We start from the raw sequence: 57,671 nt of genomic DNA, 5'->3' as shown, positions 1-57,671 counted from the left end.
GACGTATGAGCAATGAATGTGGCTGTGCCTATAAAACCAATAGTGAAAAAGACAATGGCAATATCTCCAATTCTTTTACAAATTCTATCATGAAGGACGACGAACGTGCCTATTTGCGCACGCTCCCTGCCCACATCAAAGTTGAGTTTCAGTTGAATGAAGATAAACTCAATTTGCTTCTGGAGCATGGCAGCCCAAGAAAGATTAATGAATATCTTTTTGAAGACCGTGAGGAAAAGAGTATGCTCAGGATTATGGAGCAGGCTGATGCAGATATTATGTGTTTCGGCCATACGCACAAACCTTACCACCGCATTTTAAATTCTGGATCCGAAGACCAGGCTCATTATCGTCATGCGGTCAATATCGGTTCGGTTGGTAAGCCCAAGGATACTGATGTCCGCGGTGCTTATGTCATGCTGACCATCAATGAAAACAGCTCTATACTGAACAAAGAAAGTATCGGTGTCGAGTTTATATGATTTGATTATGACGTTGGAAAAGCAGCTAAGGCAGTAGAAGAAAGCCCCCTGCCCAATGAATATGCAGAAAATCTAAGAAGAGGCTATTAATCTTAAACCATAAAAATGAACCACAAAATTATAACGACCATTGAGTCTATTTTAACAAATAGTATTTCAGAAGAAAGAAAAACAGTTTTACAGCCCCTGGCAGACTACATACAGAGGAAGGTAAGAGAGAACCAGACAATCCGGTTAAATTTCATCTGTACGCATAACAGCCGCCGGAGCCATTTATCACAGATCTGGGCCCAGACAATGGCCTATCATTTTGGAATTACTAATGTGTTTTGCTATTCAGGTGGTACTGAGGCAACAGCAATGTTTCCCAAAGTGGCAGAAACATTGAGCGATCAGGGGTTTCAGATTCAGAAGCTCAGCGGAACAGAAAACCCTGTCTATGCAATTAAATATGCCGAAAATGAGGCCGCGGTTATCTGCTTTTCCAAAGAGTATAACAGCGAATTTAATCCAAAAAATGAATTCGGTGCCATTATGACCTGTAACAATGCAGATGAAGGCTGTCCTTTGGTTTTCGGAGCAGAGGCAAGATTCCCGATAAAATACGATGATCCTAAAGTCTCAGATAACACTCCACAGCAAACAGAGGTGTACGCAGAAAGAAGCTTACAGATTGCAGCAGAAATGTTTTATGTTTTTTCACTGGTAAACAAATAGCATGGAAATAACAGCAATCGGTAAGGAGCATTATTCGAATATCTCCAGAATATACAAAGAAGGCATTGAAACAGGCCATGCCACTTTTGAAACAACAGCCCCAGCGTGGGAAGATTGGGATAAAAGTAAACTAAAACACAGCAGGTTTGCAGCAGTAGTTGATGGTATCATCGTTGGCTGGGCAGCCCTTTCGGCAGTGAGCGACCGTTGCGTTTACGGAGGTGTTGCAGAAGTAAGTATTTACGTTACTAATTCTCATAAAGGAAAAGGAGTCGGAAAGACTTTGATGGCCAAGCTAATTGAAGAAAGCGAAGCTTATGGAATTTGGATGCTTCAAAGTGGAATGTTTCCTGAAAATGAAGGAACAGTAGCGCTTCATCAGCGCTATGGTTTTAGAATAGTCGGTTTCCGTGAAAAAATAGGAAAACTGGGAGACACCTGGCGCGACACGATCATTATGGAAAGAAGAAGTAAAACAATAGGAATAAATTAAAATAATATGCAGCCAAAATTAAAATTTCTCGACAGATACTTAACACTTTGGATATTTCTCGCTATGGCAGTTGGCGTAGGCCTGGGCTTTTTATTTCCCGGCACTTCAAAAGTAATGGATTCACTATCTATAGGTACAACTAACATTCCATTAGCCATTGGACTAATCTTAATGATGTACCCGCCACTCGCTAAAGTTGATTATTCCCTTTTACCTACTGCTTTTAGGGATAAAAAGGTAATCAGTCTATCTCTATTATTGAATTGGGTCATAGGCCCTATTTTAATGTTTATCCTTGCCATTTTGTTTTTAAGAGATGAGCCGGATTATATGATCGGATTAATTCTTATTGGTTTGGCCAGATGTATTGCAATGGTGATTGTATGGAATGATCTCGCTAAAGGAAACCGTGAATACGCAGCCTTATTAGTCGCCTTAAACAGTATCTTTCAGGTATTTACTTATAGCTTCTTTGTATGGTTATTTATCAATGTACTGCCAGGTAAATTAGGACTAGCCAACTTCGATGTCAGTGTTTCAATGAAGGATGTCACAGAAAGTGTATTGATTTATTTGGGTATTCCTTTTCTTGCGGGCTTTTTGAGCCGATATATCTTAGTGAAGTCAAACGGGATAGAATGGTACAATAGAAAGTTTATTCCCACAATATCACCCATAACATTGTATGCCCTATTGTTCACGATTGTCTTAATGTTTAGCCTCAAGGGTGAAAAAATAGTGGAACTGCCGATGGATGTAGTAAAAGTAGCGATACCACTGATAATATATTTCGTACTGATGTTTTTTGTGAGTTTCTTTGTAAACAGATCAATGAAGGTTCCCTACGATAAAAATGCATCCATTGCATTTACGGCTACTGGAAACAATTTTGAGCTGGCAATTGCTGTCGCCATCGCAGTATTTGGCATCAATTCTCCTCAGGCATTTGTTGGTGTTATTGGTCCCTTAGTCGAGGTTCCTGTTTTAATACTTTTGGTTCGGGCCAGCCTTTGGTTAAAGAAAAAATACTATACCTAGAACATTCGGGGGCATAGTTTTAGTTCGATCACCTGAAATAATTTTGTGTCCCTGTTGTTCTATTACCTATGATTAAAAAAAGGCTTATTCCCCCTTATTTTTAATCAATTAATTCAACATAATTTAATAAATTTGCGCAATGAGGTATTTATCGTTCATCATGGCAATAATGGTCTTGGTCTTATCGGCCTCACCTTGCTTTATTGAGGATAAATGTCTTGAACAAACATGCATGTCAACAGAAGATCAACACCAAAATGACGATGATTGTGGAATGTCCTGTTGTTCTCCTTTTTCCAAGTGCAATACCTGTACAGGCTTTGTTGTAACTTCTTTTTGTTTTTCATTAGTTTCGCCCGGAAAATTACAGATAATAAAATTGGGTTCATTATCTGCTCCGACGATTTTAGATTTTCCCTACTCTACTTGGCATCCGCCACAGTTAGCTTAATATACCGTGCTCTGCACAAAAAGGTAGGAACAGCACTTTCCAACTATATTTCTCCTTTACAATAATATTAAGCATATTTCATGAAAAATATATTCATCGTGTCATTATTCATGACATTCAATCTTTGTGGTTACGCCCAAAGTATTTTTAAGGCCGTAGTTAAAGACGGTGAACACAAGGAAGTTTTAATTGGCGTTACTTCGGAGGTAGTAGGAACCGAAATTGCGGCAACTTCAGATCAAAGTGGGAAAATTACGTTGATCGATATTCCCGATGGATCGCAAACTATAAAGTTCAGCTATGTTGGTTTTAATGAGCGTATTGATACATTTCAATTTCCGTTAGAGGACACAAGCTTTATTGAGATCTTACTGGAGGAAGCCAGCGAAAAGTTGGAGGAAGTCGTAATTTCATCTACAAGAAGTACGAGGACCATACAAAATACGCCGACCCGTATTGAGGTTATCGGAAGTGAGGAACTGGACGAAAAGGGCAATATGAAAGCGGGGGATATCCGCATGCTTTTGAGTGAAAGCACAGGTATTCACGTACAAACAACTTCACCCATCAGTGCCAACGCAAGTATTCGTATTCAAGGGCTCGACGGACGATATACACAAATTTTAAAAGACGGCTTCCCTCTTTATTCGGGTGCTTCAAGCGGATTGGGCTTGTTGCAAATTCCACCGCTTGACTTAAAGCAGGTCGAAGTTATCAAAGGTTCAACCTCTACCTTATATGGTGGCGGCGCAATAGCAGGTTTGGTAAATCTCATATCCAAAACACCAACGGAAGAACGGGATATGCGTTTTCACTTAAACGGTACGTCGGGCAGAGGATTGGACATTAACGGTTTTTATGGACAGAAGTTTAAGAAGATTGGAACAACCATTTTCGCTTCGCATAATCGCAACGGGGCTTATGATCCCGCAAAAATAGGACTTTCGGCAATCCCTAAGTTTGAAAGGTATGTACTGAACCCTAAGTTATTTGTTTACTTCAATGATAAAACAAAAATGAACTTTGGTATTAATACCACCATTGAAAACCGCTTGGGTGGCGATATGCTTTACATCAAAGGAAACGGAGATAACATCCATCAATATTTTGAAGAAAACAAAACACAGCGTTATTCTACTCAATTTGTTTTTGACCATACTGTAAACGAAAACAGTTCTGTAAAATTAAAAAACAGCGTAAGTTATTTTAACCGGAATACGGCTATTCCGAATTACGAATTTGAGGGAACGCAAACCGCTACTTTTACGGAAGCAAGCTATAGCCACTGCAAAGAAAAATCAGAGTGGGTAACAGGCTTTAATATTTGGACGGACAATTTTAAAGAAAAACAGATTACCCCATTTCCGTTGAGGGATTATAACCAAACCACATTCGGGGCTTTCGTTCAAAATTCTTTTAAGGTCACGGATTGGCTTCAATTGGAAACGGGCTTAAGGGCAGACTATGTTATAGATTATGGCGCTGTGTTCTTACCAAGAGTATCGGCATTGTTTAAGATTGCAAACGGATTGACTTCACGTGTCGGTGGTGGATTTGGCTACAAGACGCCAACCATTTTTACAGAAGAAATTGAACGCATACAATATCGCAAAGCAATGCCAATTGACGACGAGATCAATAAATTGGAAAAAAGTTATGGAGCAAATGCAGACATCAATTACCGCACTAATATTGGCGAGGATTGGACTTTCAGCATAAATCAATTGTTTTTTTATACTTATCTGGATAATCCTCTGTTGCTTCAAAATGCATTGCCAGATCTTTATCAGTTCGTCAATTCACCGGGTTACATCCATACAAAAGGGACCGAAACAAACGTAAAGATCGGCTATGATGATTTAAAGATGTTCTTGGGCTATACTTATACCGATACACGTTTGCTTGAAAACGGAAGAAATACAGATAATCCTCTGACACCAAAACACCGAATCAACTCTGTTTTGATGTATGAAGTAGAGGATAAATGGAAGATTGGCTTGGAAGCTTATTATTTCAGTCCCCAAATACTGAACGGCGGAACAACCGGAAAGGACTATTGGACCTGTGGCTTTATGGCTGAAAAGATCTGGGAACGGTTCTCCCTGTATCTTAATTTTGAGAACTTCCTTGACACAAGGCAGACACGTTTTGATACTATTTATACTGGTACAATTACAAATCCTGTCTTTAATGACATTTACGCACCATTGGACGGATTCGTGATCAACGGCGGTATAAAAGTTAAACTTTAAACTGATGAATAAAACAATATTTAATATCACTAAAATGGACTGCCCGAGCGAGGAGCAGTTAATCCGTATGAAGTTGCAGAACTTCGACATGGTAAAATCATTGGAATTTGATATTCCAAACAGAAAATTGAGTGTTTTTCACAATGGAGGCCCGGAACCTGTTTTCTCGGCTTTGGAAACCCTAAACCTGAATACCACATTGATTTCAACCGAGGAAACTGATGTAGTTAATGGAATAGATACTGGCAATAACCAACGGAAGCTATTATTCACAGTATTGGTTATTAATTTTCTCTTCTTTGGATTAGAAATGCTGTTCGGTATTTTTTCCAACTCAATGGGATTGATAGCAGATAGTCTGGATATGCTTGCAGATAGCATAGTTTATGCATTGGCTTTGTTTGCAGTTGGTGGCACGATTGTACGAAAAAACAACATTGCTAAATTTGCTGGTTACTTTCAAATCGTTTTAGCAGTTATCGGCTTTGTAGAAGTAGTCAGGCGTTTTGTTGGTTTGGGAGAAATGCCCGATTTTAAAACCATGATTATTGTTTCTGTGTTAGCACTGATGGCTAACGTACTTTGTCTTTATTTATTACAAAAGAATAAAAGCAAAGAAGCACATATGCAAGCGTCTATGATTTTTACGTCAAATGATGTAATAATAAACTCGGGAGTTATTGTCGCGGGATTATTAGTTAATTGGCTGGATTCAGGGTATCCTGACTTGATTATTGGTGCAATTGTATTTGTTATCGTAGCCAGAGGAGCATATCGTATTTTAAATATCGCGAAATAAATTTGTAAACTTCAGACGCAAATACTGACGAAAGATCTTTAGCGATATTCTCTTCAGAACTCAAGAGTTGGTAACAATAGAATATTAAACTATCTGAAAACCGTCACAAATAAGTCACAGCGCTAAATTTTGATTACTGAAAAAAAACACATAAATTGCTCTAGCAAGCAGGAAACAAAGATTTTTAACCTTGTTGACGAATGCAGACCTATAGGCTCTTAATCTGTGGGTCCTGAGTTCGAGCCTCAGCGGGGTCACTTTCAAGCCTCAACTCCAGTTGGGGCTTTTTATTTCATAATCATCTGCTTAGTAGATAGTTTTAGATTTTCCTGTTTCTTGCATATTTGAGCCAAAAAATTGGGTTTAATTGAGATCGAACCCTTTTATTATCACACAAAACTACACACGAATACCTCTTTTACAATTTATTGCGAATTACTTCATTGTAATTTTAGGGTTTGTTCGTTTTTGTACCAGCGGGCCGACTTCTTGGAGCTCGAACCCCAATAATATGAATATCAAAGTCTATTTTATTAATGATATGTGTAGCTCTCCCTCTGACCTTATCAGCAGTATTACCTATAAATTAGATTTTACTAATACGTATTTAAAAAGAACTTCATAACAAATAGCATCAAAATATACATTTTATTAAATATTATAGTATATTTAAATACTAATTTGAATGTATGAAATACGACACTCTAAAAAATATTGTCAATCTGCTTGAAGAATTCGAAGCTGATAATTTTTCAGGAAAAACATATCCTAATGATATCGAAGGCTTTAAAAGATGGATAGTTGCCAATTATAAAGGTGATGTAATAAATAATGAACCTGATTGGGAAGGAAAAGAAAACGGACGTAGTCCTGAAAGCGTCATCAATACGTTGATTGTTCATATGAACAGATATGCCAAGAGTTATTCAAAATCAGCCCTATTCGGCTCGGATTTTTCAACACAGGAAGATTTTATCTACCTCATTAACCTAAAAGCTTTTGGAGAAATGACCAAAATGGACTTGATAAAAAAGAATGTACATGAAAAACCTGCCGGAATGCAAGTTATCAACCGGTTGATTGCACAAGGTTGGGTGGATCAAACTGATTCTGAGACCGACAAAAGAAGTAAGGTGTTAAAAATCAGCAATAAAGGAATTCAGATTTTAGAAAAGCAAATGGACAAAATCAGAAAAGCAACTGAAATCGTTACAGGAGATTTAACCCATAACGAAAAAATGGAATTGATCAGGTTGCTCAATAAACTCAATGATTTTCATCAACAGATTTACGATAAAAATATTGAACCAGAATATTTATTGAATGAAGTTTTAAAAGATAGAAGACGATGAAGAATAAAATAGCCGTTATCGGTTCCGGTTTCTCGGGTTTATCTGCAAGCGCATACCTAGCAAAAGCGGGAAATGAGGTTCACGTATTTGAAAAACACGAGCAGCCAGGTGGAAGAGCAAGGCAATTTTCTACCCAACAAGGTTACGTATTTGATATGGGACCAAGTTGGTACTGGATGCCTGATATTATTGAAAGTTTTTTTGCTGATTTCGGCTACAAAATCTCTGATTTCTTCGAGTTGATTTCATTAAACCCACAGTTTGAAATGATTTTTTCACAAGAGAAAATCAGTGTACCTGAAAGTTTAGGGGAATTAAAAATCTTGTTCGAACAAATCGAAAAGGGTGCAGGATTACAATTAGAAAAATTTATGCGATCGGCTAAATTCAAATATGAAGTCGGTATGCAGGATTTCGTGAATAAGCCTTGCCATAATTGGTCAGAATTCATTTCTCCTAAAATAACTAAAAGTGCATTGAGATTGGATTTGCTGACGAACTTCAGAACCTATGTTGCCAAATACTTTAAAAGTGAAAAGCTAAGGACATTAATGGAGTTTCCCGTAATTTTTCTCGGTGCTTCTCCAAAAAATATTCCTGCATTATACAGTTTGATGAATTACGGAGGCTATGCTTTAGGGACGCATTATCCGATGGGCGGCTTTTATCAATTGGTATTGGCGATGAAAAAAGTAGCCGAAAGGCAAGGTGCTAATTTCCATTTCGACAAAACCGTTGAATGTATAAACACGGATAGCGGCAAGGTAAGATCTTTAACTATCAATGGCAATATCTATGAATTTGATGCTGTAATTGCTTCTTCGGATTATCATCATACAGAAACGCTTTTAAATAAAGAGTACAGAAATTATTCTGAAGCATACTGGCAAAACAGAACATTTGCACCATCAAGTTTGATCTATTATTTGGGCATCGATCAAACCATTCCCAACCTGCAACATCATACACTTTTCTTTGAAAATGATCTGGACGAACATATTGATTCTATCTATGGCGAGAAAAAATGGCCCGATAAACCTCTGTTTTATACTTGTTGCCCCTCCAAAACAGATAATACCGTTGCTCCCCACGGTAAAGAAAACCTGTTTCTTCTGATGCCATTGGCGACCGGAATCAATGATGGAGAATTTACACGGGAAAAATATTTAACCGAAATGCTTTCAAGGATTGAAAGACTTACAGGCATAACCGATTTACGGTCAAAGATAGAATACAAAAGAAGTTATTGTGCCAGTGATTTTGTTTCAGATTACAATGCCTATGGTGGCAATGCTTACGGACTGGCAAATACGCTCGGTCAAACTGCGGTTTTAAAACCTAAGATAAGAAACAAGAGATTGAAAAACTTATTCTATACCGGTCAATTGACCGTTCCCGGCCCCGGAGTTCCCCCGTCCATTATATCGGGTAAAATTGCAGCGAACGAAATAATCAAGCTTCAACAAGAAAAACCATGAAACAGCTGTTTGACGAACTTTCTTACTCGGTAAGCAAGATAACGACCCGGAAATATAGTACGAGTTTTTCCCTGGGTATTTTAGCGCTGAAACCGTCTATTCGTTCTGCAATATATGCAATATATGGGTACGTGAGATTAGCAGATGAAATCGTGGACAGTTTTCACGGGTACGATAAAGAGAAGCTATTGAATCGGTTAAAAGCAGAAACCTACGACGCACTGCATGAAGGAATTTCGCTCAATCCCATCCTACAATCGTTTCAGGAAACAGTAAATCAGTATAAAGTTGACAAAAGTCTGATTGAGCAGTTTTTACATAGTATGGAAATGGATTTGCAGAAAATAGATTACAATTCAGAACTATACGAAGAATATATTTTTGGTTCAGCGGAAGTAGTTGGGCTGATGTGTCTGCAAGTTTTTACAGATGGAAATATGGAAAAATATAATGAATTGAAACCTTATGCAATGAAACTGGGATCAGCTTTTCAAAAAGTTAATTTTTTAAGGGATCTAAAAGATGATTATCAGATTTTGGGCAGAACTTATTTTCCGAATATTGATATGAGCATTTTTGATAATTATGTGAAATGTCAGATTGAAGAGGAAATAGAGGAAGAATTTAAGGAAGCGTTGATCGGCATTAAGAAATTACCCAATTCATCTATGTTCGGTGTGTATCTGGCGTACAAATACTACCTGTCTCTGTTCCGAAAGATAAAAAGAAAATCTTCCAAAGAGATATTGAACAACAGGATTCGCATCCATAATTCCGAAAAAGCTTATGTAGCTTTCAAAAGTTATGTAAGATATAAAACAGCTTTTCTGTGATGAAATTTCTTGGTTTATTAATATCGACTATATTCTTTTTGATAAATTTTAATGGAACAGGTTTGGATGTAGTAAGGGCTAATTACAACAAGCTGGTATCAGATAAAGAATTGTGCAAAAAAATGATTGCGGATTTGGATAAAGCAAAAGACAATTCGGCTACTCATCTGGCTTATTTAGGTGCTTTGCAAACCATTTGGGCAAATCACATCTTTAGCCCTATAAGTAAACTCAATACATTTAAAGAAGGGAAGAAAAACATCGAGCAGGCAATCAAAAAAGAACCTTCCAATGTGGAATTAAGGTTTATCCGGCTTTCGGTTCAAAAAAATGCTCCCTCTTTTTTGGGATATAAATCAAACATAAATGAGGATACCGAATTTATTAAGGAAAACCACCATCAAATCGGGTCGGATATTTTGCGGAAAAATATAGAAACACTTTTAAAAGACTAAGCAATGAAACATCGATTATACAGGCAGCAACAATTGTATTGCGATATCGAAACAGCTTGGGATTTTTTCTCTTCTCCCAAGAACCTTTCGAAGATCACACCCAAAGATATGCGTTTTACTGTGCTGTCTGATTATAACAGGGAACAGATTGCTGAAGGAATGGTTATCGATTATATCGTTTCGCCGTTGCTGAAAGTTCCTTTGAAGTGGAGAACGAGAATTACCCATGTGGAATCAAATAAAAGCTTTACTGATTTTCAGGAGAAAGGACCTTATAAATACTGGACCCATTTTCACGAATTTATTCCCAACAAAGGCGGAGTGCTGATGAAAGATACGGTAGATTATGAATTGCCTTTCGGCTTTTTTGGGAAGATGGCACATCTACTTTTTGTGAAAAATAAATTGGCGTACATCTTTGATTTCCGATACGACGTTTTAGAAAAAAAATTTAACACAATGAAGAACTGATATGGCTTTTTTAATCGTATTGCTCACATTTACATTAATGGAAGGGGCAACCTGGATTATCCACAAATATGTTATGCACGGTTTCCTTTGGTTCTTGCACAGAGACCATCACGACCACAGCAATGAGGGCGTTCTTGAAAAGAACGACTATTTCTTTGTCATATTTGCTATACCGACTATTGCTTTGATGTATTTTGGTTCGTTAGAAAATTTCAATTATCTGTTTTTTATCGGATTGGGCATTATGCTTTATGGAATGGCTTATTTTTTTGTTCACGATATTTTTATCCACCAACGGATTAAATTTCTGTCCCGAACCCAGAACCCTTACTTTTTGGCACTGCGCAGAGCACACAAACAACATCACAAGCATATCGGCAAAGAAGATGGCGAGTGTTTTGGTTTTCTATATGTGCCTTTCAAGTATTTTAAAATGTATTTTAACTCCGAGAAAAAATGATAGCATATACTTACTCATTAGTGTTGTTTTTTACGGTCATCATATGTTTCATCGCATCTTACGATAGGCGAATTCTCTTTAACCGTTATTTTGGAGCATTTATAAAATCTGCGATTTTCGTTGCTATACCATTTATTTCTTGGGATATATGGTTTACGGCAAAAGGTGTTTGGTGGTTCAATACAGATTATACACTTGGAATAGTGATAGCGGGATTGCCTCTTGAAGAATGGCTTTTCTTTATTTTCATTCCGTTTTCATGCGTGTTTACCTATTTCTGTTTTGATAAGTTTTTCAAGTTAGGATGGCTATCCGGCTTTAATAACCTGATCGTTTTCGTTAGTGTGATTGTCTGTTCGATTATGGCTTTGTTGCATTATGATAAAATCTATACATTGTTAACGGCTATCGCTACCATAACAACTTTAATTTACCTGCATTTCATTGCTCGGGCAGATTGGATTGGCAAGGCATCTTTCGTGTTTACGATATTGATGTTAGGTTTTTTTCCTGTAAATGGCGTGCTGACCGGAACTGGGATAGAAACGCCTATCGTAAATTACAATCCCGGAGATTTTCTAGGCATAAGAATACTAACGATACCAATTGAGGATGCTGTTTATGGATATACGCAATTTCTTTTGGTGCTTTACTTTTTTAAAATATTTAAACAAACGCATAATGAAAGCAAAAAATAAAATTTTAGTTGTAGTCTGTTCCTTGGGATTTCTTGCACTTTTGAATTCCTGTGCCTCGATTCCAAAAAAGGCAAAAGCGGTCGAAAACTTTGATGTAGATAGATATCTGGGGGCGTGGTATGAAATTGCCCGTTTTGATTTTCGTTTTGAAAAGGATTTGGACAATGTTTCCGCCCAATACAGCCTGAACGAAGATGGTAATGTCACTGTGTTGAACAGCGGTTACAACTATAAGAAAGAGAAATGGAAAAAAGCCGTCGGCTTAGCAAAATTCAGGGAAGATAAATATACCGCTAAATTAAAAGTAAGTTTCTTCGGCCCTTTTTATGCAGGATACAATGTAATTGCATTGGACGAAAATTATCAATATGCGTTGGTCGCTGGAAAAAATTTGAAATATTTATGGATTTTATCAAGAACAAAAGATATTCCGGATGAGGTTAAAACAAACTATCTGAAAATTGCGCAACGGATTGGCTACGATACTTCTAAACTGATTTGGGTAAAGCACGACAGGAACGATAATCCATTTCTGAATGAAAAGTAAAGTCTCTATTTTTTGGTTTCGCCGAGATCTGCGTTTGGAAGATAATGTAGGGTTATATCAAGCCCTTGCTTATGAATTCCCCGTGTTACCGGTTTTTATTTTTGACGAAACCATCTTAAATAAATTAGAAGATAAAAAAGACCGAAGGGTTGACTACATCCATCAGGTACTTTTGGCAATAAATAACGAATTGAATAAATTCGACGCAAGGCTGAATACATTTTATGGCAACCCGTCCGATATTTTTAAAATGCTTTCCGAAAGATATGCTATTCAGGGTGTTTTCTGCAATTGTGATTATGAGCCGCAAGCCATTAAACGAGATAAGGACATTCACCAGTTTTTCAACGAGCGGGACGTTCTTTTTAAGACATTCAAAGATCAGGTCATTTTTGACAAAAACGATGTGATGAAAAACGACGGTACACCCTATACGGTTTATACCCCATATTCAAAAAAATGGAAAGAGTTATTGACAGCAAAAGATTACAAGTTGCATAATTCTGATTACGCTAACTTTTTCAGGCAAGACTTTGCCGAAATCCATTCGTTAAGTGAGATTGGCTTTAAAAAAACAGACATCACTTTTGAAAAGCCGGAATTAGATGCGACCATCGTTGATGAATACGACAAATTCAGGGATTATCCGGCAATGCAATGGACAACCGTGCTGAGCATCGCTCTTAGATTTGGTACCATCAGTATTCGTAAATGCGTAGCTTTTGCAATGAGCCACAATCGAACATGGCTGAATGAATTGATCTGGCGGGAGTTTTTTATGCAGATTCTGTATCATTTCCCGAAAGTAGTAACTCAGTCTTTCAAAGCGAAATACGATAACATCAAATGGCGAAACGATGAGCAAGAGTTTGAAAAATGGTGCAGGGGAGAAACAGGCTACCCAATTGTAGATGCCGGAATGCGACAATTAAATGAAACAGGATATATGCACAATCGGGTCCGGATGATTGTAGCGAGTTTCCTATGCAAACATCTATTGATAGATTGGCGTTGGGGCGAGGCTTATTTTGCTCAAAAGTTGAATGACTATGATTTGTCCGCTAACAATGGAAATTGGCAGTGGACATCGGGTTCAGGTTGCGATTCTGCACCTTATTTCAGGATTTTTAATCCAACTGTTCAAACGGATAGGTTTGACAAAAAGCTGGAATATATTAGAAGGTGGGTACCCGAATTTGGAACAGATGCTTATCCCCAACCGGTAGTAGAGCACAGCTACGCAAGAGACAGAGCATTGAATGTATATGGAGAAGCTTTGCGGAAAAACAATCAATAACTTTTTAATTATAGTAAAATGGAAAGAAATAATGTAGTACTGGTCGATGAAAACGATAATGCCATTGCTGAAATGGAAAAGCTGTCTGCACACGTGCAAGGATATCTTCACAGGGCATTTTCGGTATTTATTTTCAATGGTAAAGGAGAATTGCTTTTACAGCAGCGGGCAAACCACAAGTACCACGGAGCAGGGTTATGGACAAATACCTGTTGTTCGCATCCGCAATGGGGAGAAGACGTTACTTCAAGTGCAGAGGAGCGGTTAATCTATGAAATGGGACTGAAATGTGATTTAAGATTGGTCTATTCATTTATATACAATGAGCGGGTTGAAAACAATTTGACAGAGCATGAGCTGGATTATGTTTTTGTTGGTTATTCTGACCAATGTCCTGTTTTAAACAAAGATGAAGTACAGGACTATAAGTGGATCAATGCGGATGAAATTCTATCTGATATAAAAAATAATCCATCACATTATACGGTCTGGTTCAGACAGGCCTTTCCGGAGCTGCTTTCAAAAATCAATTCATGAAAAAGATATTAATCGCCGGAGGTACAGGTTTTGTCGGAAAAGCATTGATAAAGCACCTAGTAAATTGTGGTTATATGGTCAATGTGTTAACACGGAGGAACAAAATCAGCAGCATGGAGAACATTCGGTATTTTGAATGGGATATAAAGAAAGGATTTATTGATGAAAAAGCATTTGAGGGCGTTTCGAAAATCATCAATCTAACAGGCGCAAACATTACCGAAAAGCGTTGGACGGAAAAAAGGAAAGTTGAAATAATCGAAAGTCGGACCAAGGCAATAGATTTACTTTTTACCTATGTTAAAACAAGGAATTTTAGCATAGATATCTTCATTTCATCTTCCGCCGTAGGTTATTATGGTGCGATTACTACGGATGAAATATTTACAGAGAAATCCAACAACGGCAGCGATTTTTTGGCTTCGGTTTGCCGGAAATGGGAAAAAACAGCACTGCAATTTGACAGTTTGGGTGTTGCTACCGTGATTTTAAGAAAAGGCGTTGTCATTGGGAGAGATGGTGGTATGTATCAAAAATTAGCACCTTTGGGGAAGTTGGGCATCAATACATCTTTAGGAAATGGCAGGCAATACTTACCCTGGATTGATATCCGGGATTTAGTCCGGTTGTATGAATTCATCTTGAAGACAGATGAACTCAGCGGGGTTTTTAATGCTGTTTCTTCCGAGCACATTATGATGAATGATTTTTCTAAAACACTGCTCCAATTATTTGGAAAAACGAGCTTTCTGCCCAATGTACCAGCATTTCTGGTAAGGTTATTTTTGGGGGAAATGTCCGTGATGTTGTTAAAGGGTTCTAGGGTTAGCAATTACAAAATAAAACAAACCGGCTTTAAATTTGAGTATAGCTTTCTTTATTGACATTTTTTACAATTTCCGTTTTTCCGTGTTTAAGATAATTTTCGGTTTAGCGGAGCTAACTTTATTTTTATCTAGATCATACTTATAAGAGGTGTCTTTCAATTGGTTCAATCGCCTTAAATCTTCCAATAAAGAGTTCGAGTTTTGTACCAGTGGGTTCACTGGAAACCATCTCTAGATAATAGGGGTGGTTTTTTTGGTTTATGGCACTGAAGTGTGTTTAAAGCCTGAATTTTTAAAGTTTTGTTAAAACGAGGAGTTAAAAATTTTATTAATTATTCCTTTCATAAAAATAGTGAAAAACCAGTAAAAAAGCAGAATTTCGTCTCACTTTTTTGAAGAGATTAAAATATTGGACTCCATTTTTTACATATATACCCCCATGTAAATTTTCGTGCCCTCCGAATTTGCACAATCTCAGAATTGCTCGCCGACTGCGAGTTGAACGCAGGTCGTTGAAAAAGAGTCCGCGAGGACGATTCAACGATATATACGAAGTATACGAAGACTGTTGGCGATATTTTTGAAAATGGATAGTGGGACAATTACAAAGCCAAATATTTAGGGTCCGTCCCTGTACATTCAATAATCCCTTGCAACAAACTATGCCATACCACCTTGAAAAAAGGGTGATTTGGATTTCGTTCATAATCAACCAGAGCAACATGATACTTCCCATTTGCATCGGGGTTGCTGTCATTGATAAAGAATTTGTTTGCTATAAAAGAAAGAATGCCTTTCTTGCCAGGTCCCTTTTCAGGATGCTTCAATACATCAACCTTCAGATGGTTGTAGTCAAACCTGAACTTCCCCCAATTCTTCACATCATTGCCATGCATATCAAAAGTAATCTTTTCAATATTTCCATCAGCCAATCTAATATTCAATAGCGGTTCCAAAATCCGGTTGTAAGCACCTACTTTCATAGCCGTCAAGCCCCCCTTATAAGAGTGATTGCCAGCCTTGCTGAGCATGTCAAAGGTGAAAAACGCACTCAAACGGCCTTCCCCATAAATATTGCCCACCAATTCTGCCGTCATAAATTTGTTTCTGCGCAAAACAGTTGTATCGTTGCTGACATTCTTCAATGTTCCCCAGATGTTTTTGAACTCTATTTTTCCTTCCCTAAAGTACTTATCGCTGATCTGTGCATAACTGAGGTCTATGCCGCTTACTTTTACTGCCTTTACAGAAAATGGCAAGCCTACTTTCATGAACTGTTGGGCTGGCGATTGACCTACTTTGGACACGTTCTCCAATTGATAGCGTTTGTCCTTGGAAAGATCAAAAACTCCAGCGACAACATGAGCACTATCGGCCTCAAATAATTTTTCTGCCAATAGTTTCTGCATATTTATACCTGTAATCCATGTTGAATCCAGGTCCAGTTCTATCCTTGGTTTGTTAAGTTTGTCCTGTTTTGCAAAAGCCTCCAAGCTCAATGTAGGCTGCAAGCTCAACTTGGAAATCTGTACATCCCGATTTTTTGAGCTGAACTTTAGGTCTTTGAAGCTAAAGGTATAGGGCGCCCCCTCCAAATTGGTCTTGAACCCCGGAATGTGCAATGAAATATCCTTGGAATACAGAAACCTCGTACTGTCAGTGCCCGAATGTTCATCAATCAGAAAATTGTAAACGGCTATGTCAACCCCCTTCACCTTTTTTGGTTTAGTACCTTCCATGTTTAGGTCTGCAAGTTCCAAAGCAATGCCATTCGCCCGAAACTTATCTACTCCCCAAGACTTAAAACGATCTTTGATCATAGCATAAGAGTCTTTCTCTTCCTTTTCATTATATGGCCTATCCCGGAGTAGAACCTTCGCTTTCAAGGAATCCAAAGCAATGGTTCCGATATCGATCTTCTTATTGACCAATAACCCCCATACACTGGCACCACTAATCGCCAAACGATCCGCCCTAGCTTCAAACCTAATATTGGGTGCTTTTTTTGCGCTATCCAACTTTATATATGCGGTACTGTCATTTTTGAGAAGAATGTCTTTTAGTGTAAGGTTACCACCCACGATATTTAAGTCCAGGTCACTATATTCAATGCTGTAAAGTCCTTCGGAGGATTTGGTGATTCCTTCCTTCAGCTTCTTGTCCAACATGGATCCCAATTTATAAGAAACAAAATATAGCCCCCCTAATATCAATAAAACCAAGGCGGCAAGGATGCCTACCCAGATTTTCCATCTGTGTGTTTTTTGTTTGTTATCCATTAGATAAAGAACAGATAAGGAAAGGTGATTGTTTTGTTGATAGCTCTGTTATTCAACAGTTACCAGAGCTGAGAGTTTAAATTCCTATAAGAAGAGTTAACTAGGGAAAAGATGCGAAATCTTTTCCCTAGTTATGTGACCCGTTAAAGCTTATATAGAAATGCTCTTTTAGTGAGTCAACGGTTTATTTAATGGTGATTACCGTTGATACAGCCCTTTCGCCTTCGTGGTCAAACTTTCCATTATCAGATGGGAAGTTGACAGTTCCTTTGTCTTTAGCCCAAGCGGTACTTGAACCACCGCCATCAAAATTAGCGGCTGAAATACAACCCAAGGCTTTCATTAGGGAAGATAATTGGATAATATTCAATCCCTGTGATTGAGACGAACGTCCATCCACAACTAATAAGATCATTTTTTGATCGGCAGTGATTCCGATTGCCGTTCTCGGGTGTCTGGCGGTATTGAAATCCACGTTCAGTTGTTCTTGTTCTTCTCCATTGACAATCATCAATGGACCTCCTGCTAATGCAAAAGGTTCTGCTACGGATGACCAACCTGAACTTGGCTTCTGAATGATCCTAGGTTTTCCAGTAGCATCAACTATAAGTGCCGCATTCTCTCGATGTGAATCGAAACCATTTACCGTTTGGTTTATGATGTCCCCTGCGTATTTAAAGAATACCGTTGATCCACCTTTGCTGGTATTGAAATACGAACCATTGATGGCCACCATGGCATTTGCTTGAACAGCAGCAGCACTGGTTTTTAAGAATCCAGATTTCACATGTGGAATATCAATTGAAGGTGATTTTGTTAAGTCGATCTCAAAAAAATTGATGTACTGCTTGGATTCGAAAAGCTGGGGAAAATGAAAATATTTCCACACGATTCCATCCTTTATCTGTGTTGTTTTCCATTCGGTTTTCGCTAGAAGTTCATCTAGACCGACCGCTTGTTCCTGGGAATAATCGTAAGGCAATTGCCTTCCTTCATCTTCTTTTGAGCAGGAAATGAAGAGAAATATAAAGAGGAAATAATATAATAAAGTTGACTTTTTCATTGTCTTGTTTTTAGGGTTTTATTTTACCGTTTAAGTTTTACTGGTCTTACCTCACCTACCTCGGTCAATTCTTGATTTAAGAACAGCTGCTCTTGGTTTCTGTATAAAATGATTTGCTTGCTGATAGGGTCGATAGCTGCAGCAGATACATTTCCCTTACCCCAGCTAAATGGCCAGTTCTTGAAATATTGGTTTGCCGTGGTTTCCTGGATAATGTAATACATTTTTCCTTTTTTCTTTGCAATCAACAGACCATCATCCTTAAACAGGAATAGCCTATCATCTTTGATAAATCCTGTTTTAGCATGGACTTTCCATTGCTCAGGAAGAGTAGGGATGAAATTATTAAAGTCAAGTTTCTTGCTTAATTTTTTCTTTTCCTTGTCAACCATTAACAATTGTGATCCGATTAGAAAATATCCCTGCTCACCAGCATCAATAAAGCGCAGGGCTTCCTGGTCTGCGAGTTCTGGAATTAAAGTAAAGAACTGTCCTACAGCTAAGGTATTATACGTCCTGCGGTCTTTATCGCTGATGTACAGCTTGTTATCCATGAAATAACGGATGCTATCAGGCGTAAGCCAAACAGCATTAGGGGTTAACCATTTGCCCTTGCTAATGAATTTTTCGGAATCTGTTTCTCCGTTGAAAATATTCCCATAGTCCAATTTATCGGTTGCCTTGGGTTCAACTTGACCTTCAATATGAAATTTCGCGCAGACCTGATCGTATTTTTGTAATCGGGCTGCAACCGGAATAGCATGCCAATGGTTGGAAACCACATATACTGTATCTCCGGGTTGAATGATCCTTTTTCCCAGTTCATCTTTAAGCTCTATACTGAAAACGTAATTTTGGACGGTCGTTTTTGCATTCTCTTCTTTATGGATTTTAGCCGCTGGTACACCACCTTTGTTCAAGGTTTCAAACATCAGGCTGGCTTCACAAATCACAGATCCATGGGCAGCACATCCGCCGGAAACGATGATATCATCAAATGGCTGTGAGTTATATAAGCGAAGGGCAATATTTACACGATCCAGCAAGATTTCCTTATTATCTGATCCAAGAACAAGCATGATCTTTTTTGCTTGTCCCCAAGAGGACAAGCAAAGGCATGCGAAGAATAAGATTAAGATGTGTTTTTTCATGCTTATCTAATCAATGCACCCATCGCGGGTTGCGATCTTTCATTCGCGTTTTTATCGGATCTGATTCGATCATCCAATGCTGGTTTGTAGGTCTGTCCCACATTAGACAATGAGGAGCCTGTTAATCCGTAGGTCAAAGCTGGGTTGCTGCTTCCAATTGGTATGTATTGTGCACTCAACATAGTTCCCGGATTGAAAGAAGCACCTGAAACCAATGTGCCTGATTCACCGTAAACTTGGGAGGCAATAGCGGAGCTTTTTAGAACTGCTGGAATACCTGCATTATCCGAATAAGCATCTACATCTGTTGAGGCATTGTCTTGAACATTACCTGAAATTATGGAGTTGATCACCGTTAAGTTATTGACTTTAGAACGGCGATAAACACCAGCACCAGGACCAGCCACTTTATTTCCGGTAATGGTAGAACTTATGATGTCTGCTGAACTTGCATCATAAAGCATTACTGCACCACCACCGTTCTTAGATGTGCTGGTGTTTTCCACCAATAAACAGTTGACAAGGATAGCTTTGGAGTTATCTCTTAAATATAAGCCAGCTCCATAAGAGGTATTGCTATTGTAGCTTACTTCGGAATTGTAAAGCGTGATATGGGCATTTGGGTAACCATGAACGCCACCTGCAGTACCTTTCGCATAGTTTCTGTTGAATTGAGAATTGTAGGCTGTTAAATTGGAACTATGCATCCAGACACCACCGCCATTGTTACCGGTGTTTTCGTTGTCATTGACCCTACAATTTTCCATGGTCACATTGGCCGAACCAAATCCATAAAGTCCTGCTGCAAAACCAGCTGTACCCTTATCAGCTGTGGCTTTATTGTTGATGATCCCAACATTTTTCATGTAAACTTCAGATCCACCAACAGCCACGCCGCCACCTTGACCACGGCTAAAGTTCAAGCCATTGATGCTAATGTTTGTACTTCGGTCTGTCGCATTACCCCCTGTAATCTGTAGCCCTTCCAGGTAAACTCTACTCCCTGCTTCTTTAATTGCCGTAATGGTGACTGTATGGAAAGCTTGCTTACCAGGAGCTAAGCTACCATCCAATACCGTTTTATATAAACTGGCATTTGGTTTTGCTCCAATCATGGCATCTTTAGCATATCCACCAATGATGGAGATGTTTTTGGATACTTCAAAGGTTTTATCGGATTCCACGGATGCATCACCATTACGAATGGTTTTAACGGGTTTATAGACACCTTCCATTAAATGTATGGTACTTCCGGTGGCAGCTTTTTCCATAGCGGTATGGAACGCTGTAGTAGAGGACCAAGAAGAGCCATCACCAATACCATCAGGACTTACGTAGAACACGGGCACTTTGCCCGATTCTTGGCTCACCAACACGTGGGTACTTAAGTTTTCATTGACTTTTACGGTGATTAGCCCAGATCGCTCATCCTCTTTATTATCGGCAACCTGAAAGCTCACTTGGCGTTTACCTTTCGCTAATTCGGTTGTATCTAAGGAAATCCAGTCCACATCTGTTTCTAATAGCATGTTCTGATTGGACAAGACACCAAATTGGTATGTCCCAGTTTTGCTGCCTACCTCGATTAATTCGGTAGTTGACAGGAGTTTTTCCTCAAAGGATTTATTGTCCTTCTTACAGCTACTCATACCGGATATAAGTAGGAGGATAAATATGTTTGCAAATAGGTATTTCATTCGATTAATGCTTAGATTTTTTACTAGTTTGGTAATTATTCCAGAGCGTATTATAACACTCTACGATTTCCTCCTCATCGTTAAACTTGCATTCATGCATATATACACCCTTGTACTTTATACGCTCTAGGGTTGCGAAAATAGCGTTCCAATCATTTGAACCACGTGGGTCGCAAGGAAGGAGATGGTCCTCCGCCTTTCCGTTACCATTGGAAACATGCAAGGTTTTAACTCTTGAACCAAAAGCTGCAAGCAGGTTTTCTGGACGGGCAATATGGCAGAAGTCCACTGCGATTCCTACATCTTTAGGGAATGTTTTAAAGAGCACCTGGGCTTCCTCAACGGTACGCATCAAAGGTCTTTCACGATCACCAACTGTCAGTTCTGGGCCCAGCATGTTTTCGACAACCATAGTTGCACGTAAAGCTTTTACCGATTTGTTTAATGACTCAACCGACTTCTTCAATTGCATTGCGCGTTGATCACGGACATTTTTTTCCAGGTAAAAAGAAGGGTGGAACAGAACAATATGTGGTTTGACAGGTTTTAATACCTTCAAGACATTGTTCTGTGCTTCCAAGACTCGAAGTCGACCTTCTTCATCCAATCTGGAAATATCAAGGTGCTTGCTGAATGGCATGTGTACAGACCAAACTTTGACTTTGTGACGCTTTAGAATATCCGCAATTTCTTGCATGCGGACATTCCATTTGGCATCTACCGTAGTTTCTTGTAAGTTCTTTTCCAACATAGCGCCTATCCCGGCAAGTTCGATGTAATCAATTCCCAATCCTTTGATATACTTGATTTTTTCATCGGTTATTTTCTTGATATCCAAAGCATAACCAATAGGGAACTTCTTGTCCTTCGCTTGAATCTGATTTCCCGAAAAACTTCCTAGAAGCAGGAAAAGCGTAATCAATAGGTTTTTCATCTTATTTCCATCCGGGGTTTTGTTTCAGGTTTTCATTAAGCTTCAGGTCCTCTGATGGGATAGGGAAGAAGTAATCTCTCTCTTCGTCAAATACACCACCTTGAGGGAATGGGTCGAGATTACCTGAAGTAGCTTTCTGTTGACCTGTAATAGGGTTCCATAAAGTTCGCTGATTGATATTGATCATTGAAGTAACAGTCGGAGGAGCGCCAGTTGTACTTCCGGTGTGCAAGAATACATCTGCATTTCCATCACCAGTAAAATCATGGCCACCAACGCCTGAGAAGTATACACCAACCATGGGTTTGGTTACTTTTTTGCCTTCCTTCCAACGCATTAAATCGTCCCAACGCTGACCTTCATTGAATAGCTCAATGCGACGTTCTCTACGGATTTCAAGGATAACACCTTTGTTTGCCGTATTGGACACATTTGGATACATATCTGCCAGGTATGGGTCAGGATTTGCATTCGCTTGGGCCAAGTTTAGGTTAGGCATACCCGCTCTTGCTCTCAGTTTATTGATGGACAGATCCAGGTCTGCCTGGGTAAGCGTTCCTAATTCTGCCTTTGCTTCGGCGAAAACCAATAAGGCTTCTGCATAACGGAATAGAATAAGATCAAATACGGAAGCACTGGTAGCCCATTGGGAGCGATTAGGTAATGCCTTGATTAAACGATACCCAGTGGTCGTAATGTTTAAAGTGACCGGTTCGTTTTTAGACTCACCGTTTACCCTGAAATCAGGTCCTGCAGTGGTTTGAATGAGCCTTGGGTCGCGATTTTGCATCTCCTGGAAATAAGAGGTTGTTTTATAGTTTGCCTTATCTGTAAAACGAGACCCATCATTCATCAGGTAGCTGTCAACAGCATCCTTCATTAGGCCATAAGATCCGGAAGTAGCTGAAGTGAACAAATAACCTAGGTTATGTACCTTTAAACCTAACTCATAGTCTGCTGCAAGTATGGTTTCAGTATTATCTTGTTTATCGCGTCCAAACAAGTTTCTATAAGCCGCTTGCGGTCCCCCCTCAGTATATAGGGTATAAGCATTTGCTTGCATCAGTTCTTGGGCCGCATTGGCAGCTTCGGTAAGAAACTTTTCAGAACCCTCTATTTTATGGTATTTACGGAAAGTGCCTTCAAATAAGGATATACGTGCTTTTAATAATAGTGCCGTATACTTTGTGACTAGGTTCAATTGTTTTTCTGCTGGTATATTTTTAATGGCATAATCCAAATCAGCAAGAACAGAGTCCATGACCAATTGTCTAGAATCCCTAGGCTTGTATAAGTCAGGATCTTTACCTGTTAAAACCTTACCATACCAAGGCACATCACCAAAGGTTTTCACCTTATCGAAGTAGAAATAAGCTCGGAAAAAGCGGGCTATACCGCTGTATTTATCTTTTGCAGCTTGGCTTCCAACCTTGTGGTAGTTTTCAAGGAAGTAATTGACCTTACGAAGATTCCCCCAAGACCAACCTCCGCTACCAGACGCTACAGGAACTATACGATTTCCTTTTATTTGGTTTGCCGGGTTTAAGGGCATGAGATTATCGGAGCTTGCATCATTGGTGTAAACTTCCATGGTTGCCAACATGCTGTAAAAATCATTGGTAGCTACTTCTAGGTCTTTTTCTGTGTTAAAGAAATAAGGAGCTTCCACCTGATCCTCTGCAGGCTGATTTAAAAAGTCTTTACTGCAAGAACCAAACATGAGGACTGCGGAACTGGCAATTATGATGCTGGTATATTTTAATTTTTTCATGATTCGCTGAGATTAAAGATTCAACATGACACCAAGAGAGAAGGTTTTTCCCATTGGATAGGTCCTTAGGTCACCCCTGTCATCTGCGGTTGCAGGGGCAGAGTAGTTTACGGCAGCACCGGCTTGTTCTGGGTCAAGGTATTTGGTTAATCCGCCGAAGCTCCATGTCAAGATGTTTTCTCCACTAAAGAATACACGGAATTTGTCAACTTTCACACGCTGTGTCCACTGTTGAGGAAGCGTATACCCCACACTGAAGTTTTTCACGCGTACATAACCTAGGTTTTGAAGGTAATAGTCGTTTAACTCATATAGCGATCTTCCAGATTGAAGTGAAGAGTAACCGCGATAAATCTGTGGGTACTTGTTTGCTGTTTCATCCGGTCTCCATGCATTATCAATTAAGTCTTTACGGATAAAGGATAGATAAGGTCTTTGGTATGGTCCCCAGAAAAGGTCGCCAGTAGGATACCAATCTTGACGTGCAACACCTGCTAATGCTACGGACATGTCGATGTTTTTCCAACGCATATTTAAGTTCAAGCCAAATGGGAATTGCGGCATGGAGTTACCAATACGTTGTAAGTCACCATGGTTGTCTAAAGTGTTTTCACCCTTGTCAATCCTTCCATCGCCATTCACATCAACATAGCGAATATCCCCACCACGCAAATGGTTCCATTCACTGTTCTGCGTCACATTTAAGACGTCATTGTAAACTTGTGATAGGCTATTGGCTGGATTGGTGAAAGAGTTCTGGAAAGCTAAAGCTTCTTCATCCGATTGGAATTGCCCATCGATATGATATCCCCATATCTCTCCCAATCTTTTGCCTTCATAGTAGGAGCTCAATAAACCTTTCGGGTTATTATAGCGCGTGATTGTGCCGATGAAGTTAGAAACGTTAGCTGATACACTGAAGTTTAATGGTGATCCAGCTACATCAAATTTATTTTGATAGGAAACACCTACTTCAAATCCCTTATTCATTAAAGCAGCATAGTTTTCTCTAGGCTCACTTGCGCCAAATACAGCAGGAAGGGGTTCTCCCGGAAGGTACATTCCTTCTACATCCTTACGGAACCAGTCTACATTAAATAGCAATTTATTTTCTAGGAAGCCGATGTCAGCACCAATGTTTGTGGACTTGGTCGATTCCCAAGTAACGACATTTGGAAGTGGGCCCGGCATAGTGGCAAAAACCAAACGGTTTCCACCGTCCAACCAATCCGACTTACCAACACTCATCAATTCTTTGAAGGTATTGACATCCACGGTTTGGTTTCCTAGTTTTCCGTATGAACCTCTGATTTTTAAAGAAGACACATAAGGTTTGATAGGCTCCCAGAATGCTTCGCGGTCAACCTGCCATCCCAAGGAAACAGAAGGGAACAAGCCCCAGCGGCTGTTTTCAGGGAATCTTGATGAACCATCATAACGCGCATTGATTTCCAGGAGGTACTTGTTCTCATAGTCGTAGTTTAAACGGCCAAAGAAACCTTGAATCGCCCAATTGGTCGCTGATCCAGAGATGCTGTTCATGACAGTAGCCAAGGAAAGATTGGATAGATCTTCAATCAATAGGTCGTCTGCGGTTGTAGCAATTCGATCTCTATCAAATTTCTCCTGGTTGTAACCAGCTAATAGTTTTAGATTGTGCTTATCAGCAAATCTATTCTCATAAGTAGCAAAAAGGTTGATTGCATTGTATTTATCCTTCCAACGGTATTCGGTTAGCCGGTTTAAGCCCACAATTCGGTGATCTAATTTATTTCCTGCTAGGTATTCAAATGGGTTTAAACGGAATGTACGAGCTGTGTTTTCTATACGATTGCTGTAGTCAAAGTTGATTTGTAAGCCTTTAACAGGTTTTGCCACTGCACGGAAGGTATTGGTGAATTCTTCGTTATTGAATAAGCGCCATGTCTTATTGGAATGGAGACCAGCATTACCACCCTGGCCACCAGTACCTGTACCAATGTCCGTAGGGATGCCATCAACCATAATCGGGTAGAAGGCCATCAAATTGTACCAAGTCGTCGTGCTCCAAAGACCTCCGAAACCATTGGTATAACCACCGTAGTCTTTATCTTTTTCGTTGATGAACTGCGTATTATTGGAGATTTCTAACCACGGGTATGGTGTAAATACTAAGTTTGCTTTTAAGTTTTGACGGTCCATGTCAGCATCTTCATTGATGTTGTTAATGCTCTCTCTTTTGAATACGCGTCCCGATAAATATCCTTTTAACTTATCAGTACCTCCAGAAATGGAGATGTTATGGAAGCTTGAGGCTTGTTGTTTTTTAAATAGGTGATCCCACCAATTGGACTTGTGAAAAAACTTGTAAGATCCATTGTTTTGCAGTTCATGGAAAGGTTCGATTTCTCCATTAGCAACCATTTTAATGGTTTCCCAATCCATAGCGTTGTAGTTGGTATAAGAAGTTCCATTGTAACCATATAATGCCGCATCAACTGTTCTTCCGTAGATGTAAGGGTCAGAAATATAATCGGTTCTAGCGGTAGGAGATGTCCAACCGAAGTTATTGGTATAGGCGATGGAGGTTGTTCCCGCTTTTCCTGTTTTAGTGGTGATTAAAATAACACCAAAAGCACCGCGGGCACCATAAATTGAAGCAGAGGAAGCATCTTTTAACACCGTAACACTTTCAATGTCATTCGGATTTACACGTGTGATATTGCCTTCGATACCATCGATTAAGACCAAAGGACTGCCACCATTGATGGAGTTGAACCCACGTACGTTGATGTCTGGAGTAGCCGATGGATCACCATCATTCATTTGGATGTTTAATCCAGGCATTAGTCCTTGTAAGGTAGTCGCAATGTTGGCATCTGGACGCAATGCAATATCTTCAGCATTTACTTGGGATACAGCACCCGTTAAATTGGCTTTCTTTTGTACACCATATCCAACAACAACAACTTCATCTAGATCAGATACAGCTTCTTTTAGAATGATTTGTAAAGGTGCGGATCCAGTAACCTGGATTACTTGGGTCGAGTAGCCCATCGCACTAACAGAAATAGTCGCTTGCGCTGTAGGACTCTGTAATCTGAAATATCCTTTTCCATCTGATGCGGCAGCCAGATTGCTGTTTTGAAGGGAAACAGAAACACCTGAGATAGGTTGGCCCTGTTCATCCTTTACATATCCTTCAATCACGCGTTGGACCAATTCTGGACTAGCCGCTAACTCCTTTCGCGACTTTATTAGCACCATATTGTCCTCTACAAAGAATACCAAACCTTGTGGTGTCAGCACTTTTTGAAGAACCTCCCGAAGGTCTTTGTTCTTCATAGAAACATCAATCTTATCCACATGTTTAAGCTGGGTATTGCTGTATAGAAAATCGTAGTTCGTTTGATTTTGGATATCCTGCAATATTTCTTGTAATGTTGCTCGCTTGGCATGGACAGAAACTTTCTGTCCAAGGGTAGATGCACTAACATGTAGCATGGTTCCAAGTAACAACAGCGAAACCAGTTTCATAATTAACAGTAGTTTTCTTAACCCCAACTGCTTAGGGTAGGGATTTCTAGTAAAAAAATAATACATTTGATTAGTGTTGGGTAAATAATTCAAAGTTAATAAGGACTTTATCCCATACGATTTGAGCGGAAGCGTGGCCGCGCTTCCGTTATTTTACATTAGGTTAATTTCTTACGATTACCCTCCCTTCTTTCATGTCGAATTTTAGATCGGCAATTTTTTCCATAGCTGTTAATACTTCTTCTAAACTTCTGCTCCTAACGATAGAACCTGTAAAGCGTTCATCGGTATTTAGTTCATAGCGGATATCTGTGATATTGTACCAGGTACTTATATCACTCATTATATCCTCTATACTTGCGTTATTAAATCGGAAATAACCATCTCTCCAAGCCAAGTCTTCACGGAAATTGGCTTTACCCTTGGTTAGTTGAATGCTCTTTCCAGCTCTGGCCTGTTCTCCAGGAACTAATTTCAATGCTTTGGCAGCAGTATTGACTTCCACAGAACCATTAACTAAACTTGTTTTGGTTTGCGTCAATTGTGGATAAGATTTAACGTTGAATTGGGTTCCTAATACCTGGATCTGGTAATCCTTCGTTTTTACCTTAAAAGGCTTGTTCTTATTGTGTGCTACATCGAAATACGCCTCACCGCTAAGGCTAACTTCACGGGTTTGTTTATTGAAGTCAGATTTTAGTTTTAAGCTTGATCCAGAGTTTAGTTGAACGGTGCTACCATCCGGTAATTCCAAACTGTAGCTGGTACCCTTTGGGGTGTTGAATTCATGAAATGCTATTGGATTGGCTATATTTTGTTCATCCATTTGGACACGGATTAAATCCCCATTGATTTTTGAGAGGACTACGCCATGGTAGCTTACCTCTTGCTTGTCTATGTCATTAATATCTAGTCTGGTTCCGTCCGCAAGTTGTATGGCGGTTTTGCCGTTGTTTATACCTGCTGTCCTTGTCTGTTGCTGAACCATTGGGGTTTCATGTACAAGCCCTTCTCTTGCATTGTCTTCTGGATAAAAAATAAATCCTAGCACAAGTGCTATAGAGCAAGCAACAGCAATCCACTTATAGGGTCCAAGCCTTCTGGTTTTTGCATGATCTAGAAATCCTTCATGCTGAATAATCTTCTGAAAGACTTGCTCCTTATTGAAACCAGTTCCTTGGTCAATGTCTTGGAGTTGGTCCAAAGATTCATAAAACAAGTCTTCATGTTGCTCTAACATATCGAAATACTCTGTTAATTCTGATTCCGAAATGTTATTGTTTAAGAATTTTTGGTTAAGATATTTAAAACGTTCTTTGTGCACTTTTTAGGGTTTAACTATATAGAGTACACACGAGAGTGGGGCTAGGACTATTGCAGAAAGAAAAAAAGCAATAAATACAAATAATCCGCTTGCTTGAAGGTCTGGCGTAAGGTTTTTAAGGTTTGAACCAAACAGTTTTTTACGGTATTTGGAGAGATACCAAGTTCTTCAGCTATTTCTTTATGGCTTTTTCCTTCTTCTCTACTCATTATCCATACTTGACGTTGTCTGCCTGGTAAAGCTTTTACTGATTCATCCAGTAATTGTTGTATATCCGAGAGCTGAATCTTAGAGTCTTCAACATTCTCATTCATGTTTCGAAGTAGTTCTTGTTGGGCAAGCATATCATACTTCATCGACCGAAGCTGATTGAAACATAATCTTTTTGCAATAACATAGATAAATGGCCAGATATCTTTAGCCTCATCAATTTGACTTCTGTTCAACCAAGTCTTTAAGAAAGTCTCTTGTACTATTTCTTCGGCTTGTTCTTTACTTTTAAGGATTTTGTATGCTGTGTTGAAAATAGATTGACCATAGCCATCAAATACCTGTTGAAAGGCATTCAAATCGCCATTCTTCAAATTCTTGAATATTTGGTTTTCTATCTTCATGGTAGATTTGGTAATTCTACTGTTATCAAATTGGGGCAAAAATAATAATCTAGTATTAACAATATATTAAATGATTAATCGATCAATATTTTGCTCCAACATCTAAAAATACATTATTTCTTTTCAATTCCTATAGTCCTTATGGGCGCTGTATTCAAAAAGTCCAATTGCTCAAGCGTAGGGGGGACATAGTAATTTTGGTCGAATTGAGAACCATAAGTGCCGATTTGCCAAGGCCACGCAGAAATCCTATTTCCAAATTTGACAGATTAAGGAATGAGTCATTCATCAATCTTTAAATTCTATAGATGAATTTTGATCGGATTGCCTATATTTACCTAAACCTTTACAAAATCACCTAAATAAAACTCCACCTATGTACAGGCTCAAAACAGTTTTAATTCTTGTCTATACTTTACTTTTTATTGCGAATGAATCCCAGGCGCAGAAAGGGTCAAAGGATTTGTCCTTAAAGGAGGCATTTGCTGGGAGGTTTGACATAGGGGCTGCTATAAATCTGAAACAGATTTATGGGCGGGATGAAAAGGCTACAGCATTAATAGCATCTCAATTTAATTCTATTACTGCGGAGAATTGTATGAAAGCCATGTACCTTCAACCAAATGAAGGTGAATTTAATTTTAGAGATGCAGACCGATTTGTTGAATTGGGCGAGAAATATGGTCTGCGACTTATTGGACACACTTTGATCTGGCATTCCCAAGCTCCACATTGGTTTTTTATTGGCAAGGATTTCAAAGATGTTTCTCGGGAAGTGTTGATCGAACGGATGCGAAAGCATGTCCAGACTGTTGTTTCGAGGTACAAGGGCAGGATAAAGGGTTGGGATGTAGTCAATGAGGCCATACTGGACAATGGAGATTGGAGACAGAGCAAGTTTTATAAGATCATTGGAGAAGATTTTATGGAATTGGCCTTTCAGTTTGCGCATGAGGCGGATCCGAATGCTGAATTGTATTATAATGATTTTTCCATGTTCCAAAAAGGGAAAAGGGAAGGCGTGATGAGGATGGTCCGCAACCTCCAGGAGAAGGGGATTAAAATCCACGGAATAGGGATGCAAGGTCATTTGGGTCTGGATTATCCCTCTGTTGCTACCTTTGAGGAGAGCATATTGGCCTATTCTAAGCTAGGTGTTAAAGTGATGGTAACAGAGCTTGATATCTCTGTGTTGCCGATGCCAGGACCTTCACATGGAGCGGAGATCAGTACCATTTACAAATATGATAAAACCCTAAACCCTTATGCGGAAGGATTGCCCGCCGAAGTGGAAAGCAAGTTGGCTAGTCGATATAAGGAGTTTTTTGCACTGTTTTTAAAGCATCATGATAAAATTGACCGAGTTACTTTGTGGGGAGTAAGGGATGCTGACTCTTGGAAAAATAACTGGCCCGTAAGAGGGAGGACAGATTATCCATTGCTCTTTGATCGGAACTATCAAGCTAAGCCTTTTGTCAAGGATATCGTTGAGATGGCTAAGGAATAACTAATGGTTTTAAAGCGTCATAAATTTCAACCTATACTCCATAGGTGTCATTCCAATAAAAGTCTTGAACTGTTTATTGAAATTGGATAGGGTATTAAAACCTGAATCATAGCATATCTGGGCTACGCTCTTGGATTCGGCAACGGATAGGAGCTTGCAGGCATGCTTAATGCGTAATTCTGTAATGAAATAGGAAAAGGTCTTCGAAGTTTTGGCTGTAAAATATCGGCTAAAGGATGTAGGTTTCATATTGAGTAGAGCGGCGACTTCTTCCAAGGTTATTTTATTTCTGAAATGGTTCAGGGCATAATTATAAACGATATTGATCCGGTTCGTTTCAACGTCTTTAGACTGATACTGGAATTCATCATAATGTAATAGTGTGAAATCCTTTCCCTTGGCCAGTACATTCAAGATCTTGAAGAGATGAATGATGCTTTCCATGCCATGTAGGTTGAGCAGTTCATTCATCAGTGCAATTATTTCCTTGGCTGTGGCTCCATGAATCTCCATTCCATGTCTCACTTTTTCCAACAGGACCTTTAATTGATTGAACTCTTCCTTTTCAGTGAATTTCTCTAATTCTGAACCATTGATATAAATCACCAATCCTTCGCTGCTTTTTTTGGATTGGGGGTCAAAGTAAATATCATCACTGCGCCAAAGGTGAGGAATATTGGGACCAATAAAAGACAGATCGCCCTTGACAAAGGATTTCATGGTATTGCCGATAAACCTGGTTCCGGAACCTTCCACAACAAGGAAAAGTTGGTACTCGGAATGGGCATGCCAAGTGGTGTCGAAATGTTTGTCGGAAAGCTTTCGCACAAAAAATATGCGCGATGAAGGGATCCTGGTTTTCTGGACTGCGGTCTTTTTGAAATTGATATCCATTAATGGAATATATTGGTCATCCCCAGGTTTGCAGGGGCTCATTTCAAAAATAAGTCTTTAGCAGGCAATTATCAAGATTTTAAGGAGGTAAATGTCTAATTGTTGTCCGATGTTGTGCTGATTGTTTATAAAGTGTGGTAAAATACAGTCATCATTGGGTATTTAATAGGTATGTTAAATTCATCTTGAATCTTAATTTAGGGTTCTAGGATTAACCATTTTAAACCAACCTAATGAAATGAAATAGGAATACGCTGTTTCATTTGATGGGGACAATGCTAAAGTGTATGGCCTGTAAACCTTTAAGAATCATTAATTTATTTAGAATATAATATGCAATTACCTGTGAAACTAGGCGTCAGTACCTGGCTTTGGACTTCTCCTTTCCGTACGGAGGATGCTGCCGGCTTGTTTGAGAAAATAGCAAGCCTAGGCTATGAAGTCGTGGAGATAGCCGTGGAAGACCCTTTTCTTATCGATACCCAAAAGATTTCTAAAGAACTTGAGAAGAATGGCTTGCAAGCATTGGTCTGTGGGGCTTTTGGACCAACCAGGGACTTAACGAGTGATGATGAAGCCTTGCAAAAGAATGGTCTGCAATACATTGAAGATTGCCTAAATATTTCGACAGAACTGGGAGCAAGTTTTTTCGCTGGTCCTATGTATTCAGCGGTTGGAAAAGCACGGATGGTACCGGATGCACAGCGCCAAATCGAATGGAACAGAGCGGTTGATAACTTGGGCAAGGTCTGTGAGATGGCGGCATCTAGAGGCTTGGAATTAGGCTTGGAGCCCTTGAATCGATTTGAGTCGGATCTGATCAACAATGTGGATGATGTATCGCGTTTGATCAATGACCTGAACCATCCAGCGGCAAAGATCTGTTTGGATATGTTCCATATGAACATTGAGGAGCCGGATCCTGGTTTGGCTATCCGAAAAGCTGGGGACAAGTTGATCCACGTCCAGGTTTCGGAGAATTATCGCGGAACTCCAGGCACAGGAAATGCAAGCTGGGGGGCATTTTATGAGGCACTTAAAGCGATCAATTATAAAGGAGCGGTATCCATTGAAAGTTTTACACCAGAAAATAAAGAGTTGGCAGCCGCAGTTTGTATATGGCGAAATCTAGCCGATGACCAAGATTCATTTGCGCGTGATGGGCATGCGTTTTTGAGGAAATGGGCTGCTAATAAATTATAATAACACAATCAATGAACGAAATGATGAAGAAAGAAAAAATTAATGTTGCAATTATCGGTTTAGGCTTTGGGGCAGAGTTTATCCCTATTTATCAACAGCATCCAAATGCGAACCTATATGCTATTTGTCAAAGAAATGAAGCGAGTCTGAATGAAATTGGGGATGCCTTTTCGATTGAAAAACGCTATACCGATTATGATGAGCTGCTGAAAGATGAAAACATTGATGCCGTACATATCAACACACCTATTCCAAACCATGCGGAACAATCGATCAAGGCTCTTCGGGCAGGAAAACATGTGGCCTGTACAGTACCGATGGCAACGACAGTGGAGGAATGTAAGCTGATCGTGGAAGCGGTTGAGGAAACTGGACTTACCTATATGATGATGGAAACCGTAATATATGCGCGAGAATTCCTGTTTATGAAAGAACTGTATGAGAAAGGTGAGCTTGGCAAGATCCAATTCCTAAAGGCGAGCCATCAGCAGGATATGGATGGTTGGCCGAACTATTGGCCTGGTCTTCCGCCGATGCATTATGCTACGCACTGTGTAGGGCCGGTATTGGGCTTAACACGTAATGAGGCGGAATATGTGTCCTGTTTTGGTTCTGGTACCATCCGTGAGGATTTGGTTGGTCAATATAATTCTCCATTTGCCATTGAATCTGCACATATTAAGTTCAGGAACTCTGATTTAAGTGCTCAGGTATACCGTTCTCTATTTGATACGGCTAGGCAATATCGTGAGAGTTTTGAAGTCTATGGTTCCAAGCAATCGGTGGAATGGCCGTTGATTGAAGGGGAACCGTTGGTTTTACACGTAGCCAAAAGACCTGAACCTGAAATCCCGGAAAAAGTGGACTGTCCGGATTATGCGCATTTGCTGCCGGAATCCATCCAGCATTTTACAAGGGCAGGAGTATATGATGAAGGAGAAAACCAACACCTTTCTTTTCTGCAAGGAAGTGGCCATGGGGGCTCGCATCCGCATTTAGTCCATGAATTTATCAGCGCATTGGTTGATGGCAGACAGCCATTTCCTAATGCTAGGCAATCTGCAAATATAACCTGTGTGGGTATTTTGGCACATGAATCTGCCATGAAAGGGGGAGAGATCATTCCTTTACCTGAATTTACTTGGGAAACAACCTAATTATTGTTGCCTGAGGAACCTTTATCTCAATATTATTTAAGATGAATAAGATTTTAAAATTATGCCTTCTATTATGTGTTGTTTTCTCGGTGCTGGGATGTGCCGAAGATAACAAACCTAGAAGGTTGGAGTTATTTTTTCTGGGTCATGATAGTAAACACCATGACTCGGAATTATTGGCCGACATCTTGTCAAAGGAGTATTTTGCTGATGGAATAAATATTACCTATTCCATCGATCCTGATGATTTGACCCGTCCAGACCTTAAAAAGTACGATGGTTTGATCTTGTATGCGAACCACGATACGATCAGTCCGGCGCAGGAGAAAGCACTGTTGGATTATGTAGCTTCTGGAAAGGGCTATATCAATATTCACTCGGCTTCTTACTGTTTTCGGAACTCTGATGATGTCGTAGCCTTAATTGGTGGGCAGTTCAAGAGCCATGGAGGCGGTTCGTTTGGTGCAGAAATCATCAAGCCTGATCATCCAGTGATGAAGGGGCTTTCACCATTTGTGACTGAATGGGATGAAACCTATGTACACCATCTCTTGGCAAAAGATATCGAGGTCTTGATGGAACGTTTAGACAGCACGCACAGAGAGCCTTATACCTGGGTAAAAGAGCATGGTAAGGGTCGGGTTTTCTATACGGCTTTTGGACATGATGAGCGCACATTCCGTAACCCGGGATTTCTACAGTTGGTGAAGAATGGTATCCTTTGGGCTGTGGGTGATAAGGCTGTGGAACGAATGAAGAAGTATGAAATCGCCAAACCGGAATATGAGGAAGCCCGGATGCCTAATTATGAGCGCAAAGATCCGCCACCTCGCTATCAGCATCCATTAAGTCCGGAGCAATCGCAGACCCTGATACAGGTGCCTGTGGGATTCCGTCTGGAACTATTCGCCAGTGAGCCGGACATTAAGAAGCCAATTGCGATGGATTGGGATGAACAGGGTAGGCTATGGGTCATCGAAACGGTGGACTATCCAAATACGGTGAGAAATGACAAGGGGGAAGGTGACGACCGGATTACCATCTGTGAGGATACGGACAATGATGGTAAAGCAGATAAATTCACGGTATTTGCTGAAGGGCTTAATATCCCGACTTCCTTTGTGTTTTCTGATGGCGGGATTATCGTTGCACAGGCTCCGCACTTTTTGTTCCTAAAGGATACAGATGGGGACGGAAAGGCAGATGTGCGTAAGGTATTGATCGATGGATGGGGAACTTTTGATACCCATGCTGGTCCTTCCAACCTAAAATATGGTATGGATAACAAGATTTGGGGAACCGTTGGATATTCAGGATTTGAAGGCAATATTGCTGGGAAAGCATACAAATTTGGTTCTGGTGCCTATCGATTTGGTCCAAAGGCTCAAGATCTGGAATTCCTTGGGAACACCTCGAATAACACTTGGGGCTTAGGTTTTTCGGAAGATTTTGATGTATTCCTGTCCACAGCAAATAATGAGCACAGTAACTTTTTGGCTATCCCTGCTCGTTATTATGAGAAAGCGAATCTGAATGAAAGGGGTATCGAGAAAATTGATGCGCACTACAAAATACATGAGTTAACCAAAGAACTGCGTCAGGTGGATGTATTCGGAGGTTTTACTGCCGCTGCTGGCCATAACCTCTATACAGCAAGGGCATTCCCTCAAGAATATTGGAATCGGGTTGCCTTTATTGCTGAGCCGACCGGACGCTTGATCCATAAACATATCCTGGAACCTTCGGGATCTGGATTTAAGGAAAAGGGAGATGGCTGGAATATGGTCGCGAGTTCTGATAACTGGTTTGGACCTGTAGAGGCTAAAGTAGGACCAGACGGAGCATTGTGGTTCTTGGATTGGTATAATTTTATTATCCAGCATAACCCAACCCCTCAAGGTTTTGAAAACGGACCTGGAAATGCCTATATCGATCCATTGAGAGATAGTTCTAAAGGACGTATCTATCGATTGGTGCATGAGGATGCGGCGAAGCAACGGAAATTTAAATTGGATGGAAAGAAAGGTCGTGACCTAGTTGATGCTTTGTCTAGCGACAATATGTTCTGGCGGACCACGGCTCAGCGTCTATTGGTTGAAGGGGGTGATAAGTCTGTTGCGGAAGACCTGCATAAGCTAATAAATGATAATGCTGTTGATGAAGTAAATGTCAATGGAGGTGCTATCCACGCAATCTGGACACTGCATGGTTTAGGTTTGTTGTCCGATGGACAGAGCCCTAGTGTTGCGGTTGTTCTCAAAGCACTTAAGCATCCAGCGGCTGGGGTAAGAAGGGCTGCGATTCAGACCTTGCCTAAAAACGCCAAGGTTATCGATGAGTTGATTTCCTCGGGAGCTGTGCAGGATAAGGATTTAAGAGTGCGATTGGCGGCTATTTTGGCCTTATCGGAAGCTCCGCCAAGTCCAAAAGTCGCTAAGGTGATTTTTGATGCGGTGCAGGATCCTGAAAACGAGAAGGACAAATGGCTGTTCCATGCCCTGATGATTGCAGGAAGTCTACATCAGCAAGCTTTTATGCATGAATATCATACTAAATTTGGCCACCCAGACTTTTCCAATGCGAATGGATCCTTAGGGGAGCGAATCATTGCCGGAAACAACATGAGCGTACTTTCGCTTAATACAGCGAGAGAAGGCATCATTGGTCCAAGGCAAATACCTGAAATAGCGAATCGAGAGATCCATTTTGTGGGGACTGTTCGTCAGAAGGATCAGAGGCCTTTGGATGGAGCCTTGCTGTCTTATGGCAATAAAAAAGATGGTTATGCTGTTTCTATCAAAGATGGAAGAGTGGAATTCAGGGTTAACCAGAAAGGAAATAAATCGATCATTCAATCTGAAAAGCTTTCGAAACCAACGTTTAAGGTGAGGACTTCCTTGCTAGCGGATGGAAAGATGCTGTTGTTCATCGATGAGGAGAAAGTGGCTGAGGGCAAAAGTTTAGGCCTGTTCCCTGAAAAGCAGGATGGTTTCCTACTGGTAGGAAGAGCTAGTGCCGCCAGGGTGTCGGATCAAGTTTTAAATGATAGTCCGGGTGATTTTGCGAAGGACTTTAAATTTACTGGAACTTTGGAGGACGGTCGACTTGTCGCCATGAATAAAGCGGATGCATCGGAAGGAAAAACAGTAGAAGCCGATAAGGTACTAAAGATTAAGGCTATCGTAGGGGAGATGAAATATGATATCACCAATTTTACTGCGAAAGCAGGGTCGAATCTGAAGATCATATTTGAGAACCCTGACCATATGCAGCATAATTTATTGATCCTGAAACCGGGAAGTCTGGACCGTGTTGGACAGGCGGCTGATAAGTTGGCTACCCAAAACAATGCGATAGAGCTTCAATATATTCCAAATACACCTGATGTGCTATTCAGCAGCTCTCTGGTTGATCCGGATGGCAGCTATGAATTGAATATCAAAGTGCCTTCGGAACCTGGAGATTATCCATTTGCCTGTACATTTCCAGGACACTGGCGAATAATGAACGGGGTCATGAAAGTGACTAAATAGATTAAAAGGGGAATAAGCTTGAGAAGTTTATTCCCCTTTTTAAAAAGAATAGGGCGACTCAATGAATTCGGCTTTTAGCTGAATTTTGTATTTTAGGTTTAAGGAAAGTCTTGTCGACGGCGATAAATGCCAGAGAAATATTTGCAGTATTTCTGACAGGATTGATATAAACCCTATTCAAAATTGAAGATGATGATGAAAAAAGAAGACATTCTAAAGCTTGAAAACCAACTTTATGAGGCGATGAAATCTGCTGATATTGAGGCTTTGGACAATCTATTGCACAATGATTTGCTTTTTATTATTCCAAGTGGAGAGGTCATCAACAAGGAGAAGGATTTGGAATCTTATCGAACGGGGAATTTAAAGATCATTGAACTTCAGCCTGATGTTGAACATCTAAATATTATAGATGATGTTGCCATTATTAACCTTAAGCTAAAGCTAAATGGAAGCTTCTCGGGAGATCCTTTTGAAGCTCAATTTAGATATATCCGCTTTTGGAAAGAATTTGAAGATGGAATCAAAGTGATTGGCGGGAGTGGTATTGCCATATAATTTTAATCGAAGGGAATTCTTATTCAGTTGGGACATAATCCAATGGCAGCATATAGGCTAATTTGGAATAGCTAACGGCATAACCACTCAATATCCAACTGGCAGTAGGAAAATAAGAGCCCTGTGGCTCAATAATAATTCCATCTGAATCCATGATGAATAGTTCTGAAACCTCACTGGCTGCTTTTTGCAAGATCTTATTCTTGGAACTTGAAAAGTCAGCAGGGTAAATGATATACAGATAATCTGTGTAATTGAGTTTCATCAGGCCCTTCTCCTTATCTTCCCCAACGATGATCTCATCGGGTTGCATAATCCCCATTAAATAGCTGATTTTCTCTGGTTGGATTCTCTGCTTCCGAATGGTATTTACCTGATCTTCTGTAAAGTCTGTTTGTGAGGCATAGAATAATTTCCAATTCCCTCTATATTTCTTCTGTATACTGTCTAGAATTGCATTATATTTTTGGATGGCTTCGGTTCGGACTTCGTTATCCTTTTTTACCAACTTTCTGACGATATAGCCATCTTTCTCCCATTCTTTATTGTATGTACTCCTGACAAACCTGTTCATTGATAATAAATAAGAAGTATTTCGGTTCTTTTTATACTTAGATCTTCCCTTTCCGATGTCCTTAAAGAAGGCATAACCTTCGAAAAGAAACATTTTGCTGCCAAAATCCATTCTAAATCCTCCTAGGTCATAGGTCAGCTCATAACCCAAGGCATCATTTCGGATCTTAAGGGGTTCCGTACAGATGGCTGTCAAAACATTCGCCTTTTTGTCAAATCGGAACTTTACAACCTCATGGTTCAGGATTTTACAATCGTCTGCAAAACCTCCTTGTCCTATTAAGTTCTCAGTAAAGAATTGCCCCCATTCCTTCCAACCATCTTTTAGGTAGTTGGTAACTACCACTTCTTCAATGGCGGTTGACTTTTCTTTGATCGCAATGATCAGATCCTGCTGCAAGGGAATTTGAATTTCCAAGACCCGCTTTTCAAATCCCATGTTGCTCACAACCAATTCCACATTTCTGGTAGGTGAATGGATGGTAAACAGGCCTTCTTTGTTCGAGCTGGTTCCCAATGAAGAATTATTGATGTAGATTGAAGCTCCTGCAATAGGGCTGCGGTCATCTGCATTAATGATCTTTCCCTTAATGGTATGTTGGGCCAACAGGTGCTGAGCAATGAAAATGGAAATGATAGTTAGGTAGATACGGATCATGTTACGACATTTTCGTAAATATACTAAAATGCAATATTAGATTTCATAGGGTTTTGATTATCTGTACGATGAATTGTATTTTTCAAATGGTTCTTTTCAAAATATCTTATATTTAACTATATGAAAAAGTCTGCTTTACTGATATTGCCTTTGCTGTTAGCGGTCAACTGCCTATTTGCACAGGTTCACTATTCCAACGATATTATTAAGACCGGGGCGGAACGTACCGAAAAGTATATTTCCAAGCTTCAGGGGAAAAGAATTGCTTTGATCGCGAACCAAACTTCTATTATTGGAGAGAAGCATTTATTGGATAGCCTAGTGGCTGCTGGGATTAATATCGTCAAGGTCTTTGGTCCCGAACATGGCTTCCGGGGGAATGCCAGCAATGGAACTTCTGTGGGAGATGAGGTTGATCAAGATACAGGGGTCAAGATTATTTCACTGTATGGGAAAAAGAAAAAGCCTTCAAAGGAAGATTTAGCTGATGTTGATATCCTGATTTATGACATTCAAGATGTTGGCTGCCGCTTTTATACCAACATCAATGTATTGCGGGATGTGATGCAGGCTGCAGCAGAAAACGGAAAGGAAATGTTGATCCTGGACCGACCGAATCCCAATGCCTACTTTATTGATGGCCCTGTTTTAGACATGAAGAATAAATCCGGAATAGGTCAGTTTCCAATACCTATCGTACATGGACTTACCGTTGCTGAATTTGCACTGATGGCAAATGGAGAGGGATGGTTGGGGAATGGCTTGAAATGTAAGCTTTCGGTGGTAGAAAACGCGAATTACAAGCATGGTCTAATGTATAGGTTGCCGGTTAATCCTTCGCCGAACCTTAATACACCTGAAAGCATTCTTTTATATCCGACAACCTGTCTTTTTGAAGGGGTATCTCTCAACCATGGCCGCGGGACCGATTTTCCATTTACTGTAGTAGGTGCGCCGATGTTCAAGGGAATTTACCAATTCAGTTATACACCCGTTTCTATGCCTGGAAGAGCAGAGAATCCGCTTTATCAAGATCAAGTATGCTATGGTCTTGACCTAAGAGGGACAGATTTTGAAGCGCTGGTTAAATCTAAAAAGATTAATCTAGCATGGATGATCGAGCTTTATGCTAAAAGCCCCAATAAACCTGCATTTTTTGAAAGGTTCCATCCCCAAATCGGTAACATCGATTACCTTGCTGGAGTGTCAGAATTTAAGGATCAGATCCGTGCCGGCATGACGGAGGAACAAATCCGTAAAACATGGCAACCTGGCATTGAAAAATATAAGAAAATGCGAAAAAAGTACTTGCTGTATAATTAATGGGCAAACCTATTTTTGATTACCTGTAATCCTAAAAACAACATCTTTTTCAATGAAATCTTCTTGATTAGCCGGGAAAGGATCGTTTTGAATACTCTCGACCGTAGATATTTTTATTCCTGCTATCTGGCTTTCTTCTGAGGCTTGCGTTAGGAAGAAGTGGTACTCCAATTCTAAAAAGCCTAAGTCAAGTGTTCTGAAACCTGTTTTGGCCAGGTCATAAGCTAATACGGCAGAAGTTGGACCTAAGGCTAGAATGATTAATTTATGGGTTCCGTATTCTTTCGCTGCGGATAAGATTTCATTATAGTGCTTAAAGGTATTGTTATTAGGACATTCAATTCTTTCCACACTTTTTGCATTGGAATAGAAGCCTTGGCTCTTTCCTAAATTGCTCCCTTTGCCTTCGATGATCAGTATATCCTGATCTTCCCAGAGCCTTTTCCAATGCGCAATTCTTTTTTCAATTACCTCTTTGTCTTTGTTCCTATCATCAAGATAGAACCTGCTGATCTGAGAATTGAGATACGTGTAATCCTTTCGAAGTAAGGATGAAATTTTGTAGAATAACTCGTGTAAATAATTTTGCCAAAAACCAATTGAAGAATCCGTCAGATTGCCCTTATCTAGCGAAACCAAGGTTCTAGGGACTGCTATTTTTAAGTTGTATTGATCGGTGTTTTTGTCCTTTAGAATTTCTACGAGCCTTTTTTTGAGCTCGGGATCTGCATCCTGATGTTTCAATGATATGTTCCTCGGACAAAGAAATTCTCCATTCAGCATCAAGGTAAATTCCCCATCTCCAAATCTAGATAATGAACATTTTGATTCAATCAAATAGTCTAAGCTCTCCTCAAAAGTCATGACTTTCAGCTTATTGTTCTGGAGTTCTTTGCCGGATCTGGAAACATTGAGTTTCCAATCTATTTTATTCAATAGTCTATGGAGGATGTTCATTTAATAATTAGTTTGGTTAATGTGATGTCGTAAATGTAATATAAAACATTTAGGAATAGAGATGGGACCTCCCAAACTATTGAATTTGTAAATGGATGTCTAAATTTTATTAAAAGATGTACTCGGCATTTCTAATGCTGTATGGAAATATATTATGGTGAAAGTTTATTAAATTATTATATCAACAAAGGATTATCCTGTATATTGCAGCCAAATCAACCCTAAAACCCAAAATGAAAAAAGTTGTCTATCCTATTCTATTTGCCTGTCTATTATTTTCTGGTTGTAAAACCAATTTATCCCAAAAAGGAAATACTGAATGGAAACCCCTATTCAATGGAAAGGACATAAACGATTGGTTTGTGAAGATCCATCACCATGAGGTCGGCGAGAATTTTGGGAACACCTTCCGTGTCGAGGATGGCATCCTCAAGATCAGGTATGACCAGTACGGAGATTTTAACGATCAGTTTGGACATCTTTATTACAAAACACCGTTTTCCTATTACCATTTGAAATTTGAATATAAGTTTGCTGGCGAACTCCAGCGTGGGGCACCGGAATATACCCTGTTAAATTCTGGTGTGATGTTCCATTCCCAAGATCCCCGAGGGATGCTAAAGGAACAAGACTGGCCTATTTCCGTCGAGATGCAATTGCTAGCCGGGCTTGGCGACGGTAAGCCTAGACCTACAGGTAACATGTGTTCTCCGGGAACCAATGTAGTCTACCAAGGTAAAATCGCTGAATCCCATTGCTTGAATTCGAGCTCTAAAACCTATGACAAAGACCAATGGGTCAAGGGAGAATTGATTGTCTATGGCGACTCCCTGATCCAGCATATCATTGAGGGCGATACGGTGTTGCAATACTCCAAACCGCAGATCGGTGGAGGAACTGCCAATGGATACGATCCGAAAATCAAGATCGACGGAAAACTATTGAGCAGTGGTTTTATCGCTTTGCAGAGTGAAGGTCAGCCTGTGGATTTCAGGAATATTTATATCAAAGATCTTTCGAAGTCCTTTTAATCGCATAGAGCGGAATGCCCGCGAGGCTCAATACTATGGTTCAAAGGACTTAAAATTCCCAAAAACTAAGCTGTTCTTATGCTATATGGTTTTCAATAATTGCATACCAAAACCCGGTAGATCTGGCGGAATTAATTTTCCGTCTTTTACCGCATAGGCCGTAAGGTCCATATCATCTGAACTGCTTGTTACCCCTTCAATGGTGACGGTATTTCCCAGACCACCAGCCAAATGCGCTGTATAATTGGTTTTCAGTAGTGAGCCCCAAGCATGTGGAGAGGCGAGGGTGCCCGTCTTTACCAGTTCAGGCATCATCCTTCTCCAATTTGTAAAGCCCAGACCTTCGATATCAGTCAACTGCACATCCAACAGCTTCTGTTCAAAGAGTTTCTGGAGGAAAGCTTGGTCTGGATCTGCTTCACCATCGGCCAACAAGGTATCCAACTTTTCCTGTTGGACGAATTCCCGAAGCTTTTTATAGTCTTCTACCGTTTCATGGAAAGGTTCTTCAATCCAGAAAAGTTTAATCCCAGCAATCCCTTTCAAATATTGGATAAACTCATCACTTGTAAAGCCATTGTTCCCATCGACCAGGATCTCACAATCTGGAAAAGCTGCAGCAACGGCTTTGGTGACCTCGATATCCCTTTGCATACCTTCGGCTTTGGGCATCCATTTATTTCCACGTCCTATTTTTAACTTAAACTGTCTGTATCCCACACCATAATCGAAAAGACACTCTTCCAGAATCTTGTCAATTCCTGCAGGTTTATCCTTTGGCTCTAGATCGTCAAAATAGATCATACCACTGTAATACTTGGTGGTAAATGGATCTTTCTTGCCCAGTAACGCGTATACAGGTTTCTGTAAAATGACACCGGCCAGATCATGCAGGGCCATGTCGAAAGCGATGTGTTTTTCAGAAAGTGTCCCAGCTTTTGGGGTAAAGAGCTCCGATATTTTTCTGCCAACCAACTCTGGGATCAACTGCTCGGCATCTTTTTTTGAACCCCTAAGGGATGCCCAACCCATTGCTCCTTGATCCGTCCTCAAACAGCAGATGTCTAGTTCAGGGCCATGACCATGTAGATCTAATCTGGCATTTTTTCCAACCAGTCTTGGATAGTTTAGTTTTACTTTGGAAAATACGATACTATCAATTTTATGTTCGGCAAGTTCCCTTTCGTCTGCTGCCAATTCGAATAGATCCGCCAAAGGATTTCCATATCCATTGGAATTTAAGAGTAGGGAAGAGGCAAAGCCAATTCCTAAGGAGTTGATAAAGGTTCTTCTTTTCATAGGTTTATTGTGGTAAGTTGATTGTACAAAATTACAACAAAAATCATTCCCTTATGTTTGTTTATTAGTGATTTAGCTTAGGTTATCTGCTCTGCAATTGCTCGAGCAACTCATCCAGATTCCCTAGACTTGCCGACATGCCTTCCTTAAATCCATGGCTTACCATATATTCCAAGACCTCCAGACTGCCATATTCTGCCGTCACGCTCACAAAAGTATTTCCATCCAATTCCTCAAAAACATTTTCACAGTTTGTTCTTGGGAAATCAGGGCTGATATTTCCATTTTCGTCGCTGAAGCCCCTTAATTCAACAATCTTTTTTAGCGGATCGATTTCAACATAGTCATATCGGCTCCAGTGCTTCTCCCCGTTTGGACCTACCATGGCATAATGCCAATGTCCGCCTTGGCGAAAGTCCATGGATTTGGTCTCTGCTTTCCAGGGTTTCGGAGCAACCCATTGCTCCAAAAATTGAGGATCTGTCCATGCCTGCCAAACTAAAGCGACCTCCGCATCAAATTCACGTCTGATACGAATGGTTTTGTTTTCCTTGTCTACGGAAAACTCAAACAGTAAGTTCTTTTTCATGATTTCTGCTTTTTCATGTTGTCTAATAAATCATCTAATTGATTGAATTTGCTTTCCCAGATCTGTCGGAACTGCTCCAGCCACTGATCTATTTCCTGCATCTTCTCCAGTTCCAGTTGATAATAGATTTCTCGGCCTTTTTGTTCTTGTTTGACCAATTCACATTCCGTCAGTATCCTTAAATGCTTTGATACAGCCTGTCTGGAGCTGTGAAAATGTTCTGCTATAGCATTTGGAGTCATCGCTTGAACCGCAATTAATGCGATAATGGCCCGCCTGGTCGGATCTGCTATCGCCTGAAAAATATCTCTTCTCGTTTCCATTGTGCAACTATATGGTTTCAAATATAAATGCAATCATTTGGTTTCACAAGCATTTTGGATAATTTCTTCTGTCTATTTTTATAAATTTGATCCCATGGATGATCTTCTGCAAGATATCCGGCAAACCTTAATGGATAATGCCGATAGAACTACCTCAGATACCATGGCTCGTTTTTTTAAAGAAGGAGAAGGAGCCAAGCGCTATGGTGTGCCCATTGAAATCGCAAGGAAAATCGGCAAGGAGGTTTTCCGGGAAATCAAGAAGGAGCCAAAGCAGGAGATCTTTTCCCTATGTAACGAGCTTTGGAAATCCAAGATCTTTGAGGAAGCTTATATTGCTTGTATCATCAGCAAATCCATCCGTAAGCAATACGAAGCGAAAGACATGGAAATCTATGAAAACTGGGTCAATCTATATGTCAACAATTGGTCGGATTGCGATACGCTTTGCTGTACGACCATTGGTTATAATCTGATTCAATTTCCAGAAAATGTAAAAGTGCTGAAGACCTGGGCCAAATCCAAAAATCGCTGGACCAAGCGTGCCGCTGCGGTTAGTTTGGTGGTACCGGGAAAAAAGGGCTATTACTTGGCTGATGTTTTCCAGATAGCCGATATCCTCATGATGGATCCAGACGATATGGTGCAAAAAGGCTATGGCTGGATGTTGAAAGAAACCAGCAAAGCCTATGAAAAGGAGGTTTTCGACTATGTTATGAAGCACAAGGCAAGGATGCCATGGACAGCCCTGCGATATGCCATTGAGAAAATGCCGGATGACCTTAAAGCCGAGGCCATGAAAAAGCCATAGTTCTTTTACTGTTCTTGCATCAATGAAAATGGTCTTGCCTCTTTACTGGTCCCTCTGCTTTTATTTGGGGTACCGCTCATCTGAAAGACAATTTCGCCGCCCTTATTGATGTCATCAAAACTGATATAGTTTTTATCCAATCCTTTGCCATTCAGTTCCGCCGATTGGATGTAGACATTCTCCGCATTGTTGTTCTTTGCTTGGATAACAAAAGTTTTTCCGTTCTCTAAGCTGATGGTTGCCTTTTCAAATACAGGGCTCCCGATCACATATTGGTCCGTTCCCGGACAGACGCTATAGATTCCTAAGGCACTCAGGACGTACCAAGAAGACATCTGTCCTTGATCTTCATCGCCCGGATAGCCCTTTTCAGTGGCGTTGTACAATTGCTTGCAGACCATGCGCACCTGTTTTTGTGCCTTCCACGGTTCACCACTAAAGTTGTAGAGGTAGGGGACATGTTGGGTAGGTTGGTTTCCATGTGCATATTGCCCCATCTTTGCCAAAAGCATCTCTCGCATTTCATGGATTTCCTGCTTGTAACTGCCGTATTTTATACTTTGATCCATCGTGAAAAATGAATCCAACTTGGCATTGAATCTCTCTTGGCCTCCAATCATACCGATTAAATCCTCAATGTTGTGCAAGACCGACCAGGTATATTGCCAAGCGTTTGCCTCTGTGAATGGACCGCCCCATTCAACGGGGTCAAAATCTGGCCGCCATTCTCCATTTGCTAGTCTGCCCCGAACAAAGTTGACCTTTGGATCAAATACATTTCGGTAATTGTACATCTGTCGTCCAAACACATTTTCGTAGAAAGTATTCCCGGTCAACTTGGCCAATTGATAGGCACAAAAATCATCATAAGCATATTCCAAGGTTTTTGCGGTGCTTTCATGGATGTCGCCATAAGGGATATAGCCTAGTGTATAATACTCTTTCCAGCCTTCTCTTCCATTGGATCCCCCATAAAAGCCTTTGTTGGTGGTTTCATGATAATAGGCACTCAGGGCGGAATCGGGGTCAAAGGTCCGGACGCCTTTCACCCAAGCATCGGTCAGTAGGGAGATGGCATGGTTCCCGATCATAACGCCAGACATGCCCGGATTGGACCAAGTAGGGTAAAAACCAGCCTGTTGCTGAGCGTCCAGTAAGGATTGCATATACCTGCCCTGCATTTGCTGATGCAGGATGTTGCTCAATGGAAACTGTGCCCTGAAGGTATCCCAAAAGCCATTGTCGGTATACATATAGCCAGAATGGATCTTGCCATCATATGGACTGTAATAATAAGGATTGCCCTTGGCATCTATTTCATAGAACTTTCTAGAGAATAGGTTTGCGCGAAACAGGCAGGAATAGAAAGTTGCTCTATCCTCTTCCGTTCCCCCTTCCACCAAAACCCGATTCAAAAGCTCATTCCAAATCTCAAATCCCTTTTTCTTGGTAACTTCTAAATTCTTATGATCGGCTAATTCCTGTTTAAAATTGAGTTCGGCCTGCTCTGGACTGATATAGGAGGAAGCCATCTTGACCTCCACTTTGGAACCCGGCTTAAATTCTAAATATGCACCTACGCCTTTACCTAGGTCTTCCTTGTTGTTCGCCTTGATGCTTCCTTTCTCGTTCTCCCAGGTGCCGTAGGATTTAAAATCTTGATTGAACTCAAGTACAAAATAACTCTTAAAGTTTTCCGGTACTATCCTTCCATTGTTCACATAGCCAATTATTTTCCTTTCTTCCGGTATGATCTTGATCTCACAGTCTTTGGTATAGCCATCAAATACCAAGTTTGCTTTTCCATTCTTGGGAAAACTGAAGCGCATATGTGCCCCCCGTTCCACCGGACTGATCTCTGTCCGTATGCCATTGTCAAATTTTACGGAATAATAATGTGGCTTGGCAATCTCATTTGCATGTGAAAACTTCAATGCGCGCTGATCTTCATTGACGGTCAATTCCCCAATTCCCGGCATCAGAGAAAAAACCGCATAGTCGTTCATCCAGGGTGAACATTGATGCACCTGCTGGAACCCACGGATTTTATCGGCTTGGTATTGATATTTCCAGCCATCGCCATTTTTCCCGGTCTGCGCAGAAAAGAAATGCACAGCAAAGGGAAGTCCAATGGTGGGATAAGTGTTCCCGTAAGAGAGGGCATATTCAGAATGTGTCCCTTGTAGGGTATTGACGTATTTTACTAAGTCTGGTTTTTGAGCCAAAAGAGAAGCCCCTTGCACCAATAAAATAAAGAGGGATATCAAGGATTTAAGCTGCATAAGGTTTAGAATTGCTGATTAATAGTTGATTAAAAATAATCATTTTTGGAATGGAAGGAGCGTAGAACAATGAAAATTATTGTTTTTGGAAGAGGGGATGAGCCCTTGCGGGCAATGTTATTAAGTTAGGGGTCTATTTTTTATTTTTTTATTCAGAGGTGTTTGTCATACCGAATCGTTAGATGAGGAAAGTATTTTCTTTTGTTTTATGCCGGTAAAGAAGATTAATTGAAAAATATTCTACCCCTTCCACCGGTTTTTCAAAATTTCAATTCCTTATTGACCAAGGCTCCTGTTTATGGAGCCCTTCCGTCACTAAAACCCTATTAAGGTCTCATACGACTTCGTCAAGGAATCTCTCGGGCTATCGATATAAAAAGTCAATCTTACTTTCTGGTTATCCAAAAAATCAATCACCGAAAATCCTTGTCTATTATAGCCATATTTCAAGGGTTCCCTTTGATGTATATCCGATTGTTTCGACCCAGAACCACTGACCACCTGTCGGATTTTATCCTGCTCAATGTACTGTAGTCCATGGTCATGACCTGCGACAAACAGCACCTTTGGATGATCTGCGGTGGCATCTGTAACCCTGTTGGTCAAATCTTGGTATATAGGGTGTTTGAGATCCTCCGCAAATTTTATTACATGCGTACGTAAAAGGGGATATAGCGAACCGATACCGGGAAGAGGGATATAGAGAGAGGACTTCACATCAGTAAGTGGAAAGATATGGTCTTTCCAATTGTAGATCAAGCTGTGGTCACCAAAGGATACCATGGGGTGATGCGAAATCATGAGCACCGTTTTATCCTTGTTTTCTGCCAAGATCTTCTTGATATCTGCAATGAACTGATCCTTTTCAGGTGATACATCTCGGTTATGGTGAGGGAAGAGCCAGAATTCACTGTCATACAATACAGCTATGGAATTGGGGTTAAGGTTCAGTACTGTTGGACCTATTTTTCCGGCTTGAGGCAGATACTTCAGCCCTGGGTCGCCATAGTTGTTCAGAAAATCCGCCTGTGCTTTTATTTTTTCTAGGCCCTCTTTGCCAGAACGGTCCCAATCATGGTTTCCAGCTAAGAAATAGACCGGAACCTGTAGATTTCTAAAGCCTTCAAATTGGGATTTTAGGATTTCCTGTGTTTCTTCTTTTTTCTTGCCGTTAAGAGCCATGCCGGTCGGGTATATATTATCACCGATGAAAAAGGCCTTGGTCTTGTTTGGGATTTGCAGGCCATTGGCATTCTTGATCAGGAAGCTCTGTTTGCTGTTGATTTCTCCAGCATCTCCAAAAATGATCAATCGTTGTTCGATTTCCTGCGAAAAAGAGAATTGGACAAAGAACATACTGGCAATTAAGAGTAGTTTTCTCATGATTATTTCATGTTGATCTGATAGATAAATGCGTTTTCAGCTTTTCCTTTTTCACTGCTGATAAACAATTGGCCCAGATTGTTGAAGCTGATACCTTCGGGTTGTTCCAACTGTTTCTTTTTGAAATGTTGGATTTCTTTAGCTTGGAAATTCTCGTCTAGCACCAATAACAGGCGATCCACTGAAGAAAGGAGGTACCACTCCTCCGAAGAATTTCGTTTGGTTAAAGAAGAAGGTTTCAAGGTGTCTTTAACTTTAGGGTCTAGATTGGCAATATTGTTCAAGTCAAGGCTAAACTGGTTTTTTAGACTCAGATCCCCTTGGCCCAGGACGTTAAGCACATAACCGGTCAGGCTCGCATTTCCTCTATCGGTTTTACATGATTTGCAGATTACGACCAAGGAGTTGTTTTTTTGGTCATAAGCCATGGATTCGTATTCCCCCTTTTCCAATTTTCCTTTGAAAGTAGCAACCTTTCCTTGGTCTACATCCATGCTGATGGGAAAACTATGGATATCGCCATTGCTTTCCAGGACATAGAAGTATTTTCCATCTGTAGTGATCTCTTCATAATCGCCTGAAGGGCCAAATTCAAATTGAGAACTGATACTGCCGTTCTTGAGGTCATAGGTGAAGACAATACCTTCTTCATCTTGTACGACATAGGCTATGTCCTGGCTGTTCGAAAGAAAGGCCATGCCTGATATCTCATTCAATTCATTGGGTAGGGTATAAGTCTTTTTTGCATAGAGCTCAGCCGTATTGGATCTAGATAAATCTTCTTCGGTACCAGTGTTCTGACCAGTTTGCATCTGGCAGGACATCAAGGCGGATAGCAATAGCAAAACGGGTAATGTTCTATATTTCATTGTTGTTTCGTGCGAATATTGATCTATTTCGCAAATTAAGCTACGGAAAATTTGAAAAAGCTGAGTCATCAATCGATAATATTTATCTGGGTTAGGGAAAAATGACGGATTTGCTTTGGGCTATAATATTGACCCCATTCGAGGCACAATACGAATCTACCGAACGTGTCCCGAATATGGGGAAACTAATTCTCGGTAAATCTTTGTCAAGATAATAGCGCTAAGAGCTGGAATTAAGCTGAAACAGGGCAGTAAAGGAGAATATAATATCCCATTGGAAACAATCAAGGGCCGCCTTTTCTTGACGGTCCGGATATTTGAGGTTTTTTGACGGTCTCTTCGATTTCCACCCGATTTCCGTCTTTGTCCGATTATACCTCGATTCCATAGTCTAAGATCAATTCGGATTCTTCTTGGTTATCATCCCCCTTGGAATGGTCCACGATGTTATCACCTTTGTTTTGCGAACTGGTATGTGTCGTTTTGCTTGGTAATAAGTCACTATCTACTTTGTCATTTCGGTAGAGGAAACTGTGAATACTGTAATGGCTAGTAGGAACGATAATCCCACTAATGGTTTTTCATAGATCTTTTTTTTCATAGATATTGTATTTAGTCTTCGATTCCGCCTGGCCTATTTCTTTGCTGAATATATCCACTGCGATGCAAATCGGTGGCCTTAATATCCTTCAATTCCAGTCATTTTGAAGGCAAACGGACTTACAGAGCATCGAGAAGCCAGAAATTGAGCTATAGAGCGGGTTTTGGGGATTTAGTCCATCGCTCTTGCCATTTAGCAAATAGAGGCTGCCTGGGATGGGCAACCTCTATATTTTGGTACATTAGTAAGTCTTATTTTTCCCACCATACCTTAGTGTGGAAGGTATCGCCGCCCATTTGTTGGACTGCTTTGGCATAGTTGTCCGGATTAAATCGGCGAACTTCATTTTTATACATAAAGCGGGTTGGCATTACGCCATCGTGCAGCATGAATTCAGTTTTTGGGAGTTTTGGAAATCCTGTTCGACGGTATTCAAACCATTGTTGGTAATCCACCATAAACAGCGAAAGGTATTTCTGCAGCATGATCCTTTCCAGGGTTCCATCGAATGCTGCTGCTGGATTGTCGAAATAATTCGCTGGCAATGCGCCACCATATTGCTCGATAGAGGCCTTTACCCCTTTTTCATAAGCCGATTTCGCCTCTGCAGTCAATCCCAAGGCATTATAGGTTTCCGCTTTGATGAATTCCACTTCTGCATAGGTCATGATCAATTCCTTGATCGGAGTGCCTACCGCTTCCGGATACATCAAGTCTCCATTCGGGGTGCTTGGGCTATAAGTGATGGAAGAAAGATCACCAGAGTGACCTGCGGGAATTCCTTTATAACCGATGGGGACAATTTTACCATCAACCAGTTCCGTTGCCTGGGTCATGATGAATGGTCTCCTAGGGTCTTCTAAGGTATTCAAGTTATCGACAAAGAAAGAGGCCATCGCTGTAAAGTTCACGTAATCTTGGCGCCTCCCCCAAGCGTAATCATATGGAGAAAGACCTGTGATGCTCAAGATAGCTGCATCTTCATTGGAAGTGAAGATAGGGTATTTTTCAGGATCATCTAAAATAGTCTTGATCTTGGCATATACATTAGCGCGTTTGGAGGTTCTTAAGATATAGCGCAATAGCATGGAATTGTTGAACTTGCGCCATTTGTCCTTTTTATTATTGTACAACAGGTCATTTCCATTCATTTCTGATGGATCCGTGTACTGTATGTTCGCTTTTTCTAGAGCAGCAATCATATCGGTATAGATCTTTTCCTGTGTGTCGAATACCGGTTGATCTACACCGTCCTCGGCTTTCATAGCTTCAGAAAGAGGTACATCCCCAAAACTATCGGTCAAGATACCTGCGATATAGGCTTTCAATGTCGTTGCCACCGCTTCGTATACCGGTAGTTTTGTATTGCCATTGATGGCTGCGCTTTCCATTTCACGGATATTCCTTAGGTACCTATAGCAATTGTTCCATGTTCCATCACCTGATTGTTCGGTGAAGTAATAGCGGTGAATACCATTGGCAGCACTAGGGTTTGCTAGTCCATCTTGCATGATTTCCCAAGTGAAGTCATTGCTCCTGACCGTAAAATAAGTGGCCATTCCATATACCGTGGGGGTTACCAATGTTCCGGGAGCAACAAACTCCAGTTTGTTGGGATTGTTATTGATTTCGTCAAAGTCTTTCGTACATCCTGTCAATCCTGCGGAAAGAACAAGAGCGATAAGGATATTTTTATAGTTGATTTTCATTGTTTTTCAGCTTAGAAGTTTACTTTCAAATTCATTCCAAAGGTTTTTGTACTTGGCATCTGGCCCATCTCTACGCCCGGCATAATGGTTGCGCCATTTAATGCTGCGGTTTCAGGATCGTACATCGGGAAGTCGGTGATCATGAATAGATCACGACCGAAGAATGCGATTGAAGCGTTGTTCATTTTCCACTTTGAAACCAGAGACTTTGGCAATGCGTACTCAAACCTCACTTCACGAAGCTTTAGGTAGGAAGCATCAAAGCTGTTGGTTTCTACGTTGGCCCTTCTGTAGTAATCACCATAATAGGTATTGATCGCTACTTCTTTGGTATTTGGACTGAAAGAACCATCTGCATTTTGGATGACCCCTTCGCCAACAATTTTCCCGGTTTCACGACCGCGTAGCGTGTGTTCCAATTTACCTTGCTCCGACATCTTGTGATGCGTTTGCGAATAAACGATACCACCGTACTGACCATCGATCAAGGCGCTCAAAGTAAAGTTCTTGTACCTGAATTCATTGTGGAATCCACCTCTCCAATCTGCATAGGCATTCCCGATCTTCACTTTGTCAGCAGGACGTACCGGCAAACCGGTCTTAGCATCATAGATCACTTGTCCTTGGTCATTGCGCACTAATCCGTAGCCCCATAGGTCACCTGTAGAACCACCTACGGTCGCTATGATCTCCGCTGCTCCCGATCCACTGGATGCGATTACCTGTTGCGGTGTTTCAACACCTTCGCTCAGTTCTAAGATCTCGTTGTTGTTCTTAGCCCAGTTGGCTGTAACATTCCATTGGAAGTTTTCATTCCTCACTGGCGTTCCGGTCAAGCTGACTTCCCAACCTTTGTTCTGGATCAGGCCACCATTGATCACTTCAGAGCTGAAACCAGTAGTGACGTCACGTGGAACGATCAGGATTTGGTTTCTCGAGCGGTTGAAATAATAGTTCACGTCAGCAGTCAAGCGATTGTTGAAGAAAGCAACATTTACCCCTGCTTCTGTAGAGGTCGAGATCTCCGGTTTCAGGTCTGCATTATGCAATAGTGATGGTGCTTCTGCTGAACCGGGGAAAATGGAGTTGTTGAAATACTTGATGGTTTGGTATGGATCGGCATCATTACCGACCTGCGCCCAAGATAGGCGAAGTTTGGCGAAGGAGATCTGACTTGGCATCTCTATCATCTCGCTCAGTACAAAACTACTGCTCACAGAAGGGTAGAAATAGGAACGGCTACTGTTTGGCAGGGTAGAAGACCAGTCATTTCTTGCGGTCACATCGACAAAGACCATGTCACGCCAGCCTAGGTTAACCATTCCGAATACACTTTGGATTTCCTTTTGAGTCGCCGTGTTTTCTGCCACTGGGCTTGTCAATGCATTCGCTAATTTGTAAACACCTGGCGAGGTCAATCCCCTAGCCACACCGATATCTTCCTTGATGTCGCGTTTCATGAGGTTTCCGCCTAGGGATACTCGGATATTGAAGTCTTCATTGATCTGATCATTATAAGACAGCAATGCATCGGTGTTGGCTTCCATATAGAATAGATCCTGTTGCTTATAATATCCTTTCGGAAAGTTGGCGGTATCCCATGGGCGCCTCTGTTCCCTGATATCGGAACGCATGGACAGACCCGACCGAAGCATGATTTCCCATTTAGGGTTAAAGGTATAGACCCCTTGTAGCATTCCGTCAATACCATGGCTCTTCAGGCTGTTGGTCATTTCATAGGCAATGACAAATGGGTTTTCTATATAGGAACTGAAAGGGTGGATCTGTTCGATATCTTCTCTGTCCTTTTTCCACATCGGTCTGTACCAATCTAGGCTGATGCTGGGGTTTTGGAAGATCATGAAATAACCAATGGACTGGTTGTTATATCCAGTTCCCGGAAGGTTATCACTGCCTTTGTTGGTATAGTTGGCCTTCATGTTGACCTTCAATTTATCGCTCAGTTTAGCCGAGGAATTGATCGATGCCACCAACCTTTCAAAGCCGGTATTTGGCATGATCCAGGAGTTTTTGGTGTGCGTCAATGATGCTCTTGTAGTGAAGTTTTCATTGCCGCCATCAAATGAAACACTGTTCATATAGGTTTCTCCAACATTGAAGAAATCCTTTACCCCGCCCTTGTATGGGACCCAAGGAGTCCTGGTCGTTCCTCCGGTTTCGGTGCTTGGGTCATATTGAAAATACTCCTGACCGTTGAATTTTGGTCCGAAGGCACTGGAGGTTGATCCGGTGTTTTTACCGTCTTCGGTCAAACCATAGGAATAATATTGCTCGCCTGCAGCATTGCGCTCCAGGTTACCTTGTCCATATTCATATTGGAAAGCGGGCCATTTCAGGACCGATTGGAAGCTGGTATTGGAATTGATCGAGATCCCGATTCCATTTTTGCTGTTTCTTCCAGACTTGGTAGTAATGATTAAGGCTCCGTTGCCGGCACGGCTACCATACAGTGCGGTGGCGGCGGCGCCTTTAAGTACGGAGATGGATTCGATGTCATCTGGGTTGATATCGCCCAGACCGTTACCGAAGTCAATGGGAATATCTTTATCCGCACCGCTAGATCCTGCCCCGTAGGCATCTGTTACACCCGAACTGAATCGGCCTGTTACCATCGGGATACCATCTACAACGATCAGGGCCTCGTTTTTGCCCGGATCTAAGGAGCGGTCTCCTCGTAAATTAATTCTTGCAGTATTTAACGGACCCGAACTTGCTTGCGTGATGTTCAATCCGGCAACCTTTCCTTTCATCGCGTCCACCCAGTTGCTTGGCGTAGCCTCTGTCATTTGTTCTGCCGTAACTTTACTTACTGCATATCCCAGAGACTTTTCCTCCCTTTTGATCCCTAATGCCGTCACCACCACCTCTTGGATGGATTCATCCGATGGGACCATGTTGATCCGGACGGCTTTGGTATCTCTGGTCCATTGTTGAGAATGGCTCTGGAAACCTAGGCTCTGGAAACTAACAGGTTTTCCGGGATCTACCTGAATGGAGAATTCACCATTTTGATTACTGGTTCCTATTGCTTTCCCATCAGCAATAATGGTTGCACCACTGATCGGAGTATTGCTGCTCTGATCGTAGATGATGCCTGCAACGGTGATCTTCTGCTGCTTGTTCCATTCAGCGTTTGGAGCTTTAGCATGGAAGGCATGAGACATAGCTGGTGAGAAACCAAGTCCGAGAAGGAGTAAAAAGGCGCATGAGGTTCGTTTGGAACTTCGATGAAAAGGAGTAGATACTTTTTTCATATAATTTTAAGATGTTAGATGTTGAGGAATCATGGGTTCTCCCTCAGTTGGTCAAAAGTAATTAGGTAATGTTAACGTAATGTTACGCGATGGTTAACAATTAATAAATCAATAACCACAGAAATTGTTTTTTATTCCTAATCATTTAATTTTTAATGGTATTGGGCAGGCTGTTTTACCCGGATGTAAAATATATGTTAAAGGCGATGGGAGTGTTTTTAGCCAAAGAAGCTGTGGAAAGGTCACCTTGATGCTGTTCAGTCCGCATTTTGGGCCGTTAAATGGATTGTGGCATTTCTAAATCGATAGAGAAACCCTGTAATGTTTAATGGCTCAATAGAAAGGGAGCCCCCTATTTTTTAACAGAATGGTTAGTCCCATTAAAATTGGAGCTGTTTGAAATGGATGGGAGGAATGTTGGTTTAAAGTAGGGGTAGGAAGAAGGAAAAGATGGAGCTGACCAAAGGAGATCCTGGTCAGCCCTATATAAAATTACAATAATCGCGCTACGATTTTATTATAGATCCTTCTTAGGATTGGCTTTTTCCTTCTGGACTCATCGTATCTATCCCAAGCCACTGAATCTTCACTTGAATTTTTCCTTTTCACAAAGATGGAGTTGTGCCCGTCCTTGAAAGCTACTGCTTCGGTTTCTGGCCTGCCGTTGGAATAAAAATAGAGTGCCAATGATTTTCGGCTCATATGTTCAGGGCAAGTCAATGGGTTCGGTAAACCATGGTAGGATACAGAAGTGGTCGAAAACATTGCAATGGAATTGAAATTTGGGGCGAACTTATCGACACAACCATTCATTTCCTCGTCCCATAGCTCGAAATGGCCCCCATACTCATCCTTCCAATCCTTATTCAAATATACAATGAGGTTAACACGGCGGTCAAGCCCATTGATAGGGTGCTTGTTGAAATCGGCATGTACTTTTAATAAACCGCCACGCTTGGTTTCATGAAGTCCGGCACCAGAGAAATAAGGGTCTCCGAACAAAGTTTCTTCGATGCCGGTGATTTCATTTACAAAATTCAAAAAAGGCTCTGAGTTCAAGAAATGCATCAGCTGCTTGGTTCTGGGACCAAAAAGCTCCTCTCCGTTTCCTGCCAACTTCTTCTGCAATGGATCGTTGTAAACAATATTGTTTCCTTTGGAAAGATCGGGGAATTCTTCTAACACTTCGGTTAAAAACTCGGGATTGAAGAAATTCTCCAATGAAATGGAAGGGAATGGGTTAGCATTCTTGTACTTGGCCTTATGCTTCCTAGCATAATCCATGAGATCTTGATTGTGGAAATTAAGATAAGGATTCATCGTAGTAGTTGTAATAAAGGGGGTTAGCCGATTAAGTTAATATTGATTTTGATTCTATAAAGTTCGATATTATTAATTCTTTCGGTTGCGGTTTACCTAAACTAAACTTAGAATTGTCGAATTTATGCTACATCCCAGAGGGCATTAAATTAACCGAGGCTTAAATTTTGTCATGAACCTGGAAACTGTTGGCCTATGTCAATATGGCCTATCGTATGTGTGGGTTAATTTTAAATGAAAACATTTGTTGTGACAATCTGTTATAACTCAAATTATACAC

At 40.6% G+C, this 57,671-nt stretch carries 46 protein-coding genes (1 of these 46 cut by a window edge); 25 read left to right on the top strand and 21 right to left on the bottom strand.

The features are described from left to right. The 17 genes from CKW03_RS19735 to CKW03_RS19650 all read left to right on the top strand — a co-directional run. A protein-coding gene (locus CKW03_RS19735; RefSeq protein ID WP_236736542.1) for a metallophosphoesterase family protein crosses the window boundary here: on the top strand, positions 1 to 482 show its 3' portion. It extends 64 nt beyond the left edge of the window; the window shows 482 of its 546 coding nt (coding positions 65-546); its start codon lies off the left edge, out of view; it ends in the stop codon at positions 480 to 482. A gap of 105 nt (positions 483 to 587) precedes the next feature. Then, on the top strand, positions 588 to 1,199 hold the full coding sequence (locus CKW03_RS19730) for an arsenate-mycothiol transferase ArsC (protein WP_093099812.1): 612 nt from the start codon (positions 588 to 590) through the stop codon (positions 1,197 to 1,199). A 1-nt stretch (position 1,200) separates the two neighbouring features. Continuing rightward, positions 1,201 to 1,692 carry a GNAT family N-acetyltransferase gene (locus CKW03_RS19725; protein ID WP_093099810.1) on the top strand — a complete coding sequence of 164 codons (492 nt, stop codon included), beginning with the start codon at positions 1,201 to 1,203 and terminating at the stop codon, positions 1,690 to 1,692. 6 nt (positions 1,693 to 1,698) lie between these two features. Then, on the top strand, positions 1,699 to 2,730 hold the full coding sequence (gene arsB / locus CKW03_RS19720; protein WP_093099809.1) for an ACR3 family arsenite efflux transporter: 1,032 nt from the start codon (positions 1,699 to 1,701) through the stop codon (positions 2,728 to 2,730). Between the two features lie 531 nt (positions 2,731 to 3,261). Further along, positions 3,262 to 5,433 (top strand): TonB-dependent receptor, encoded by a 2,172-nt coding sequence (locus CKW03_RS19710; RefSeq protein ID WP_093099806.1) that lies wholly within the window; start codon positions 3,262 to 3,264, stop codon positions 5,431 to 5,433. Between the two features lie 4 nt (positions 5,434 to 5,437). Further along, complete coding sequence (locus CKW03_RS19705; RefSeq protein WP_093099804.1) at positions 5,438 to 6,232, top strand: cation efflux transmembrane domain-containing protein; 795 nt, start codon at positions 5,438 to 5,440, stop codon at positions 6,230 to 6,232. Positions 6,233 to 6,921: 689 nt separating this feature from the next. Next, positions 6,922 to 7,584 carry a MarR family winged helix-turn-helix transcriptional regulator gene (locus tag CKW03_RS19700; RefSeq protein WP_093099803.1) on the top strand — a complete coding sequence of 221 codons (663 nt, stop codon included), beginning with the start codon at positions 6,922 to 6,924 and terminating at the stop codon, positions 7,582 to 7,584. Continuing rightward, positions 7,581 to 9,062, top strand: coding sequence for a bifunctional phytoene desaturase/3,4-desaturase (locus CKW03_RS19695; protein ID WP_093099801.1), 1,482 nt, complete (start codon positions 7,581 to 7,583; stop codon positions 9,060 to 9,062). Before CKW03_RS19700 ends, CKW03_RS19695 begins: the two co-directional genes overlap by 4 nt. Beyond that, entirely contained in the window at positions 9,059 to 9,895 is an 837-nt protein-coding gene (locus tag CKW03_RS19690; RefSeq protein ID WP_093099800.1) for a phytoene/squalene synthase family protein, read from the top strand. The genes CKW03_RS19695 and CKW03_RS19690 overlap by 4 nt, the downstream gene beginning before the upstream one ends. Beyond that, on the top strand, positions 9,895 to 10,350 hold the full coding sequence (locus CKW03_RS19685; RefSeq protein ID WP_220476618.1) for a hypothetical protein: 456 nt from the start codon (positions 9,895 to 9,897) through the stop codon (positions 10,348 to 10,350). The genes CKW03_RS19690 and CKW03_RS19685 overlap by 1 nt, the downstream gene beginning before the upstream one ends. Positions 10,351 to 10,353: 3 nt before the next feature. After that, positions 10,354 to 10,821 (top strand): SRPBCC family protein, encoded by a 468-nt coding sequence (locus CKW03_RS19680; protein ID WP_093099797.1) that lies wholly within the window; start codon positions 10,354 to 10,356, stop codon positions 10,819 to 10,821. Position 10,822: 1 nt separating this feature from the next. Next, the gene (locus CKW03_RS19675; protein ID WP_093099795.1) at positions 10,823 to 11,281 is read left to right on the top strand and encodes a sterol desaturase family protein; all 459 of its coding nucleotides are present in this window, start codon (positions 10,823 to 10,825) and stop codon (positions 11,279 to 11,281) included. After that, a complete protein-coding gene (locus tag CKW03_RS19670) occupies positions 11,278 to 11,979 on the top strand; it encodes a lycopene cyclase domain-containing protein (RefSeq protein ID WP_093099794.1) in 702 nt (233 codons plus the stop codon). Before CKW03_RS19675 ends, CKW03_RS19670 begins: the two co-directional genes overlap by 4 nt. Then, positions 11,963 to 12,526, top strand: a complete 564-nt coding sequence (locus CKW03_RS19665; RefSeq protein WP_093099792.1) for a lipocalin family protein — start codon at positions 11,963 to 11,965, stop codon at positions 12,524 to 12,526. Before CKW03_RS19670 ends, CKW03_RS19665 begins: the two co-directional genes overlap by 17 nt. Beyond that, positions 12,516 to 13,823: a cryptochrome/photolyase family protein gene (locus CKW03_RS19660; RefSeq protein WP_093099790.1), complete on the top strand. Its 1,308-nt coding sequence runs from the start codon at positions 12,516 to 12,518 to the stop codon at positions 13,821 to 13,823. Before CKW03_RS19665 ends, CKW03_RS19660 begins: the two co-directional genes overlap by 11 nt. Before the next feature lie 18 nt (positions 13,824 to 13,841). Further along, a complete protein-coding gene (idi, locus tag CKW03_RS19655) occupies positions 13,842 to 14,360 on the top strand; it encodes an isopentenyl-diphosphate Delta-isomerase (protein ID WP_093099789.1) in 519 nt (172 codons plus the stop codon). Then, on the top strand, positions 14,357 to 15,244 hold the full coding sequence (locus tag CKW03_RS19650; protein WP_093099787.1) for a TIGR01777 family oxidoreductase: 888 nt from the start codon (positions 14,357 to 14,359) through the stop codon (positions 15,242 to 15,244). Before idi ends, CKW03_RS19650 begins: the two co-directional genes overlap by 4 nt. A gap of 545 nt (positions 15,245 to 15,789) precedes the next feature. On the opposite strand, the gene CKW03_RS19645 is transcribed toward CKW03_RS19650, so the two are convergent. The 9 genes from CKW03_RS19645 to CKW03_RS19605 form a co-directional block, all read right to left on the bottom strand. Then, positions 15,790 to 17,466, bottom strand: coding sequence for a hypothetical protein (locus tag CKW03_RS19645; protein WP_093099786.1), 1,677 nt, complete (start codon positions 17,464 to 17,466; stop codon positions 15,790 to 15,792). A gap of 184 nt (positions 17,467 to 17,650) precedes the next feature. Continuing rightward, on the bottom strand, positions 17,651 to 18,529 hold the full coding sequence (locus CKW03_RS19640; protein WP_093099784.1) for a phosphodiester glycosidase family protein: 879 nt from the start codon (positions 18,527 to 18,529) through the stop codon (positions 17,651 to 17,653). A gap of 23 nt (positions 18,530 to 18,552) precedes the next feature. Continuing rightward, positions 18,553 to 19,680 (bottom strand): YdcF family protein, encoded by a 1,128-nt coding sequence (locus CKW03_RS19635; RefSeq protein WP_093099783.1) that lies wholly within the window; start codon positions 19,678 to 19,680, stop codon positions 18,553 to 18,555. A 2-nt stretch (positions 19,681 to 19,682) separates the two neighbouring features. Beyond that, complete coding sequence (locus CKW03_RS19630) at positions 19,683 to 21,329, bottom strand: right-handed parallel beta-helix repeat-containing protein (protein WP_093099781.1); 1,647 nt, start codon at positions 21,327 to 21,329, stop codon at positions 19,683 to 19,685. 52 nt (positions 21,330 to 21,381) lie between these two features. Further along, a complete protein-coding gene (locus tag CKW03_RS19625; protein ID WP_093099780.1) occupies positions 21,382 to 22,311 on the bottom strand; it encodes a sugar phosphate isomerase/epimerase family protein in 930 nt (309 codons plus the stop codon). A gap of 1 nt (position 22,312) precedes the next feature. Next, positions 22,313 to 24,082 (bottom strand): RagB/SusD family nutrient uptake outer membrane protein, encoded by a 1,770-nt coding sequence (locus tag CKW03_RS19620; protein WP_093099778.1) that lies wholly within the window; start codon positions 24,080 to 24,082, stop codon positions 22,313 to 22,315. A 12-nt stretch (positions 24,083 to 24,094) separates the two neighbouring features. Next, positions 24,095 to 27,598, bottom strand: coding sequence for a TonB-dependent receptor (locus tag CKW03_RS19615; protein WP_093100178.1), 3,504 nt, complete (start codon positions 27,596 to 27,598; stop codon positions 24,095 to 24,097). Between the two features lie 163 nt (positions 27,599 to 27,761). Further along, positions 27,762 to 28,838: a FecR family protein gene (locus tag CKW03_RS19610; RefSeq protein ID WP_093099777.1), complete on the bottom strand. Its 1,077-nt coding sequence runs from the start codon at positions 28,836 to 28,838 to the stop codon at positions 27,762 to 27,764. Positions 28,839 to 28,969: 131 nt separating this feature from the next. Continuing rightward, positions 28,970 to 29,536, bottom strand: a complete 567-nt coding sequence (locus tag CKW03_RS19605; RefSeq protein ID WP_093099775.1) for an RNA polymerase sigma factor — start codon at positions 29,534 to 29,536, stop codon at positions 28,970 to 28,972. Between the two features lie 376 nt (positions 29,537 to 29,912). Here CKW03_RS19605 and CKW03_RS19600 point away from each other — a divergent pair, with 376 nt between their 5' ends. Beyond that, positions 29,913 to 31,043: an endo-1,4-beta-xylanase gene (locus tag CKW03_RS19600; RefSeq protein ID WP_093099774.1), complete on the top strand. Its 1,131-nt coding sequence runs from the start codon at positions 29,913 to 29,915 to the stop codon at positions 31,041 to 31,043. Positions 31,044 to 31,052: 9 nt separating this feature from the next. Here the strand turns inward: CKW03_RS19600 and CKW03_RS19595 are convergent, their stop codons facing one another. Further along, positions 31,053 to 31,937 (bottom strand): AraC family transcriptional regulator, encoded by an 885-nt coding sequence (locus CKW03_RS19595; protein ID WP_169919025.1) that lies wholly within the window; start codon positions 31,935 to 31,937, stop codon positions 31,053 to 31,055. A 333-nt stretch (positions 31,938 to 32,270) separates the two neighbouring features. On the opposite strand from CKW03_RS19595, the gene CKW03_RS19590 reads away from it, so the two are divergent. The 4 genes from CKW03_RS19590 (at position 32,271) to CKW03_RS19575 (ending at position 38,388) form a co-directional block, all read left to right on the top strand. Further along, a complete protein-coding gene (locus CKW03_RS19590) occupies positions 32,271 to 33,140 on the top strand; it encodes a sugar phosphate isomerase/epimerase family protein (protein WP_093099771.1) in 870 nt (289 codons plus the stop codon). Between the two features lie 20 nt (positions 33,141 to 33,160). Next, complete coding sequence (locus CKW03_RS19585) at positions 33,161 to 34,297, top strand: Gfo/Idh/MocA family oxidoreductase (protein WP_197700959.1); 1,137 nt, start codon at positions 33,161 to 33,163, stop codon at positions 34,295 to 34,297. Positions 34,298 to 34,338: 41 nt separating this feature from the next. After that, a complete protein-coding gene (locus CKW03_RS19580; protein ID WP_093099769.1) occupies positions 34,339 to 37,830 on the top strand; it encodes a PVC-type heme-binding CxxCH protein in 3,492 nt (1,163 codons plus the stop codon). A gap of 189 nt (positions 37,831 to 38,019) precedes the next feature. After that, positions 38,020 to 38,388: a nuclear transport factor 2 family protein gene (locus tag CKW03_RS19575; RefSeq protein WP_093099768.1), complete on the top strand. Its 369-nt coding sequence runs from the start codon at positions 38,020 to 38,022 to the stop codon at positions 38,386 to 38,388. Positions 38,389 to 38,407: 19 nt separating this feature from the next. Here the strand turns inward: CKW03_RS19575 and CKW03_RS19570 are convergent, their stop codons facing one another. Beyond that, positions 38,408 to 39,619 carry a carboxypeptidase-like regulatory domain-containing protein gene (locus CKW03_RS19570; protein ID WP_093099766.1) on the bottom strand — a complete coding sequence of 404 codons (1,212 nt, stop codon included), beginning with the start codon at positions 39,617 to 39,619 and terminating at the stop codon, positions 38,408 to 38,410. A 120-nt stretch (positions 39,620 to 39,739) separates the two neighbouring features. Between CKW03_RS19570 and CKW03_RS19565 the strand changes: the two genes are divergently transcribed. Further along, positions 39,740 to 40,942: an exo-beta-N-acetylmuramidase NamZ family protein gene (locus CKW03_RS19565; RefSeq protein ID WP_093099765.1), complete on the top strand. Its 1,203-nt coding sequence runs from the start codon at positions 39,740 to 39,742 to the stop codon at positions 40,940 to 40,942. 9 nt (positions 40,943 to 40,951) lie between these two features. On the opposite strand, the gene CKW03_RS19560 is transcribed toward CKW03_RS19565, so the two are convergent. Next, a complete protein-coding gene (locus CKW03_RS19560; protein WP_093099763.1) occupies positions 40,952 to 41,899 on the bottom strand; it encodes a GT-D fold domain-containing glycosyltransferase in 948 nt (315 codons plus the stop codon). Between the two features lie 233 nt (positions 41,900 to 42,132). On the opposite strand from CKW03_RS19560, the gene CKW03_RS19555 reads away from it, so the two are divergent. Then, positions 42,133 to 42,930 carry a 3-keto-disaccharide hydrolase gene (locus CKW03_RS19555; protein ID WP_093099762.1) on the top strand — a complete coding sequence of 266 codons (798 nt, stop codon included), beginning with the start codon at positions 42,133 to 42,135 and terminating at the stop codon, positions 42,928 to 42,930. Positions 42,931 to 43,011: 81 nt separating this feature from the next. Here CKW03_RS19555 and CKW03_RS19550 read toward each other — a convergent pair whose 3' ends face one another. From CKW03_RS19550 to CKW03_RS19540, 3 genes are all read right to left on the bottom strand, one after another. Further along, complete coding sequence (locus tag CKW03_RS19550) at positions 43,012 to 44,229, bottom strand: enolase C-terminal domain-like protein (RefSeq protein WP_093099760.1); 1,218 nt, start codon at positions 44,227 to 44,229, stop codon at positions 43,012 to 43,014. 82 nt (positions 44,230 to 44,311) lie between these two features. Continuing rightward, complete coding sequence (locus CKW03_RS19545) at positions 44,312 to 44,818, bottom strand: SRPBCC family protein (RefSeq protein WP_093099759.1); 507 nt, start codon at positions 44,816 to 44,818, stop codon at positions 44,312 to 44,314. Next, the gene (locus CKW03_RS19540) at positions 44,815 to 45,141 is read right to left on the bottom strand and encodes an ArsR/SmtB family transcription factor (RefSeq protein WP_093099757.1); all 327 of its coding nucleotides are present in this window, start codon (positions 45,139 to 45,141) and stop codon (positions 44,815 to 44,817) included. Before CKW03_RS19540 ends, CKW03_RS19545 begins: the two co-directional genes overlap by 4 nt. A gap of 94 nt (positions 45,142 to 45,235) precedes the next feature. Here CKW03_RS19540 and CKW03_RS19535 point away from each other — a divergent pair, with 94 nt between their 5' ends. Beyond that, on the top strand, positions 45,236 to 45,952 hold the full coding sequence (locus CKW03_RS19535) for a DNA alkylation repair protein (RefSeq protein WP_093099756.1): 717 nt from the start codon (positions 45,236 to 45,238) through the stop codon (positions 45,950 to 45,952). A 5-nt stretch (positions 45,953 to 45,957) separates the two neighbouring features. Here the strand turns inward: CKW03_RS19535 and CKW03_RS19530 are convergent, their stop codons facing one another. The 6 genes from CKW03_RS19530 to CKW03_RS19505 all read right to left on the bottom strand — a co-directional run bounded on the left by CKW03_RS19530 (position 45,958) and on the right by CKW03_RS19505 (position 57,391). After that, entirely contained in the window at positions 45,958 to 48,234 is a 2,277-nt protein-coding gene (locus tag CKW03_RS19530; RefSeq protein ID WP_093099754.1) for a GH92 family glycosyl hydrolase, read from the bottom strand. A 315-nt stretch (positions 48,235 to 48,549) separates the two neighbouring features. Beyond that, a complete protein-coding gene (locus tag CKW03_RS19525; protein ID WP_093099753.1) occupies positions 48,550 to 49,617 on the bottom strand; it encodes a metallophosphoesterase in 1,068 nt (355 codons plus the stop codon). A gap of 2 nt (positions 49,618 to 49,619) precedes the next feature. Continuing rightward, complete coding sequence (locus CKW03_RS19520; protein WP_157739588.1) at positions 49,620 to 50,486, bottom strand: SdiA-regulated domain-containing protein; 867 nt, start codon at positions 50,484 to 50,486, stop codon at positions 49,620 to 49,622. An 852-nt stretch (positions 50,487 to 51,338) separates the two neighbouring features. Beyond that, entirely contained in the window at positions 51,339 to 52,796 is a 1,458-nt protein-coding gene (locus CKW03_RS19515) for a SusD/RagB family nutrient-binding outer membrane lipoprotein (protein ID WP_093099750.1), read from the bottom strand. Between the two features lie 11 nt (positions 52,797 to 52,807). Beyond that, positions 52,808 to 56,071: a SusC/RagA family TonB-linked outer membrane protein gene (locus tag CKW03_RS19510; protein WP_236736541.1), complete on the bottom strand. Its 3,264-nt coding sequence runs from the start codon at positions 56,069 to 56,071 to the stop codon at positions 52,808 to 52,810. Positions 56,072 to 56,563: 492 nt separating this feature from the next. Continuing rightward, positions 56,564 to 57,391, bottom strand: a complete 828-nt coding sequence (locus CKW03_RS19505) for a 2OG-Fe(II) oxygenase (protein ID WP_093099747.1) — start codon at positions 57,389 to 57,391, stop codon at positions 56,564 to 56,566. Between the last annotated feature and the right edge of the window lie 280 nt (positions 57,392 to 57,671).

This window comes from Sphingobacterium mizutaii (assembly GCF_900187125.1).
In the GTDB taxonomy this organism is placed as follows: Bacteria; Bacteroidota; Bacteroidia; order Sphingobacteriales; family Sphingobacteriaceae; genus Sphingobacterium; species Sphingobacterium mizutaii.
This window is presented reverse-complemented; position numbering and strand designations above follow the sequence as displayed.

Bases quoted from the DNA above. Each gene is read 5' to 3' on its own strand.
- CKW03_RS19670 (WP_093099794.1), top strand. From the start codon at position 11,278: ATGATAGCATATACTTACTCATTAGTGTTGTTTTTTACGGTCATCATA.
- CKW03_RS19565 (WP_093099765.1), top strand. From the start codon at position 39,740: ATGAAAAAGTCTGCTTTACTGATATTGCCTTTGCTGTTAGCGGTCAAC.
- CKW03_RS19605 (WP_093099775.1), bottom strand. From the start codon at position 29,536: ATGAAGATAGAAAACCAAATATTCAAGAATTTGAAGAATGGCGATTTG.
- CKW03_RS19590 (WP_093099771.1), top strand. From the start codon at position 32,271: ATGCAATTACCTGTGAAACTAGGCGTCAGTACCTGGCTTTGGACTTCT.
- CKW03_RS19625 (WP_093099780.1), bottom strand. From the start codon at position 22,311: ATGAAAAACCTATTGATTACGCTTTTCCTGCTTCTAGGAAGTTTTTCG.
- CKW03_RS19550 (WP_093099760.1), bottom strand. From the start codon at position 44,229: ATGAAAAGAAGAACCTTTATCAACTCCTTAGGAATTGGCTTTGCCTCT.
- CKW03_RS19685 (WP_220476618.1), top strand. From the start codon at position 9,895: ATGAAATTTCTTGGTTTATTAATATCGACTATATTCTTTTTGATAAAT.
- CKW03_RS19640 (WP_093099784.1), bottom strand. From the start codon at position 18,529: ATGAAAAAGTCAACTTTATTATATTATTTCCTCTTTATATTTCTCTTC.
- CKW03_RS19690 (WP_093099800.1), top strand. From the start codon at position 9,059: ATGAAACAGCTGTTTGACGAACTTTCTTACTCGGTAAGCAAGATAACG.
- CKW03_RS19635 (WP_093099783.1), bottom strand. From the start codon at position 19,680: ATGAAAAAACACATCTTAATCTTATTCTTCGCATGCCTTTGCTTGTCC.
- CKW03_RS19675 (WP_093099795.1), top strand. From the start codon at position 10,823: ATGGCTTTTTTAATCGTATTGCTCACATTTACATTAATGGAAGGGGCA.
- CKW03_RS19570 (WP_093099766.1), bottom strand. From the start codon at position 39,619: ATGATCCGTATCTACCTAACTATCATTTCCATTTTCATTGCTCAGCAC.
- CKW03_RS19620 (WP_093099778.1), bottom strand. From the start codon at position 24,082: ATGAAAAAATTAAAATATACCAGCATCATAATTGCCAGTTCCGCAGTC.
- CKW03_RS19575 (WP_093099768.1), top strand. From the start codon at position 38,020: ATGATGATGAAAAAAGAAGACATTCTAAAGCTTGAAAACCAACTTTAT.
- CKW03_RS19525 (WP_093099753.1), bottom strand. From the start codon at position 49,617: ATGAGAAAACTACTCTTAATTGCCAGTATGTTCTTTGTCCAATTCTCT.
- CKW03_RS19650 (WP_093099787.1), top strand. From the start codon at position 14,357: ATGAAAAAGATATTAATCGCCGGAGGTACAGGTTTTGTCGGAAAAGCA.
- CKW03_RS19600 (WP_093099774.1), top strand. From the start codon at position 29,913: ATGTACAGGCTCAAAACAGTTTTAATTCTTGTCTATACTTTACTTTTT.
- CKW03_RS19615 (WP_093100178.1), bottom strand. From the start codon at position 27,598: ATGAAACTGGTTTCGCTGTTGTTACTTGGAACCATGCTACATGTTAGT.
- idi (WP_093099789.1), top strand. From the start codon at position 13,842: ATGGAAAGAAATAATGTAGTACTGGTCGATGAAAACGATAATGCCATT.
- CKW03_RS19595 (WP_169919025.1), bottom strand. From the start codon at position 31,937: ATGGATATCAATTTCAAAAAGACCGCAGTCCAGAAAACCAGGATCCCT.
- CKW03_RS19510 (WP_236736541.1), bottom strand. From the start codon at position 56,071: ATGAAAAAAGTATCTACTCCTTTTCATCGAAGTTCCAAACGAACCTCA.
- CKW03_RS19535 (WP_093099756.1), top strand. From the start codon at position 45,236: ATGGATGATCTTCTGCAAGATATCCGGCAAACCTTAATGGATAATGCC.
- CKW03_RS19545 (WP_093099759.1), bottom strand. From the start codon at position 44,818: ATGAAAAAGAACTTACTGTTTGAGTTTTCCGTAGACAAGGAAAACAAA.
- CKW03_RS19705 (WP_093099804.1), top strand. From the start codon at position 5,438: ATGAATAAAACAATATTTAATATCACTAAAATGGACTGCCCGAGCGAG.
- CKW03_RS19515 (WP_093099750.1), bottom strand. From the start codon at position 52,796: ATGAAAATCAACTATAAAAATATCCTTATCGCTCTTGTTCTTTCCGCA.
- CKW03_RS19660 (WP_093099790.1), top strand. From the start codon at position 12,516: ATGAAAAGTAAAGTCTCTATTTTTTGGTTTCGCCGAGATCTGCGTTTG.
- CKW03_RS19665 (WP_093099792.1), top strand. From the start codon at position 11,963: ATGAAAGCAAAAAATAAAATTTTAGTTGTAGTCTGTTCCTTGGGATTT.
- CKW03_RS19695 (WP_093099801.1), top strand. From the start codon at position 7,581: ATGAAGAATAAAATAGCCGTTATCGGTTCCGGTTTCTCGGGTTTATCT.
- CKW03_RS19585 (WP_197700959.1), top strand. From the start codon at position 33,161: ATGATGAAGAAAGAAAAAATTAATGTTGCAATTATCGGTTTAGGCTTT.
- CKW03_RS19580 (WP_093099769.1), top strand. From the start codon at position 34,339: ATGAATAAGATTTTAAAATTATGCCTTCTATTATGTGTTGTTTTCTCG.
- CKW03_RS19610 (WP_093099777.1), bottom strand. From the start codon at position 28,838: ATGTTAGAGCAACATGAAGACTTGTTTTATGAATCTTTGGACCAACTC.
- CKW03_RS19630 (WP_093099781.1), bottom strand. From the start codon at position 21,329: ATGAGTAGCTGTAAGAAGGACAATAAATCCTTTGAGGAAAAACTCCTG.
- CKW03_RS19710 (WP_093099806.1), top strand. From the start codon at position 3,262: ATGAAAAATATATTCATCGTGTCATTATTCATGACATTCAATCTTTGT.
- arsB (WP_093099809.1), top strand. From the start codon at position 1,699: ATGCAGCCAAAATTAAAATTTCTCGACAGATACTTAACACTTTGGATA.
- CKW03_RS19505 (WP_093099747.1), bottom strand. From the start codon at position 57,391: ATGAATCCTTATCTTAATTTCCACAATCAAGATCTCATGGATTATGCT.
- CKW03_RS19540 (WP_093099757.1), bottom strand. From the start codon at position 45,141: ATGGAAACGAGAAGAGATATTTTTCAGGCGATAGCAGATCCGACCAGG.
- CKW03_RS19730 (WP_093099812.1), top strand. From the start codon at position 588: ATGAACCACAAAATTATAACGACCATTGAGTCTATTTTAACAAATAGT.
- CKW03_RS19645 (WP_093099786.1), bottom strand. From the start codon at position 17,466: ATGGATAACAAACAAAAAACACACAGATGGAAAATCTGGGTAGGCATC.
- CKW03_RS19520 (WP_157739588.1), bottom strand. From the start codon at position 50,486: ATGAAATATAGAACATTACCCGTTTTGCTATTGCTATCCGCCTTGATG.
- CKW03_RS19725 (WP_093099810.1), top strand. From the start codon at position 1,201: ATGGAAATAACAGCAATCGGTAAGGAGCATTATTCGAATATCTCCAGA.
- CKW03_RS19555 (WP_093099762.1), top strand. From the start codon at position 42,133: ATGAAAAAAGTTGTCTATCCTATTCTATTTGCCTGTCTATTATTTTCT.
- CKW03_RS19700 (WP_093099803.1), top strand. From the start codon at position 6,922: ATGAAATACGACACTCTAAAAAATATTGTCAATCTGCTTGAAGAATTC.
- CKW03_RS19680 (WP_093099797.1), top strand. From the start codon at position 10,354: ATGAAACATCGATTATACAGGCAGCAACAATTGTATTGCGATATCGAA.
- CKW03_RS19530 (WP_093099754.1), bottom strand. From the start codon at position 48,234: ATGCAGCTTAAATCCTTGATATCCCTCTTTATTTTATTGGTGCAAGGG.
- CKW03_RS19560 (WP_093099763.1), bottom strand. From the start codon at position 41,899: ATGAACATCCTCCATAGACTATTGAATAAAATAGATTGGAAACTCAAT.